Origin of the sequence: Microbacterium ulmi, assembly GCF_011759705.1 — a bacterium.
GTDB classification, from domain to species: Bacteria; Actinomycetota; Actinomycetes; order Actinomycetales; family Microbacteriaceae; genus Microbacterium; species Microbacterium ulmi.
Genome location: NZ_JAAOZF010000001.1, coordinates 455,842 through 499,997 on the forward strand (window position 1 = coordinate 455,842; position 44,156 = coordinate 499,997).

Sequence of the window (44,156 nt, forward strand, 5' to 3'; positions counted from 1 at the left end):
AGGTCGATGTGATGGATCGCGTGGTTGAGCGTGCAGCCGCCGCCCTCCGATGCCCAGGTGCCGCGCCAGGACAGGTCGTAGTACGGCAGCCCGCGCCACCACGACGAGTTGACCTGCACGTGCGAGATGGGCCCGACGAGCCCCGAGTCGAGCACGTCCTTGAGGGCTGCCATGTCGTCGCGGAACCTGTTCTGCGCGACCACCGAGAGCACCTTGCCCGACTCCCGCTCGGCTGCGAGCATCGCGTCGCACTCCTCGAGCGACGGTGCCATCGGCTTCTCGACGATGACGTTCACCCCGCCGCGGAGCAGCTGGATCGCCAGTTGCGCATGCGTCGACGGCGGCGTCGCGATGCTGACGAGGTCGAGATCCTCGTCTGCGAGCATCTCGGCGGGGTCGGCGTAGACGCGTGCGCCCGCGAGACCGTGCTCGTCGCGCTTGGCCGCCGCCTTGGCGGGGACGAGGTCGCAGAAGGCGACGATCTCGCACTCCCCCGGGAACTCGAGGTACCCGGCGATGTGCGAGTTGACGATGTTGCCGGTACCGATGATCCCGACCTTGAGCATGACGGCCCTTCCCTGAAAAGCGTGTGTGGGTGACGTTGTGGAGATGTCGTGGTGGCGGGTGCCCGGGCGGCCCGCCGCGGGCACCCGCCGTGCGGGGTCAGCCTATGACGGCCTCCACCTCGGAGCGGAACTGCTTCGCGGCATCCGCCGGCGTGAGCTGGCCGAACAGAACCTGCTCGTTGATGCGCTGGATGATCGTCGCGACCTCACCGGCGCCGTTCGGCAGCGCGGGCGGCGCGCTGACGATGTGATCGGCCAGTCCTGCGACGAAGTCCGCGGACTTCTGGTCGACGGGGGTGAGCTTGGGCAGGATCGCCTCACGCACCGGCGCGTTGCCGGGAAGACCCAGCTCCGTCAGGAAGATCCCGCCGACGCGCGGGTCGTTCGCGAAGAAGTCGATGAACTTCGCGACCGCGGACGGGTGCTTCGTCTTGGCGGACGCCGAGAGGTACATGCCCGGCTTGTAGAACATGCCCGGCTTCGTGAACTCCGACTCGCCCGGCATCTTGAGGATCGTGAGATCCTGACCCACGGCCGTCGAGAGGGCTCCGAGCTGCGCCGACCACGTGATGTTCATGGCCGCGTACCCCTTCGCGATGGGCGAGTCGAGCAGGTCGAGGCTCGCCGCCGAGTCGGCCGGCGGCTGCCCGCCCGACGCCTGCAGGTCCAGCGAGCGCTGGAACCACTCCTCGAGCAGATCGTCGTCGTAGCCGAGCTCGCCGTCCTCGTCGAACAGCGACTGCCCGTGCTGGCGCGCGTACACGCTGAAGCCGACCTCGTTGTAGGTGGCATCCGACGTGCCGTAGACCTGCCCTCCCGGGGTGCCGTCGTGGATCCGCGTGGCGATGTCGACGTAGTCGTCCCACGTCCACGTGTCGTCGTCGGGCAGCTCGACGCCCGCCGCCTCGAAGAGCGCGGGGTTGGCGATGACGGAGTAGACGTTCGAGCCGGTCGGGATGCCGAATTGCGTGCCGTCGATGGCGCCGGCCGTCAGGAGCGACTCGTCGATGTCTCCCGTCTCGACTCCGATCGCGCCGAGGTCGGCGAGGATGCCGCGGCGGGCGTAGTCGGCGATGTACCGGTCCTCCTGCATGAAGACGTCGGGGGTGTCGCCCCCCACGACCGAGGTCGCGAGCTTGTCCCAGTAGCCGCCCCACTCCGCGAACTCGCCCGTCACGGTGATGTTCGGGTTGTCCTCCTCGAAGAGGTCGATCGCCTGCTGCATCCGCTCGTTGCGGGCGTCCGATCCCCACCAGTAGAACCGGATCGACGCCGGCTCGTCGGGGTCGTCGGCGACGGGAGTCGCGCTTCCCCCGGGGACGGCGCACGCGCTGAGGCCCACGGCGAGCGCCGCCATGCCCGCGACGGCAGACCGGCGGAGGATCCGCCTGGAGGATGAGCGTGCTGTGTTCATGATGCTCCTTTGCACTGTGTGCGGCGCAGGGTGCTCGATTGCGCCGCGAGGGTTCGACGGGACCGGCGCTCCCGCGCCGGGATCGGAGATCACTTGATCCCCGTCGTCGCGATCCCGCGGACCAGGTACTTCTGGCCGAACAGGAACACGACGAAGATCGGTATGAGGGTGACGGTCGACATCGCGAACAGCTCGCCCCACGAGCTCTCGCCCGTGTTGTCGACGAAGGATCGGAGGGCCACCGTCACGGTGTGGTTGTCGGGGTTGGTCAGGAAGATCAGCTGCGAGAAGAAGTCGTTCCACGTCCAGATGAACGTGAAGATCGCGGTCGTCGCGAGCGCCGGCACCGCGAGCGGCAGCATGATCTGCCAGTAGATGCGGATGTGTCCGGCTCCGTCGATGCGCGCCGCCTCGTCGAGCTCCTTCGGGATGCCGCGGAAGAACTGCACCATGAGGAAGATGAAGAACGCGTCGGTCGCGAGGAACTTCGGCACGATGAGCGGTAGGAAGGTGTTGATCCATCCGAGCTGCGCGAACAGCACGTATTGCGGAACGATGATGACGTGGATCGGCAGCATGATCGTGACGAGCATGATCGCGAACCACAGGTTCTTCGTGCGGAACTCGAGCCGCGCGAACGCGTAGGCGGCGAGCGAGCAGGCGATGAGGTTGCCGATCACCGACCCGAGCACGACCATGAGCGAGTTGACGATGAAGTGCCCGAACGGCCGGCTCAGGGCGTTCCAGCCGTCGATGTAGTTCCCGAAGTCGAGCTTGCTCGGGATGAGCGACGGATCGCGGAAGATGATCTCGTCCGGCTTGAAGGAGCTCGCGACCATCCACAGGAGCGGATAGATCATCGCGATCCCGAACACGATGAGCAGCACGTGCTTGCCCACGACCCGCCACGATGCGGGCCGGCGGAAGGTCGTGCGGGCCCGTCTCGTTCCCGGCGCGACGAGAGCGCGCGTCGTGGTCGTAGGCGTCTCGATCGTCCGGGTCTCAGTCGCGCGCGTTTCAGTCGTCATAGTGCACCCAGTACTTGGAGAAGAGGAAGTTGAGCGCGGTGAAGGCGCCGATGATGAGGAGGAGGATCCAGGCCATCGCGGACGCGTAGCCCATCCGCAGTCCGCCGAAGCCCTCCTGATAGAGGTAGAGCGTGTAGAACAGCGTCGAGTCCGCGGGTCCTCCCGTGCCGTTGCTGACGATGAACGCACCCGTGAAGCTCTGGAAGGCGCCGATCATCTGCAGCACGAGGTTGAAGAAGATGATGGGTGTCAGGAGCGGGAACGTGATGCTCCAGAACTGACGCCACTTGCCGGCCCCGTCGAGCGCCCCCGCCTCGTAGTACATGTCCGGGATCTGCCGCAGGCCCGCGAGGAAGATGACCATCGGCGAGCCGAACATCCACACGCCCAGGATGATGAGCGTTCCCAGCGCCGTGTCGGGATGGGCCACCCAGCCGGGCCCCTCGATCCCGAACACCGCGAGGAACTGGTTGATGAGCCCGTCCCGGCCGAACAGCTGACGCCACAGGATCGCGACCGCGACGCTTCCGCCGAGCAGCGAGGGCAGGTAATACACCGAGCGGTAGAACGAGAGCCCGCGAAGGCCCTTGTCGAGCACGAGCGCGAGGAAGAGCGCGAACGCGAGCTGCAGCGGGATCGCGATGGCGACGTACGTGAACGTCACCTGCAGCGACTTCCACCACCGGGCGTCGGCGAACATCTGGACGTAGTTCTGGATGCCGATCCACTGCGGGTTCGTCAGCAGGTCGAAGTCCGTGAACGACAGGTAGAGCGACGACACGAGCGGCCCTGCCGTGATGGCGAAGAGCCCGATGAACCACGGCCCCAGGAAGAAGAGCGCTATCGGGCCGTCGCGGCGCAGCCGCCGGCGACCCGCCTGGCGGACCTCGCGTCCGCCCGTGCGCCGGAGCGACGAGAGCTCCGAGAGGACGGACATCTCACGCGCTCCCGTCCGCCGCGCCACGGGCGCGATGCGCTCCCGCGGCTGCCCTCGCCCTTGTCTTCGTCATCGAATTGCCTCCCGATCTTCATTGATCGCCGCTGACGCGGCCGCCCTCAGACTCCACGAATATATTCGCAAACTGTCTGAGGATGTGGCTACGATAACGATTACATTCGGGGAACGTCAAGGACTATCTGCACGAGTCTGGTTCGCCCTTGCGATGGCACAGGCCGCAGGATGCGGGGAAACTCCGCTCTTGTGAGATCGCGGCATCCTGCCCTAAGCTCGCCGCAAAGCTTGCCGAAAGGTTTCGTGATGAAGAACGCAGACGCGTCAGAAGGCCGCGGGGACCGTCCTCGACGCGCGACGCTGTTCGACGTCGCCGAGCTCGCGGGCGTCTCGCAGCCGACCGTGTCCAAGGTCATCAACGGACACCCCGACATCTCCTTCGAGACCCGGGAGCGCGTGCAGCGCGCGCTCGACGAGGTCGGCTACACGAAGCGTCACGTCCGGCCGCCCACGACCACGCGCAGCGTCGAGGTCATGGTCGACCAGCTCGGCACGGCGTACGCCATGGAGGTCCTCCGCGGCGTGGCGCTGGCCGCCGAGACCGCGGACGTCGACGTCGTCGTGAGCCGCTTCCACCGTGCGGCGCCCGACTCCGGGTGGCTCGCCCCCGGCGACTGGGCCAAGCGCCTGGCCAGGGCAGGCCGCACGGGCGCGATCATCCTCACGGCGCAGCTGGGTCCCGGCCACATCGCGGGCCTGACGCAGGAACATCTCCCCGTCGTCGTCATCGACCCGCTCGACCTGACGAATCGCAACGTCCCGAGCGTCGGCTCGACGAACTGGGCCGGCGGCTACTCGGCGACCGAGCACCTGATCGCTCTCGGTCACACGCGCATCGGCGCGATGGGCGGCAGGCGCGAGTCGATCGCCGCCGTCGCACGCCTGCACGGGTTTCGCGCCGCCTGCGCATCGGCAGGGATCGCGGTCGACGAGGATCTCGTCCGCTTCGCGACGTTCGACTACGAAGCCGGGATCGAGGTCGGCGAGGAGTGGCTCGCGCGCGACGACCGCCCCACCGCGATCTTCGCGGCGAGCGACACGAGCGCGATGGGCATCCTCGAGGCGGCTCGCCGCCAGGGACTGAGCGTCCCCCGCGACCTCAGCGTCGTCGGCTACGACGACACGTACCTCGCGTCGTGGTCGACGCCCCCGCTCACGACCGTTCGCCAGCCGCTGTTCGACATGGGCGGCGTCGCGCTGCGCACGGTGCTCGACGCCGCCGAGGGCCGCGAGCCCGCGTCGCGCCACATCGAGCTCGCCACGACCCTCGTCGTCCGCGGCACCACGGCGGCACCCGGGAAGGAAGCCTGACACCGAGATGTCGACATCCCACACGTGGGCGCGGGAGCCCACGCCTGGCGGCATGCCGCCGTGGCGGAACACGGAGCTGTCCGTCGAGGAGCGCGCAGACGCCCTCCTGGCGGCCCTCACCCTCGACGAGAAGGTCGCGCAGCTCGGCAGCTTCTGGGACGACAAGCGCGGCGCGGGAGAGGTCATCGCTCCCATGCAGGACGTCTTCTCCGACGGCCGGCCGCCCTTCGAGCACGTCGTGCGCGACGGCATCGGGCACCTCACGCGCGTGTTCGGCACGACGCCCGTCACGGCGGCCGACGGGGTGCGCAAGCTCCAGGCCGCACAGCGGCACGTCGCCGGGGCGAGCAGGCTCGGCATCCCCGCCATCGCGCATGAGGAGTGCCTCACGGGCTTCACGACGCTCGGCGCGACCGTCTATCCCGCGCCGCTGTCGTGGGGCGCGACGTTCCACCCCGAGCTCGTCGAGCAGCTGGGCCGCGCGATCGGCGACGACCTGCGCGCCGTCGGCGTGCATCAGGGCCTCGCTCCCGTGCTGGACGTCACCCGGGACTACCGGTGGGGCCGCACGGAGGAGACGATCGCCGAGGACCCGTACCTCGTCGCGACCATCGGCTCCGCGTTCGTGCGAGGGGTCGAGTCGGCCGGGGTGGTCGCAACGCTCAAGCACTTCACCGGGTACTCGGCGTCGCAGGGGGGCCGCAACCACGCTCCCGTGTCAGCCGGACCGCGGGAGGTCGCCGACGTGCTCCTGCCGCCCTTCGAGCACGCGCTGCGCGAAGGCGGAGCACGGTCGGTCATGAACTCGTACGCAGAGGTCGACGGCGTCCCCGCCGCCGCCGACGAGCGGCTCCTGACGGGGCTCCTCCGCGAGGAGTGGGGCTTCGAGGGCACCGTCGTGTCGGACTACTGGGCCATCCCGTTCCTCAAGGCCAAGCACGGCGTCGCCGAGACGGTCGACGACGCCGCGGCGCTCGCCCTCGTCGCCGGGATGGACGTCGAGCTCCCCGACATGGGCGCGTTCGGCGGGCTTCCCGGACTCGTCCGCGCGGGCCGGGTCTCCGAGGACCTCGTCGATCGCGCGGCCCGCCGCATCCTCAGGCAGAAGATCGAGCTCGGGCTTCTCGACCCCGACTGGGAGCCGGGCGGCGACCCCGACGCCGACCTCGACTCGCCGCGCAACCGCGCGCTCGCGCGCGTTCTCGCGGAGGAGTCCGTCGTGCTCCTGGAGAACCGGACGCACGTCCTGCCGATCACGGCGGCGCCCCCGCGCGTCGCGGTGATCGGTCCGACCGCGGCGGACGTGCGCGCGCTGCTCGGCTGCTACTCGTATCCGAACCACGTGCTGCCGCGGCATCCCGAGCTCGCGCCTGGTCTTCCGGTCGTGAGCCTCGCGCACGCCCTCGCGGCGGAGTTCCCCGCATCCGCGCTGACCGTCGCGGACGGCGTGCCCCTCAAGGACCGCGACCGGTCGGGCATCCCGGCGGCCGTCGACGCGGCGCGTGCGGCCGACCTCGTCGTCGCCGTCGTCGGCGACAGGGCGGGCATGTTCGGCAAGGGGACCTCGGGCGAGGGCTGCGACGCCGCCGACCTCGAGCTGCCCGGCGTTCAGGGCGAGCTCCTGGAGGCCCTCCTCGAGACGGGAACGCCCGTCGTCGTCGTCGTCCTCTCCGGTCGTCCGTACGCGATCGAGCGATTCCGCGCCCGCGCGGCCGCTCTCGTGCAGGCCTTCATGCCGGGCGTCGAGGGCGCGCAGGCCATCGCCGGCGTCCTGTCGGGACGCGTCGCGCCGAGCGGGCGCCTTCCCGTCGAGATCCCGCGGTCCAGCGCGGGAATGCCGCACACCTACCTCGGTCCCGCGCTGCGCCACGACGGCGAGCGGATCAGCAACATCGAGGTCGCTCCCTCCTTCCCGTTCGGCCATGGGCTGACCTATACGACGTTCGAGATGGGCGGGCTCGAGCTCTCGAGCGATCTCGTGCCGACCGACGGCGACGTGGCCGCTCGCGTGCGCGTGCGCAACACGGGCGATCGCGCCGGAGCCGCCGTCGTGCAGCTGTACGCGAGCGACCCCGTCGCGACCGTGACGCGACCCGTCGTCGAGCTCATCGGCTATCGCCGCGTCGAGCTCGCTCCCGGCGCAGAGGCGGTCGTGGAGTTCCGCGCCCACGCCGACCGGTTCTCGTTCACGGGCATCGCCGGCCACCGCGTCGTCGAACCGGGACTCATCCACCTCGAGGCGGGGCTCTCCAGCGGGGACCGACCCGCGCGCGCGAGCTTCCGCTTCACCGGACCCACCCGCCGCGTCCCCGCGCGGCGCATCCTCACGACGGAGGCCGACGTTGTCCCCTGATCGCTTCACCGCCCGGACGTGGCCCATCGCGGCCGCGACGCTCTACTTCGCGGGACCGGGCGCGCTCGACGTGCACGCGGCGCCCGCCGAGGAGTGGGATGCCGTGTTCGCCGACATCGCGCGCGCCGGCTTCGACCACGTCGACCTCACCGACGGGTGGCTGCGCCCTGCCGACCTCGACGCCGAGCGCCACGAGGAGCTCCTTGCGGCGGCGCACGGCCGGGGCCTCGGTCTCGCGTCGGTCTCGGCGATCCGCCGGAGCGTCATAGACCGCGCGCACGGCGACGACAACCTCGCGTACAGCCACCGGACCCTCGATGCGGCGACCGCGCTCGGCATCCGCACCGTGTCGTTCGGCCTGCACCAGGCGCTGACGCCGCAGCAGAAGGAGCGGCTCTGGTTCTGGACCGCTCAGGGCCACGTCGACGACCCCGCCGACTGGGAGCTCGCCGTCGTCCGGCTGCGCGAGCTCGGCCGGCACGCCGAGGAGCTCGGCATCCTGATGTCGCTCGAGATGTACGAGGACACGTTCCTCGGCACGGCCGACTCGGCGGTGCGGCTCGTCGAGGACATCGGTCTGGACAGCGTCGGACTCAACCCCGACATCGGGAACCTCGTGCGGCTGCACCGGCCGATCGAGGACTGGCGCGAGCTCGTCGAGAAGACCGCTCCGTACACGAACTTCTGGCACGTCAAGAACTACGCCCGCGACGAGAACCCCGACCGCGACCACTACGCCGCGTTCCCCACGACGATGGAGGCGGGGCTCATCGACTATCGGTGGGCGGTGCGCCACGCGATCTCGCAGGGGTTCCAGGGCGTCATCTGCACGGAGAACTACGGGGGCGACGGCCTCGGCGTGTGCGCGGCGAACCGCGACTACCTGCGGCGACAGGTCCTGCCCCTCGACGCCGGCTACGCGAGCGCGCCCAGTCGCGTGCGTCAACTGAGCGACGCCCGCACGCGGGAGGGCACGCGATGACCCGTCTGCTCAATGCGGCGTCCGACTTCGTCGCCGAGGCGCTCGACGGCTTCGTCGCGCTGCATTCCGACCGCGTCGCCCGCGTCGACGGCGGCGTCGTGCGGGCGGACGGCGTGTCCGACGGCCAGGTCGCAGTCGTCGTCGGCGGAGGATCCGGGCACTACCCCGCCTTCGCGGGCGTCGTCGGCCCGGGCCTTGCGGCAGGCGCCGTATGCGGCCAGATCTTCACGTCGCCCTCCGCAGGTCAGGCGTACCGCGTCGCCCGCGCCGCCCAGTCCGGTGCCGGCGTCCTGTTCAGCTACGGCAACTACGCCGGCGACGTGCTGCACTTCGGTCAGGCGCAGGAGCGGCTGCGCGCCGAAGGGGTGGATGCCCGCACCGTCCTCGTGACGGACGACATCGCGAGCGCGCCCGCCGACGCGATCGAGAAGCGGCGCGGGATCGCGGGCGACTTCGTCGTCTTCAAGATCGCCGGCGCAGCGGCGGAGCGGGGCTGGACGCTCGACGAGGTCGAGCGGGTGGCGCGCGTCGCGAACGGGCGGACGAGATCGCTCGGCGTCGCGTTCGGCGGATGCACGTTCCCCGGCGCCGCCGAGCCCCTGTTCACCGTGCCGGACGGGATGATGTCGATAGGGCTCGGCATCCACGGCGAGCCCGGCATCCGCGACGTGCCGTCGTGCACGGCTGACGAGCTCGCGACCCATCTGCTGGACCCGCTCCTGGCCGACGTGCCTCCGGAGCGGGGCGACCGCGCCGTCGTCCTCGTCAACGGACTGGGCACCGTCAAGTACGAGGAGCTGTTCATCCTCTACCGGGCCGTCGCCCAGCGCCTCACGGCGGAAGGCGTCACGATCGTGGAGCCCGAGGCCGGCGAGCTCGTCACGAGTCTCGACATGGCCGGCGCCTCCGTGACGCTCCTGTGGCTCACACCCGAGCTGGAGTCCCTGTGGACGGATGCCGCGGACTCCCCCGCGTACCGCAAGGGCGCCGTCGCGCCCCGGCGGGGGCCCGGCCGCCGCGTCGAGCTCGCCGCGCGGACCCACGCCGCGCCCGACGCGAGCGAGGAGTCCCGCGCCGCCGCCGGCGTCGCGCTGGAGCTCCTCCGCGCCGCGCAATCGACGCTGCACGCGCATGCCGACGAGCTCGGACGCATCGACGCGTACGCGGGCGACGGCGACCACGGCGTCGGCATGACCCGCGGGATCGACGCGGCCGTCGCCGCGGCCGTCGCGACCCGACACGCAGGGCTCGCGGCGACGCTGGCGGCGGCGGGAGACGCGTGGAGCGAGGAGGCCGGCGGCACGTCGGGCGCCCTCTGGGGAGCCGCGCTGCACGCCATCGGCGGGGCGCTCGACGCGGCACCGCACACGACGACCGGCGCGGCCGTCGCAGCGCGCGCGGCGCTCGACCGGATCGTGGCCCTGGGCGGCGCACGACCCGGAGACAAGACGATGGTGGACGCCCTCGTGCCGTATGTCGAGCGGCTCGAGGATGCCGCGGCGCACGATGCGCCGCCCGCACAGGCTCTCGCGGACGCCGCGGATGCCGCGACCGCCGCCGCAGCGGCGACCTCCGAGCTCGCGCCCCGGCTCGGGCGCGCGCGCCCGCTCGCCGCGAAGAGCATCGGGCACCCCGACGCGGGCGCGACCTCCCTCGCCCTCATCACGACAGCGATCTCCACCACGGTCGCGGAAGGAGCACTCGCATGACCTCACCCGCCCCCGGCGGCTGGCGCATCGTCGTCGGATCCGACGACGCCGGCTTCGAGTACAAGTCGGCCCTCAAGGCGCAGCTGCTCGCGGACGCCCGCGTCGCGGAGGTCGTCGACGTCGGCGTCGGCAGCGACGAGCACACCGACTATCCCCTCGTCGCGGTCGAGGCCGCGACCCGGGTCGCCCGGGGCGAGGCCGACCGCGCCCTCCTCGTGTGCGGGACGGGGCTGGGCGTCGCGATCAGCGCGAACAAGGTCTCGGGCATCCGGGCGGTGACGGCGCACGACAGCTACTCGGTCGAGCGCAGCGTCCTGAGCAACAACGCGCAGGTGCTCACGATGGGCCAGCGCGTGATCGGCCTCGAGCTCGCCAAGAGGCTCGTGTCCGAGTGGCTCGACTACCGCTTCGACCCCCGATCCAGCTCCGCGGCGAAGGTCGCGGCCATTCCCGACTCTCCGGTCCAGATCTGAAAGGCACACCGTGAGCATCATCGCCATCGTCGGCTCGGGCTACATGGGCGGAGGCATCGCGCAGCTGTTCGCGCGCGCCGGCCACGAGGTCCGCCTCGCCGACGTCTCGCACGACATCGCCGCATCCAACCTCGCCCGCATCGTCCAGGAGGCGCGCGACTTCCAGGCCGAAGGGCTCTTCGCGCCGGGCTCCGCCGATGCCGTGGCCGCTCATGTCACGGCCGCACAGTCGATCGAGGATGCCGTGGCCGGCGCCGACTTCATCGAAGAGGCCGTGCCCGAGATCATCGACGTCAAGCACGCGACGCTGCGCCGCATCAGCGCCGCAGCCCCCACGGCGACGATCGGGAGCAACACGTCCACGATCCGCATCGAGCTCCTCGCCGGTGCCGTCGAGAACCCCGGACGGTTCTTTGGCGTGCACTTCTCGAACCCCGCGCCGTTCATCCCCGGCGTCGAGGTCATCCCGCACCCTGGCACCGACCCCGACCGCATCCCGCCCGTCGAGGAGCTCCTGCGCGGAATCGGCAAGACGCCCGCGCGCGTGACCGATGCGACGGGGTTCGTGCTCAATCGCCTGCAGTACGCGCTGTTCCACGAGGCGACGCAGCTCGTCGACGAGGGCGTCGCCTCGACGGAGGACATCGACGCGATCGTCCGCACGACCTTCGGGTTCCGCCTGCCGTTCTTCGGCCCGTTCGCGATCGCCGACATGGCGGGGCTCGACGTCTACGCGTTCTGCTACAGCTCCCTCCAGACCGAGTTCGCCGAGCGCTTCGCGACGCCCCCGTCGCTGTCGGCGCTCGTCGAGGCGGGCAGGCTCGGCACGAAGACGGGAGGCGGCTTCCGGGACGTCGCCGCCGACCGCATCCCCGAGCTCGTCGCGTACCGCAACCGCGCGTACGCGAAGATGCAGGCTCTCGTCGACGAGCTCGGTCCCTCGCCGTTCGACGAGCGATGACGGCACGCTTCGCCCTCGTCGGCACGGGCTTCCGCGCCCACGCCTTCGCGCGCGTCGCGGCGGCGCTGCCCGATCGGCTGCGCCTGGAGGGGGTCTTCGCACCCAGGACCGCGAGTGCGGGCGCGGCGTTCGCGGCCGAGTGGGGGGTGACGGCGTGGTCCTCGCTCGACGGGCTCGCGGCATCCCGCCCCGACTTCGCCGTCGTGTCCGTCCATGCCTCGGCGACCCCCGCACTGCTCGCCGCGCTCGCGGAGCGCGGGATCCCCGTGCTGACGGAGACGCCTCTCGCACCCCACGACGAGGCGATCGACGCGGCGCGAGCGCTCGAGCGCGCAGGAGCGCGCATCCAGGTCGCCGAGCAGTACCACCTCGAGCCCCTCATCGCAGCGCAGCTCGCGATCGTGCGCGGCGAGTACCTCGGCGACGTCTCCCAGGTCTGCGTGGCGGTCGCCCACGACTACCACGGCATCAGCGTCGGGCGGCTCCTGCTCGGCACCGGGCTCGAGCAGCCCCGCTCGATCACGGCGTTCCACATCCCGTCGCCGATCGTGGAGGGTCCGAGCCGCTCGGGAGATCCGCGGGAGGAGCGGGTCGTCACGACGACGCGCACGATCGCCGTGCTCGAGTTCGACGGCGCCGTGCTGCAGTACGACTTCGACGACCAGCAGTACCGGTCGTGGATCCGCTCGCCGAGCGTCCTCGTGCGGGGCAGCCGCGGCGAGCTGCGCGACACGCGCGTGCGCTATCTCGCGTCGTTCGACCGTCCCGTCGTCAGCGACCTCGTGCGCCTCGAGACCGGCGGCGCCGGCAACCACGAGGGCATGTTCCTTCGCGGGTACAGCTTCGAGGGGATGTCGCTCTCGGCGAACGAGTTCGCGCCCGCCCGTCTCGCCGACGACGAGATCTCCCTGGCCCGCATCCTCGTCGCGATGCACCGCTACGTCGAGGGCGGCGAAGCGCCGTACTCCATCGATCAGGCCGCGTACGATCAGCAGCTCGCGACCGCGATCCACCGCGCCGCCCGACGAGACGGCGCCTGACGCCGAGCCGGAGAACGGTCCGCGTCAGGCCAGTCCCGCGACCGCCACGCCGAGCCACTCCCCCAGCGCATCGATCTCCGCGCGCACCATCTCGGTCTCCTCCGGCTCGAACGCAACGAGCTCGTGCACGGCGTTGACCCGCAGCACGTCGTGCGCGCGGTCGAGCTCGGCATCCAGCATCCCGACGAAGCGATCGCCCATGAGGATCGGATGCGCGAAGAAGCCGTAGACCCGCTGGGACTTGGGCTTGAACTGCTCCAGCACATAGGTGAAGTCGAAGAGCTCGGTCAGGCGGGCCCGATCGAACAGCAGGCTGTCGTACGGATTGAGGAACGCCACTCTGCCTCCGTCGTCCTCCCGCTCGAGCGCGGCGATCGCCTCCGGATCGACGCGGAACCGCCACTCGCTGCCCTCGACCACGGCAGGCTCCCCCGTCGTCTTCGCGACGCCGCTCCAGTACCTGTGCGGGCGCGTGATGCCTGCAGCCTGCAGGCGGCGCTCCGCCAGCAGAGCGGACGCCTCCTCCGCGCCGTACTCGGGCATGTCGTGCGGGTAGGCGCGCTCTGCGAGGTCCCACCGGCGATGCCGGCCCTCGCGGCCGACGATGGCGGTGACGCCCAGCCGCGAGAGGAGATCGAGCATGATCGGGACCTGATTCGACCCCGACCACCCGTCCGGCGCGCGGCTGACCTGCGCGGTGTCGGGGATGTCGCTCGCCAGGAGCGGGCCCTCGGCCCTCAGCCGGGCCAGGACGTCCCCGCGGAAGCGGTCGTTCGCCTGCAGCCACTCCTTGGTGCTCTCGCGCAGGGGCCGCGAGCGCATGCCCGGGAGCATGAGGGGCAGCATGCTCACAGGGCGGAACGCGCCGTCGAGCTCGAACAGCAGCCGGTCGGTCTCGACGGCCTTCTGCAGCTGACCCGGCTCGTACGACCACCCGATGCGCGACCACAGGACGGTCTGCTCGCACGGTGCGATCGTCGCGGTGGGATCGATCTTGATGTAGCCGAGCTGTTCCGCGACCTCGACGACGTCGCCGGGCCGTTCGGCGTCCAGCAGCTGCGCGCGCACGACGATCCGCCGTGCCTGGTCTCGCGTGAGCCGATGCGTCACGGAGTCGAGCGTAGCGGCGAGCACCGACGGCCGCCCGGCGCGTGGCAGACTCGCCTCGATGTGGATCGGGTGGATCGAGTTCGACGTGCTCCTGGGCGATGTGCACTCGCTGAAGCAGAAGCGCAGCATCCTTCGCCCGCTCATGTCCGATCTCGGCAGGCGCGCGGAGGCGGCCGTCGCGGAGGTCGGCGCCAACGATCTGCACCGGCGCGCCGCGATCGGGGTGTCCGTCGTCGCGCGCGAGGCGTCGCACGTGCGAGACGTGCTCGATCGCGCCGACCGCCTGCTGTCGGAGGAGCACCCCGAGATCACGGTGCTGTCGACGCGGCGCGGGCTTCACTCGAGCGACGACTGATATGGCGCGCGGAGCGGGATGCCCCGACCCGCGCAGATCGGCAGGCTCAGGCGTCGAGGAAGGTCGTGGGGTCGAACTCCTCGATGGGGATCACGCGGATGCGCGGCAGCGGTGCGTCGAAGACGCGCGCGTCGTACTCGAGGTCGAACTTCTGCAGCCCAGTGAGGGCGGCGAACCCGGTGTTGCGGAACTCCGTGAAGGCGAGCAGGCCCACGCGCCGACGGCCGTCGATGAGCGCCGCGACGCTGTCGAGGAAGTCGCCGTCGTGGCTGACGAGCATGACGTCGGCGCTCCGGCCGACGAGCGCCTGGAGCGTGCGCTCGATCGCGATGTCGACGACCTTGTCTTCGGCGCTGCCCGACAGCAGCACGACTTCGTAGTCCATCGCCTTGAGCGCCTGGACGAAGGTCGTCGGGATGCCGGACGACGCGTTGATGAGGAAGACGCCGCGCGCCGTCTGGTTCCATGTGCGCGCGACGAACGTCAGCAGGCGATCCCAGCGCGGTCGCTCGTCGGGCTGAGGCCGCCGCCCGAGGATGGACGAGCCGAGCGTGACGTCGATGTTCTCGCCGTCGATCAGCACCCACGTGACGCGATCCCTGCTCACGCATCCCCCGATCCTGCGTCGTCGCCGCTTGCCCCGATCCTAGGGGGCGAGGCGTGCCGGCGCAGGCGGTCTCGCGCGTCCGCCCGCTCGGACATCCCGCCGCGGCGCGTCATCGCATCCTCGGGGCGTCGCGTCCTCGGGCCGTCGCGTCCTCGGGGCGTCGCGTCCTCGGGGCGTCGCGTGCGCGGGCGCCCCGATCCGGGGCGCGGCGATCGCGGGCGCCGACCCGGCCACTGCTCAGACACCCGAGTCCGTGTGGGGATCGCGCCTCGGCGGCGGATCGGCCGCCTGCGTCCGCGCGAGCTGGGAGTCGTCCCACAGGTGGATCGCCTTGATCGGCACGGGGCCGGCGATGTCGACGCGCCACGAGAGATCGACCGTCGCGCTGCCGTGGTCGGCGAACGGGACGATCTGCACGGGGGTGTCCTCCGCGTAGCGGAGGGTGCTCGCGAGCCGGGTCGGCAGGACGAGATGACTCTGCACGCGCTCGTGGTGTCGTTCGCGCAGCTCGACATCCGTCAGCACCGTCGCGCTCAGGGGAGTGATGGGATCACGGCGCCCCGCGAGCGAGCCGAGCAGGAACTCGTCCCACGGCACGTCCTGCCAGTCGGAGAGCCTGTCCGCGCCCCGCGTGATCGCGTGCAGCGGGTTGTCCATGACGGGCCGTACGCGGGGGCGTGCGCCGTGCGTGTCGTCCCGCTGGGCGGCCTTGACGAGCGCTTCGAGCCGCGGCCCCGCGACCCGCGTGAGGATCCCCTCGTCGTCGAGCGCCGCGAGGAGCATGCGACGCGTGTGGTTCGAGGCGTGGGGAAGGTCCTCGTCGAGCGTATGGAGGCCGAATGCGCTGGAGAGCGCGCCCCGCTCGATCGCGACCTCGGTCACGAGGGCTTCGAACGCCGCGTGGCGCCACCCCTTCACGACGAGATGCTCCGTCATGACGCCTCGAAGGCGCGCGGCCGCCGCGTGATCGTCATCCTGGATCGTCGCGATCTGCAGCGCGAACGGCATCGCACCGCGGGCGACGGTGTACTCGTCGCGCGCGCGCCACTGATCCGGGACGTTCCACGGGCGATGGATCGCACGCGAGAGCAGCACGAGCCAGTCGACCGTCTGACGGTGGAGCGATCCGAGGCGGACCGCTTCCTGACGCGCCTGCCGCGCGTTCCGACCCAGCTGAGAGAGCCTCACTCGCTGTACGTCGATGCGGCGCTGGAAGCGCGACCAGCCGACGTGATACGACACGAGAGCGCCGATCGTCACGACGACGACGATCGCCACGACGATCGCCGCCATCCACGACAGGAACCGATACGCGCCGTCGGGCGCGAAGTCGGGATCGCGCTGCGCGGCGCCCCCGACCGCGACGAAGCCGAGGACGATGAGCGCACCGGCGATCAGCCCGATCAGCCAGGTCACGAGGATCGTGCGGTGGAAGCGACGCCGAAGCGTGATGAGCTCGCCCGGCCGGGGCACGACCATGTGCTCGATCTGGTCCGACAGCTGCGCCGAGTGCTGCTCTGCCTCGCGGCGCTCGTGGGCGAGTCGCGTGAGAAGCCGCCAGACGAACGAGCGGTCCTGCGTCACTGCCCACGCATCGAAGGCGCGCACGCCGTCTGCGAGACGGTTCGCGTCGTCTGCCGCGGCCTCCAGCTCTTCGCGGGCGGCGTCGACCCTCATGCGAGCGGATGCCGTCACCGCTCTGTGCAGCGCCGACTCGGCCCGCGCGGCCGCGGGCGCCGTCTGCGCCGGGTGGGGCCCGTCGCCCATCGCCGCCCGGTCGCCGGCGGGGACTGGCGCGGTCGCGGGGCCCGGCGCCGCGGCTGGCGCGGTCGCGGGGCCCGGCGCCGCGGCGGACGACGTGGCGGCGCTGGGCGCGGACGCCACGTCGCGGTTCGCGGCCGCCGACTCGGATGAGGTGGCAGGGCGCGCGACCGACGCGGCGTCGGGCAGCGGGTCTGCCGAACCTGCCGACGGCGCGGGATCCGGGGCGTGGGCTGACGTCGGATCCGTCACGTCGGCCGACGGCGCGAGATCCCGACGCTGCGCCGTGCCCGGGTCTGCCGAACCAGCCGACGGCGCGGGATCCGGGCGCGCGGCCGGGCCGGCGCCCGCGTTCGGCGCCGCAGGGAACGGCGGCTCGGGAACGGAGCGCTCCGCGTGCGCGAGCTCGGCGGTGGCGTCGGACAGCGAGCGCTCAGCGTCGAGTCGCCGGTCGAGTCCGTGCTCCGCGGCGGCGACGAGGCGCTCTCGCGGGTCTTCCAGCGCCAGGACGTACCAGTCGACCCGCTCGGGGAAGTCTGCGGGGACGAGCTCCCTGGGGGCGACCCACGGGTCGTCCGGGAGCGCGAGGACATCGCTCACCCTCCCGAAGATCGGCACGACGTCCTCCACGGGCGCGAACCCCAGGCCGCTCAGGTCGGCGCTGCCGTCGAGCGACCCGAAGACGAGCTCGCGAAGCCGCGCCCACAGCGCGGGGGTCGTACGCACGTGCGCGTGACCCGCGGGAGCGCTCGCCTCGGCGCGCGCCCTCCGCTCGTCGTCGGCGATGCGCTCGGCATCGGCGATCAGCGCCTGCTCGCGGACGTCGAACGCCTCCTGGTAGGCGTTGCCGACCAGGTCCGCGCCCTCGTCGGAGTGCAGCAGCCGCGTGGTCTGCCGATAGGTGCGCGACGTGATCGCGCGCCACGTCCACATCGGCATCCGTGCGATCTTGTCGACGCTGAACGAGAGGAATCTGCCGAGCTGACGCCAGAACCCGACGCGGCGCTTGAGCGGCTCCTCGTCCTGCACCGGCTTCCGGAACGTCAGTGCGCCGTCGTCGAGCGACAGGGCGCCCCGAACCATCTCGTCGATGTATCCGCTGACATCGGCGTCGTCGATGAAGGCGGTGCCGGGGGGAGGCGCGCTGAGGCTCGGATCGACGAGCAGCGAGTCCGGGCGCGCGGCCTCCGCGAGCACATACGCGGCGGTCCGCCGGCCGAGGGACTCGGTCAGGACGGCGTTGACGAAGACGCGAGAGAGCCAGACGCTGCGATGACCCGACTCCTCGCGGCGCACGAGCTCGAAGCTGCCGGTCGGCACCCCGCTCCACAGCCCCGCGACGCTCGCGAGGTGCAGCAGCGTGAAGCCGACGAACCGCTCGTCGTCACGCACGAAGGCATCGCCCGACCACGGGCTCGATCGGTCCTCGGGAGAGGCGATCACCACGACTCCGTACTCGGATCCCGCCCAGTCGACGCGCTGCTTGAGCTGGAACTCCGTCGGGGCGCAGATGAGCGTCGCGTACTTGAGCTCTGCGGCCTGGTCGACGATCGGGGCGCCGGGGTTCGGCATCGGCATCGACTTGCGGACGTACTCGCGCACGCGCTCGGCGATGAGGTCCTGCTGCTCGTCGAGCTCGCGCGAGGGCGCGGCCGAGCGCAGCTTCACGAGCCGCACGACGGTGAGCGCCTCGCGCGCGAGCGCCTCGAACAGATCGACCTCGATGCGCGCGATCTCGAGGTCGGCGCCCAGGCCCAGCACGACGGCGACGATGCGGGGCGGACCGGACGAGGTCTGGGCCACGCGTTCGGGCTGCACCCAGAGCGCGGGTCCGAGCAGCCCCATCTTGGTCCACTGCGCGGCGAGGGCGAGGATGCTCTCGCCCTGCTCGCCGCTCGGGATAAGGACGATGCTGGCTTTGGCGTCCGGCCAGAAGCGGTCGGACACGTCACACCCCCACGTCGTCGGACCTCGTGGCCATGACGGTCGACAGAAGACCCTCGAGCGCCTCGACGATCTGCTCTCTCAGCTCCCACGTGACCGGGTAGTCGTACACCGACACGTGGTCGTCCTGCTCGACGACGTCCGTGCGGAACCTCTCCAGCTCGCTCGCGAGGTACGTGCGCACGGCCTGCTGGCGGTCGGCGAGCGCACCGCCGGCTCTTCCCGCCCGCTCGGCCTTCGGCTCGGGCGCGCCCTTGTCGATGCGCCCGTGCTGCAGCCACTCCGTCAGCGCCGGCGCGGGCGCGCCCTGTTCGCCGCCGAGGCTCGTGAGGGTCTTGTAGGCGTCGAGCGGGGCGAGCGTGCCGTCCACCTGACACAGCGCGAGCGCGATCGTCAGCGACTGCATGACGGCGCCCGGGTAGTCCTGCGGCTGCGCATTGCGCGCGCTCAGCAGCGGATGCGGGAAGTCGGCGACGCGGCGGGATGCGGCATCCCACACCGACAGCTTCGGTCCGCGCTCGCCGTGCTGCGTGTCGACGCCGAGCCGGTTCAGCGTCTTGGCGACGTACCATCCGCGGATCATCGACGCGATGACCCGCTGGTCTGCGGGGATCGCCTCGCCGAGCAGACGCGCGCGCTTGAACTGCCAGAACGCCTGCCGGCTGTCCTGCGTGCCCGACTGCGCGAGCCACCCCCGCGCGATGGGCTCCATGACCGAGTCCATGACGATGGGCTGGTAGGGGAAGCCGGACATCGCGAAGACCTCGATGCCGTCGACCTTCGCGTCGCGGAACCATCCGTCGGAGGTCGCGTCGTCCCAGAAGCCGAGCTGGCCCAGCACGCTCTTGGTGACGGAGTGCATCTCGGTGCCTTCGCGGAAGGGGATCGAGCTGATCACGAGGCTCGTCTCCTCGTTGACGGCCTTGTCGTGCACGGCCCGCAGGAGCGCGGGGTTGAGCTTGACGAGCGGCTCGCTCGCGCCCAGCGCCGCCTGGAGCTGCTCGCGATAGCGATCGCGACGCTCCGCGAAGACGTCGGGCGTGATCGCCGTCTCGTCGAAGAAGTTGAGCAGGTCCTCGCTGATGTACGCCTGGAACGGCATGCCCTCGCGGCGCATCCAGAGGCGCGCGCGCTCGAGGTAGGTCTCGGGATCGGCCTCCATGCGGAAGTGCGGAGCCTGAGGCGCATACGACGTCTCGGGGTCGGCCGTGACGCTCGCCTTCCACGTGCGCGTGTTCGCGATGAGGCTCCACGACGAGCCGTCGCCGTCGCGCACCGTCGCGGGCGGCTGCCCCACGAGCAGATCCGTCATGACGGCGAGGATCGCGTCCTGGTACTTGACCCCCGCTCCCTCGACGCTCGCGCTGACGAGCCTCTCGAACTCCGCGGGGTACTTCCGGAAGTCGACGAGCAGCCGCTCGTTCGGCGCCGGCTCGTACTTGCGGGGAACCGTCGAGTCGCTGCGGGTGGGCCAGAACTGGAACTCGTTCTCGCGCTCGTCGCTCGTCTGCCTGTCGCCGACCCGCTGCCGCAGGGCCTGGGCCGCTCCGTCGAGGTGCGCGCGCAGCGGCGCGAAGAACTCGGTGCGCAGCTCGCCGACGAGCTTGCCCGCACTCTCACGCAGCCGTGCCTCGCTCGCCCACTCGAGGGCCTGCGTCAGCCGCTCGATGCCGTAGGTGACGACGTCCTGATCCGGCCGGATCGAGTTCTGGTTCGGCGCCTTCGCGAGCTCGTCCGCCACGAGCGACCGCAGCGACCTCACCCACTCCTCGCGCTGATGCGCCTCCGCCTCGAGCCCTTCCGCCGCGGCGCGCAGCGTGCGGTCCAGGCGCGAGAGCATCGCGACGGTGACGGGGAGACCGACGTCTGAGACGTATCGCGCGACCGTGTGCAGGATCTCGGACGGCATCCGCTTCGTCCAGTCGTCGAGCCGCGCCTGCCTCGCGCGCTGATCCCGCTCGAGCAGCTCGGGAGCGCGGACCGCGTACGCGTTGACCATCCGATCGGTCCACACCGACAGATCGAGTCCGCCCGACTTGTCGAATCCCCCGTCGGCGGTCAGTCGCTGGCCGACGCCGTAGTCGAGCTCCGCCTTGATCTGGGCGACCGTGTCGTCGGCGCGCAGCGCGTCGATCACCTGGTTGTGCGACTCGGTCTCCTCGTTGAGCTGTAGGTCGGTCAGGAACCGCTGGTACGACTTGTCGGCGCCGGACTCGATCCACTCGCGCTCCGTCTTCTGCGCGAACAGCGGGTCGCTCTCCGAGTGCGCGCGGAGCATGCGCTCGATCACCGACCGGGCGAGCCGCTCGGCCGAGTACTCGAGGAAGCGGTCGCGGCCGAGGGTCACTCGGCCGAACCCCATCGACGAGAACGGCGGCGAGTGGTGCACGGGGCTTGCGAGGCCCGAGGCGTCCATCAGCACGTTCGCGCCGACGCGCGCCTGCCAGTTGCCCGACGAGTACGCGATCATGTCGTCCTGCACGCGCTCGTCCGTGATCCAGGCGGTGAGGCTCGTGGCGACCGCGTTGTAGACGGCGCTCTGGTCTTCGAACGTGACCTTGCTGTTGCTGCGGCCGACGACGAAGGGGTAGGCCGCGCCCACGCGGTCCATCGCGTCGCCGTACGACGGCGCGACTCCCTGGTTCTTGAGGAGCTCGAGCGTCGACTCCGACGGCGTGTTCGTCCAGAAGCCGTTCATCGTCTCGGCGATCGCGCCGAGGGCGTTGCCGGGCATGCCCGCGCTCACGTTGAGCTGGTCGAAGACGTCGGGGGCGTACAGGATGCTGAAGAACTGGTTCGACCACGGATGCTGCTTCGCGGTCGACTTGACGACCTCGATGATGTCGAGGAACTGACCGGCGCCCGATCCCCCCGCGACCGAGGAGATCGCGATGACGGTCGGGCTCCCGTCGCCGCCCTCGCCGCGGGCCTTGAGCAGCTGCCCCAGCGTGCGCAGCTCGGCGAGCGCCGAGGCGTCGCCGAGGCGGCCGATCGCCGCGCGTGCGGCCGTCGCGATCTCTTTCGTCGACGAGAGCGCGACGGCGCGTCCGACGGCGCGGAACTGCCCCGCGCCCTTCGTGACGTCGACCTTGACGAACTGGGGGTTGGGGAGCTGCCGCTGGATGTCGAGGTGCACCCGCTGGTTCGACGAGTGCGCCCCCTCGATCGACTTGTACACCGTGTTGTACGTCGCGCCCGTCGAGACGAGTCCCCTGTACTGCTGCGGGGGAAGGAACGGGATCGCGAAGTCGGCGCCGTCCTGCGCCGTCGGCGTGTCGAAGTGCAGGAACTGCCATGCCGCCGGGATGCCGGACTTCCAGCCGATCTGCTGGAGCTTCAGCTGGAGCTGGTAGGTGATCCCCCTGAGGGTCTTCCCGCCGGATCCGCCGACTCCGATGATGAGGAATGGCCTGAGCATGTCGACTCGCTTTCGTCGGGGTGAGGTCGGGGGATCAGCGGCCGCCCGGCCGCGGAGGCGGTCCGCCTGCGGCGCCCGGCGGTGCACCGCCGGGGCGCGGCGGGGCCGCGCTCGGCCGCGGCGGCGGCCCGGCAGGACTCCCGCCCGGCGCGGGACGCGAGCCGGGAAGCGGCGGAGGCGTCGATCCGGAGCGGGGCTGCGACGCCGACGCGAGCGGGGGCGCCGACGACGCAGGACTCCCCGCCGGCGGTTCGCCCGCCGGGGGGCGACCGGCATCCGTCCCCGGCTTCGCCTGCGCGGCGTCGCGTTCCGCGAGCACGACGCGCACCCGCTCGACCGTGTCGGCGACCGCCGCGTCCCGGGAGATGTCGGCGAGCCTGTCGCGATACTGCGCGGGATCGCTCGACTCGCGGTGGTAGACGACCGCGGTGGCGGCGACCTCGTCGCCGCGCTTCGTGCGGCGCAGCTCGGCGCGGCTGACGACGACGGCCCAGAACGCGTCGAAGGGCAGCTGCGCGAACAGCATCGAGCCGTCGGGGCGACGCTCGCCCGCGGAGGCCACGCGCGCACCCGTGCGGGCCGCCACGACGACCCGGTCGCCGGTCGGGGCGATGCCGTACTTCGGAGCGCGCAGCGGGAACCACGGCACGATCGTCCGGATGCGGCCCAGGTCGGGGTCGTCGAGCGTCCGGACGTTGCGGGCTTCGCCGCGGTACCGGAAACGCTCGGACAGGGCCGTGTCGCTCGTCGGGGCATCCGTGAAGACGACCCCGCCCGGCGTGATCCGCGCGGCGAAGCTCGCACGCTGGATCGACCTGTCGATGTCGAGGCGCGTCGTGAGCCAGTTGATGAGCCACAGCACGAGCAGCGGCAGCAGGACGCTCAGCACGAGCAGGACCAGCGCGATGAGGCCGATCGCCGCGACGTTGACGGGATGGGTCGAGGTGAACGCGATCGGCACGTCCTGCGTCAGCTCGGGCCCCGTCGCCGAGCGGAGCCCCACCGGGATGCTCGCTCGCACGGCGCTGTCAGCGGCCTCTTCGTTGGCCGCCGAGATCGGGATCTCGACCTCCCCGCCGACCGGCACGGCGATGCAGCCGTCCGTGTCGAGCTCGCCGCCGACGGTCCACCTCCACGTCGCGTCGCGGCTGGCGCTGTCGCTCGTGACGTCAGGATCGCCGCGGAGACACACCTGGCCGGCGTCGCCCGTCGCGGGCCCGCTCACCGTGATGGTGCCCGTCGCGACGCCGTCGCGCCCCTCGAGCGTGCCGAGGCGCACGGGGATCGTCGCGATGCGGGGGTAGTCCGTCGGCAGCACGGTCTTGACGCTCTGCTGAGTCGTGACGGGCGCGAGCTCGAGCCCGTGGCGGGATGTCGTGAGCGGATCGATGGATGCCTCGACCACGACCTCCGCCGCCGTGACGTCGGAGGGCACGGGGATCGAGATGGCGCCCGTCGCGGCATCCACTCGCGCACCGGGAAGGGGTGTCCGCGTGCCGTCGGCGCCCACGAGCCGCGCCGAGAACGTCCCCGGGGCGAAGTCCGCGAGATCGGCATCCTCGCCGTCGGCTCCGCGCACCTGCGCGAGCAGGGTGGCCGCCGTCGCGCCGTCGGCCCCCAGCTCGATCCGGTTGGTCGGCTCGAAGACGATGCTCAGGTCGCTGAACAGGTACAGCGAGCGGGTGTCGCCCGCCTCGAGACGCCATCGGCCCTGGGCCGCCGCATCCGTCGTCGACACCTCGATCACGCCGGCGTCCGTTCCCGGCGTGACCCACGGCTGAGCGGCGCCGGGCGACGCCGCGCCGAGGCCGGACTCTGCGGGGGGATGCAGCGTCCAGTCGCCGCCGACGATGATGCGGAAGCGCGCGACGCCGGGATCGATCCAGAAGGACCCGTCCGCGTCGAAGGGATGCGGATACCCGCCGCCGACCTGAGCGGCGAGCTGGAGGAAGACGTGCGCGAGGGCGTCGGGGCTCGTCGCCTCGACGAACGCTCCGTGGACGTGACCCTCCGGCATGGGCTGCTGACCGCACGCGACGCCCGTGTCGGGATCGGCCCCCTCGATGAGCGGTCTCATGACCTGACCCGCCCGGGACGCGGCATCCGTCGTCGCGAGAAGCGCCCCGACGACCACGACGCCGGACTGCCGGAAGGAGTTGAAGATGCCGTACCCCGTGGGCGCCGCTCCCGCGGGATCGAGCGTCGCACCGCACATCTCGTTGAGCGCGTCGCGGTCTTCGGGCCCGGGACCGTTGGGCGCCCTGATGTCGAGCTGACCGTCCGTCAGCCATACGAGCAGCTGGCAGCCGGGCTGCTCGGACTGCTGCTGGGCCAGCTCGCCCTGCGCGCCGCGCAGCGCCGCCGGCCAGTTCGTGTAGCCGCTCGGAGTGCGCGACCTGATCGCCGCGTCGAGCTCGGCGGACCCGCCCTCCTGCCACGTGCGCCACGGGATCGCCGACGAGAACTCGGTGCTGAAGAAGCCCGCCGCCCAGTTGACGGTGTCGTCGTCGCCGAGGCGTCCGAGCTGCTCGAGGCTGTTGGCCAGGATCGATGCGCGCAGGACGTCGGGATCGGAGCCGGATCCTGCGCCCTGCCCGTCTGCGACCGCCAGCGAGAGCGAGGAGTCGATCACGTAGTACACGTTGAGGACGTCGCGCGACTCGAGGCACGTGCGCAGGTCGGCGATCGCCTGCCGGCCGGAGTCGGAGAGGCCCTCGGAGATCGCCAGGGGTGCGACGCGGGCCCCCGCAGCCGCTCCGGGGAGGAGCGTCGCCGCCGCGACGACGACGGCTGCGAGGAGACCCCGCACGCGCCTCATGCGAAGCCCATCCACTCCGAGAGCGGGACGCTGAGGTTCAGGATGTGCCAGAGGCCGACGAGGATGCCCGCGCCGGCGAGCCACAGGAGCCGCCGCGTCCAGGCGGGGCGGACGACGAAGTTGCGATTGGCGCGCAGCCCGTCGCGCTGGGCGAGGACGTCCCAGCCGTAGCACGCGACGACGACGAAGGGCGTCAGGAGATAGCCGACGAGACTCAGCCAGAACGCGTCGGACCTGACGAGGGGCACCGGGATGCCGAGCACGGCGACGGGACCGCTCGCCGCGATCGCGACCACGACGGCGATGGCGACGCTGACGGCGAGCGCGGCCGAGCCCACGATGAGGGGAAGCGACGACGCCCCCGCTCGAGCGGGCGCTGCGGCAGCCGTGAGGCTGGACGACGCAGGTCGCTGCGGCGTCGACGGCGTCGACATCGGGATCGTCCCCTCGTGCTCCGGCCCGACGAGAGAGTCGGCGGCTCGTGGAGAGCCACCCAGAGTCTAAGAAGGCCGTCCGACAAAACTCCTGTGAAAAACAGAGTAGGGCGCTGTGACTGGTGTGAAAAGAGTGACGGATGTGCACTCCTGCGGAAGGGACGGCCCGGAGCGGGCCCTCTCGTGCCCTGCGGCGACCGCCGTCACAGTCCGTAACCGCCACGACGTCGAGCCGTCACGGACTCCTACGCTCACAGGATGCCCGAAACACGCCTCCCTCGACGCGCCTCCGCGGCGCCCCGCCGGATCGCCCTCGCCTCTCTGACGGCCGTCGCCGTCGCCGCGGCATCCGCCCTCGTCGCCGTCCCGGCTGCCACTGCAGCCGTCGGCGACTCCTACAAGTACTACGGCAGCTATGTCTCGGCGAGCGTACGGCTCGCGGCCCCCGATGCCGGCACGTTCTCGGCGCGCTCGTACGCACTTCAAGGTCAGAGCGGAGCGGCGAGCACCTCGGGCGACTACTCCGTCGACTTCCACGGCACGCCGCCCGCGAACAACAACGACTACGTTCAGGCCGAGTGGGCAGAGCCGCTCCTTCCCGCGGTGGCCGTGGAGGCGCGCGGCGAGGTCGAGTGGATCCTCAAGAACTCGTACCCCGTCGTCGACACGAGCAGGCTGCGCGACGCGATCCGTGCGAGCGACCCCAGCTTCCCGCAGGGGTACTTCTCCGAGTCCGAGGCGGTCGCCGGCACGCAGGCCGCGATCTGGCACCTGACGGACGGCGTCGACCTCGATCTCGCCAACACGAGCCCCAACACCGACCGCGTCAAGAAGCTGTACGCGTGGCTCCTCGCGAACGCGGACGGCGCCCCGGCGACGACCGGGGCCGCCCCTCGGCTCGACGTCATCAGCGACGGCGGCCGGACGGCGTTCTCCCTCGAGCCGGGCGGGGCCGCGGGACCCTTCACGGTCGCGAGCTCGACGCCCGTCACGCTCACGGTCAAGGGCGACGCCGCCCGCATCGTCGATGCCTCGGGCTCCGCGCTCACCGGCACGCTCCCTGCCGACACGGTCTTCTACGTGCAGCCGACGTCGTCGCCTGCACTTCCCGGCTCGGCGACCGTCACCGCGACGGGCCAGTCCGTCACGACGACGGTCCTGCGCGCCGCGAAGGGCTCGCACAACGTCGCGCCCTACGCACCGCGCGAGACGCTCGCACAGCTGTCGTCGACGACGCAGAAGGCGACGGACACGCAGGCCGTCAGCTGGACGATCGACCAGACCTCGGCGGGCTCGTTCGACCCGGACGGCGCAGCGACCGAGCGCACCTACAACTACTACCGTCCGGGCGTCCTGAGCGCGACGCTCGAGCGCATCTCGTTCACCGACGGCACGACGACCGAGACCGATCTGCTCGGCATCCAGGGCTCGGGCTCCACCGCGAGCGCCGACGTGTACTCGGCCGACTTCGCGACGACGACGGCCGCCGAGGCCCAGACCGGCTGGCGCGGTCCCGCCCTGCGCGACAACTCGCGCCTCGCCGAGGTGCCGTGGACAGCGGATGCCGCGGGCGAGCTCACGTGGATCCTGCAGCACTCCTACCCGACCCTGTCGACGTCGAAGCTCACGGCCGCACTCGCCGACCGCCGTGACGCCAACACGGGCGACATCAAGAACTGGGAGGCGATCGCCGCGACGCAGGCCGCGATCTGGCACTACACCGACGGCAAGGACCTCGACACGACCCGCTACCTCGACCCGGTCTCCGAGACGACGGCGACGACGGATGCCGGTGCCCCCGCGATCGACTTCGCCTTCGCCGTCCCGGTCGAGCTGCGCGACTACGCCGTCACGAGCCTCGGCAGCGCCGACGCGCCGACGTCGTGGAAGCTCCAGCGCTCCTCGGACGGCGGACAGACGTGGACGGATGTCTCGTCCTCCGCGACGACGCACACGTTCGCGGGCCCCGGCACGAAGCGCACCGTCCTCGGCGCCTCCGCGACCTACGGCGGATACAGGGACTACCGGCTCGTCGTGACCGACGGCCGGAGTGCCGAGCAGCCCGTCGACATCGCGGACGTGCACTTCGACGGCTTCGGCGTCTTCGGGTCGCAGCCGAACGACGTCTACCGCGAATACGCCAACAACGAGGACGTCGTCGCGGCGTACGAGTACCTGCTCGAGGGCGCGAACGCCGAGGGTCCCGCAGCGCTGCCGGCTGCGCCGAGCGTGTCTCTCGCGGGCGCTCAGACGTCGTTCGAGACGACCAAGACCCCCGCCGCGGTCGGTCCGTTCACGCTCGAGGGCTCCACCTCGGCGCGGGTCGCCGTGGCAGGCGCAGACGGCGTCGCCGTGCGCACGGCGGCAGACGCGACGGATGCCGAGCAGCTCGTCCTCGACGCAGGCGAGTCGTTCTGGGTCTTCCCGGGCGCCAACCGCTCCGCGGAGCTCACCGTGACGGCGGACGGCTCAGCGGTCAACGCCGTGAGCGTGCGCGGCATCTGCGTCGACGGCGAGGAGCGCCCAGCGCTCCTGCAGCTCGGCGTCGCGTCGAGCCACGCGAACGCCTCGCTCGCGATCTCGCTGACGCCCGCGGCCGAGCCCGTGCCGCAGGCGCCCGCATGGGATTCCCGCACCGTCTACACGGGCGGCGAGAACGTCTCCTACGACGGACGCCTCTTCAGGGCGCAGTGGTGGACGCAGGGCGACGTGCCCGGCAGCACGCCGTGGGGCTCGTGGACCGAGATCGCCTCGCCCGTCGACACCTCGGAGGGAGCCGCGCCCGCATGGGCCTCCTCGACCGTGTACACGGGCGGCGAGACCGTCGCGTTCCAGGGGTCGCTGTGGATAGCCCAGTGGTGGACGCGCAACCAGGAGCCCGGCGCATCCGAGTGGGGCCCGTGGACGCGCGTGTCGTGACGGAGTGAAGGACGGATGCCGGCTCCCCCGCTCGACGCGGCGGGAGCCGGCATCCGTCGTCCGGCGCCGTCCGTGCGGCTATGACGTCGCGCGGCCCGCTTCGGTCGCCGCGGGGATCTCGACGAGCCTGCCCGTGCGGACGTCGTAGACGTACCCGTGGACGGGGATGCGCGCCGGCACGAGCGGGTGGCGCCGGATGCGCGCGACGTCGTCGACGACGGCCTGCGCCCGGTCCGAGATCGTGAGCCAGTCGATGTACGCGCCCTCGGCCGAGCCGGGGCCCTCGCCGACGTCGTAGAAGCCCTCGGCGCCGAGTGCCGCCGTCTCGAGGCTGTTGGCCAGCAGGCCCCGGATGACGTCGTCCGTGAAGAACTCCATGCCGCAGTCGGTGTGGTGGATGACGAACCACTCCCTCGTGCCGAGCAGCTTGTACGAGATGACGAGCGAGCGGATCGCGTCGTCCGACGCGCGACCGCCCGCGTTGCGGATGACGTGCGCGTCGCCCTCGCTCAGCCCCGCGTACTTCGCCGGATCCAGTCGTGCGTCCATGCACGTGAGGATCGCGAATCCACGGACCGGGGGCAGCGCGAGCTCGCTCTTCGCGCCGAAGTGGGCGACGTAGGCATCGTTGGCGGCGAGCACTTCTTCGAGCACGGACATGGGGCTCCTTCGACCTGATCGGGCAGTTGGGGCCACGGTAGGTCCGGTGCGAGGCCCGCGGTGAAGTGTTCCCGATTATGACGACGGGTCGGGATGCCGCAGCCGTCGGCCGGGGCTGCGGATGCCGGTGAGGCGCTCGCCGAGCTCCCGGACGCGGGGGCCCTCAGCGGGGTCGGTGATGCGGGGATGCGGCATCCGCGGCCCGACGCTCCGCGACGCCGTCGCCTCGACGGGCCCGCGAGCGCCGCCTCAGACCGCGGCGGCGAGCGCTGCGAGCTCGTCGCCGACGAGCCGCTGCGTCGTCCACTCGCTCATCGGCACCGCGCCGATCGAGCGGTAGAACCCGATCGCGGGAGCGTTCCAGTCGAGCACCGACCACTCGAGCCGCGAGTACCCCCGCTCGACACAGACGGCGGCGAGCGATGCGATGAGCGCCTTCCCGTACCCGAGGCAGCGCTGTCCCTCGTCGACGAAGAGGTCTTCGAGCCAGACGCCGTGCCGGCCCGTCCATGTCGAGTAGGTCAGGAACCAGATCGCGATGCCGACGACCTGGCCGTCTCGTTCGACGACGTGTGCGAACGCCTGCGGCGCGGGCCCGAAGAGGGTCGCCTCGAGGGCCTCGATCGTGTTCTGGACGGCATCAGGCTCGCGCTCGTAGACGGCGAGCGCCTGGATGCACGCGAGGATGCCGGGCTCGTCGCCCGGGCGCGCGTCGCGAAGGATCGCGCCGCCGGCGAGGGTTCCGGACGTCATGCATCGAGCGTATCGACCGCATCCGCCGTCGCTGTGCGGCGATGGACTCCGCGTGGGCGCGGCGTGCGCGGGCGGATGCGGGGGTCGCCGCCTGCCGTCGCGCGACCGCGGGTCAGTCGCCGTCGCCGCGCGTCCTCACGTCCCGGCGGCCGAGCGCGGCGCGCGCCGCCTCCACGGCGTCGGCGGACGCCGAGTAGGTGTGCTCGCGAGCCGGGAAGGCGCCGCTGCGCACGTCGTCCACGTAAGCGGCGACGCCGGCCGTCATCGCGTCGCCGATCGCGGCGTACCGCTTGACGAACTTCGCAGCGCGACCGTCCGTGATGCCGAGCAGGTCGTGCAGCACGAGCACCTGCCCGTCTGCGGGGCCCGCGCCGATGCCGATGACGGGGATGCGCAGCGCCGGCAGCACGACGCCGACCACGTCGGCGGGGACCGCCTCGACGACGAGCGCGAAGGCCCCGGCATCCTGGACCGCGAGAGCCTCGTCGACGATGCGCGCCGCCGTCTGGGCCGTTCGGCCCTGCGCACGGAGGCCTCCGAGGGCGGTCGCCGTCTGCGGAGTGAGCCCGATGTGGGCGACGACGGGGATGCCGGCCGCCACGACGGCCCTGATTCGGCTCAGCCGCGCGGGTCCGCCGCCTTCGAGCTTCACGGCATCCGCGCCCCCCTCCTTCACGAAGCGCACGGCCGTCGCGACCGCCTGCTCGTCCGAGACCTCGGTCGATCCGAACGGGAGGTCGCACACGACGAACGCCGTGCGGGCTCCGCGGCGCACGGCTCCCGCGAGCACGAGCATCTCGTCCGTCGTGACCGACACCGTCGAGTCGTGTCCGAGCACGACCTGCGCCCCCGAGTCGCCGACGAGCACCATGTCGACTCCGGCTGTGTCCGCGATGCGCGCGGAGGGGTGGTCGTACGCCGTCACCATGACGATCCGCTCGCCGTTCGCCTTCATCTCGGCCAGGCGGGGGATGCTCATCGGCGCGCGGGTCATCGGCCGGTCTCCGGGTCGATCTCGACGTTGTCGATGAGCCGGGTCGGCCCCGCTCTCGCCGCGACGGCGACGAGCGCGCGACGATCGACGACCTGCATGGGTTCGAGCGTATCGGGGTCGACGACGGCGAGGTACTCGGGGTCGATGCCGGCACCGGCGAGGACGTCGAGTCCCCGCGCCCGAAGCGCCGCGGCATCGGTTTCGCCGGCGGCCGCGGCATCCCGGATCGCTCCGAGGGCACGCGGGATCGCGGCGGCGCGTCGACGCTCGTCGGGGCTCAGGCGGGCGTTGCGGCTCGAGCGCGCGAGGCCGTCGTCGTCGCGCGAGGTCGGGCGCACGGCGATCTTCGCGGCGATGCCGAGGTCGGCCACGGCGCGGCGCACGACGACGACCTGCTGGGCGTCCTTCGCCCCGAAGTACGCCGTGTCGGGCAGCACCGCGAGCAGGAGCTTGACGACGACGGTCGCGACGCCGTCGAAGTGGGCCCGGCCGCGGTGCGCGCCCTCGAGGGTCTCGGCGATACGCCCCGAGACGCTCACGGTCGTGGCGAATCCCGCGGGATACATCTCGGATGCATCGGGCGCGAAGACGACATCGACGCCGGCGGATGCCGCGAGCTCGACGTCTCGATCCTCGGTCCGCGGATACGCCGTGAGGTCGGCGGCCTCGTCGAACTGGGTGGGGTTCACGAAGATCGACAGCACGATGGTCTCGTTCTCGGCGCGGGCCGCGCGCAGGAGCGAGAGGTGTCCCTCGTGCAGCGCACCCATCGTCGGGACGAACCCGATGCGGCCCGCGCGGGCGCCGGCGAGCGCCGCGCGCAGGTCGGCGACGGTGCGGACGATCCTCATGCGGTGCCCTTCGCGTGCAGTGCAGGTGTGACGGATGCCGCTGCCGCGGCCGGCGCGGGAGCGGGAGCTGACGCAGAGGGTGCCGCGGAGGGCGGCGCGGGAGCGGGAGCCGACGCAGAGGATGCCGCGGCGGGCGGCGCGGGAGCGGGAGCCGAGGAAGCGAGTGCGGCGGTGGGCGGCGCAGCTCGCACAGCGTGCGGCGCGGGAGCGGGAGCTGAAGCAGAGGGTGCCGCGGAGGGCGACACCGGAGCGGGAGCCGACGCAGAGGGTGCCGCGGAGGGCGACACCGGAGCGGGAGCCGACGCAGCAGGCGACGCCGGCGCGGACCTCGAGGCGCGGGGCTCCGCCGCCGGGCCCGAGGTCTCGGTCGTCGCGAGCTCTCGCGTCGCCTCGGCGAGTGCGTCGAAGAGCGCGAGCCGCTCGGGCAGGCGCTCGGCGACGGCGGCGCGCTGGCGTGCGACGGTCTCGTCATCGCGGCGGGCGATGGGCCCCGTGAGCGCCGCGGCGGCGCCTTCGGCCGCCCAGTTCTCGACCGCGGCCCGCACGAGCGGGACGAGCGCCGCCCGATCGAGCCCGGCCGTCGCGGCGACCTGCTCGGCGAAGCCCTCGACCGCCATGAGGAAGTTCGATGCGATCGAGGCGGCCGCGTGGTAGGCGGCGCGGTCGTCGTCCTCGACGTCGACGCCCTGCAGGCCGAGGGCAGCGGCGAGCGCCACCGCCGCCGCGCGTGCGCGAGCGGTCGACGCCGCGATCGCCGCCGGGACCCCGCCGAACGCGACGCGCGGCCCCGTCACCGTCATGAGGGGATGGATGCTGAACGCCTCGTGCGGTGCGAGCGGCTCGAGCGTCGTGGCGCCCGAGAGGTGGCCCACGAGCCGGCCCGTCGCGACGCCGACCGCTGCCGTCGCGATCTCCGCGTCGGGAACGGCGAGCAGCACGATGTCGGCGTGCTCCCCCGTCGCCCCGCGCCCCGCCGGGCCTTCGACCTCCACGCCCGCTTCGCGGAGCGCCGCCGCGAGCGCCGTGCCCATGCGCCCGGCGCCGACGACGAGCACGGCGCCGAGGGGAGGCACCGGGGAGGGGGAAGCGGGAGCGTCGGGCATGGTGAAGCGGAAGAGGATGCTGCGGCCGCTGTCGGTCGCGCTCTGCAACCGTACCGCGGTGCGCGACGGGAGCGCGCGGCGGCGACGTCCGACCCCGGCCGTCAGGCGCGAGTGAGCACGACCCCGGCCGTCAGGCGCGAGTGAGCACGACCCCGGCCGTCAGGCGCGAGTGAGCACGAGCGCGGCAGGCATGCGGCCGACGACGGAGCGGAACGGACGCTTCGCGAGCGCCGCCGCCTCGCCCGGGTCGACGATCCGCGGTGCGATCACGCGCTGATCGCGACCCCGCTGCGTGAGCACCGCGCCGTCCGCGGAGACGACGTTCCGCGCCCAGTTCGTGGTCGGCCCCCATGGCAGCCCGATGAGGACGACGTTCGCGTCGGCGGTCGGCACGACCGCGATCGGGGTGGCGTATCCGGTGCCGCTGCGGCGCCCGACATGGTGGATGACCGCCCACAGCGGGAACCACCGACGGCCCGCGAGCGCGCGGGCGACGGGCGCGATCGCACGCTGGGCCGCCCGGGGAGGGCCGGACGGTCGGTTCGCGTCGTTCATTCCTTCAGCATGCCCCCGCTCGGCACGGATGAACAGACGCGCGTCGCACGGCGGCATCCATCCGTCGACCGCGGTCCGTGCGCGAGATCCGCCTCGGCGGGGGGATGCGCGTCGCACGGCGGCATCCATCCGTCGACCGCGGTCCGTGCGCGAGATCCGCCTCGGCGGGGATCGCGCTCTCGAGCGTCTCCGCAGGCGGGGTGGCCTGCGACACGGCCGCGAACGAGTGAACGGGAGCCCGAATCGGCATCCGCGACGTACCATCGAGCATGGGGAGCATGGCGAACGGCACGGTCGTCGCGATCGTCGGAGAGCAGACCGACGATGCCCTCGCGACGCTCGACGGGCTCGCGGGGGTCGAGATCCTCGCCCTCCAGGGCACTGATCCCGCACTCGCGACGAGGCGCATCGCGGCCGCAGGGACGCCGTGGATCGTCCACGATGCAGACCCTCTTCAGCACGTCGCGGCGGCCTGGGTCGAGCTGTTCGAGGAGCGATCCACGCTCGGCGCACTCGAGGTCGAGGTCGAGACGGCGCTCGCCCAGTTCGAGGACGGCTCGGCCCTCATGCCCGACTACTACATCGTCCTCGACCCGCAGGATGCGCCGGGGACGTGGCGCCATTGGTGGTGCGGGGCGCTCGGACACCGTGCGCCCCAGCGGGTGCTCGCCTCCCCCGCGCCCGTGACGCAGCGGGATGCCGCCATCCGGCGCCTCCTGACGACGCTGCCGTCGTCGCGACCCTGGCCCGATCCGGCGTCGTGGCTGCCTCACCTTGCGTTCGAGATCCCCGATCGCGTGGGACTGCGCGACTGAGCCCGCCCACGGCAGCGCCTCGCGCGGCCACGGAGACGAACGCGTCGGCCCCGGCATCCCGTCCCCCCGCGAGCCGGCCGGCCGCACCATGACGCTGCCGCGTCCGCCGCGGCATCCCCTCACCCCGCGAGCCGGCCGGGCCGACCGCGCACCATGACGCCGCATCTGCCCCGTACTCTCGATCCATGGCAGCTGCACCCGAGGCGGGGTGGTACGACGACGGCACCGGCACGCAGCGGTGGTGGGACGGCTCGCGCTGGACGGAGCACTACGCCGACCTGCGCGAGCGCGACATCGAGCTGCGCAGCGACGCCGTGGCCACGGCACCGACGGCGCCCGGCTGGTATGACGACGGGCGGGGCCGGCAGCGGTGGTGGGACGGGGCGCGGTGGACCGAGGCATCGCGGTTCAGCGGCGAGGAGCAGACACTCGGCGGGCTCGTCGTCGACGGTCGGTGGATCCACTTCGGCACCCTGAGCCGGCCGATAGCGGGCGCCAGGGCCTCGCACGCGAGCGGTGCCGAGCTGCTGGCTCGCGGACGCCTCAGCGGACCCGCCGTCTCCCGCACGCTGTTCGGCGCGTCCGGTCCGATCCCTCCGCGGCTGCTGAAGCGGATCGTCGTCCCGCACGCGGGCTTCGTCGTCGTGGACGTGGCCGGTCTGGTCTGGCTCGCGATGGTCCCTCCGGGACAGGACGCCCAGGCCCGCTCGTTCGTGACCTGGATCAACAACGTCTCGGACCACTACCGGTACCGCTGACGCCCGCAGGACCGCATCACGGCGACGACGAGGAGTGACATGTCCGAGCAGACCGAACCCGGGTCGAGATCCGCGAGTCGACCGGCTTCGCGCCCTGGCGCGGAACGGGGGCGGCGATGGCTCGCGCTCGGCGGGCTGCCTGTCGCCGCGGCCGCCCTCGTGGCGCTCAACGCGCTCTACGTGCTGCTGGTCGCGTTCGGGAACATCACGGACTTCGGCACGAACCAGGCGTTCGTGCAGCACGTGATGTCGATGGACACGACGAACTTCGGCGCCCCGGCCGGCACCGATCTCGATTCGAGCGTCATGTGGAGGGCGATCACGGCGACCGCCGTCCAGAACGTCGCCTACGTCGCCCTCATCGCCTGGGAGACGATCACGGGCGTGATCCTCGCCGTCGCGCTCGTGTTCTGGGTGCGCGAGCGCGGTCGCGGCTACCGCGTCGCGCGAGCGCTGTCGTCGATCGGCCTGCTCATGATCGTCATGCTCTTCATGGGAGGATTCATCGCGATCGGCGGCGAGTGGTTTCAGATGTGGCGTTCGACGGCATGGAACGGCGAGGATGCCGCGCTGCGCAACGCCGTCCTCGCGCTCGTGTCGCTCGTTGTCCTGCATCTGCCGTCGACGCGCTGGGCGCCTCGCGCGGCCGGGGGCGCGATCTGACGGCTCCCCGGCCGGCGACCACCTCGCGCGGGCATCGACACGACCGCCCGTCGCGCCGCCCGCCGTCGGCACGGCATCCGTCGAACGCACTCCTGGCGCGCCGTGAGCAGCGGCCGTAGGGTGGCACCGAGCGCCTGACGCAGCACGGACGCGAACATTCCCGAGTCGCCTCCCGAGGCGGCGTCAGCGATCGGAAGTCGAATGTCAGACAGCAAGCCGACCATCGTGCTCGTCCACGGCGCATGGGCAGATGCATCCAGCTGGAGCTCCGTCATCGGCCCTCTCCAGGCCGATGGGTACCAGGTGCTCGCACCGCCGAACGAGCTGCGAGGGCTGACTCAGGATGCCGCGTACATCGCGTCGTTCCTCGCGCAGCGCACATCGGGTCCCGTCGTCCTCGTGGGCCACTCCTACGGAGGCGCCGTCATCACGAACGCGGGCGCGCACGGCGGCGACGTCAAGGCGCTCGTCTACGTCGACGCGTTCATTCCGGACGAGGGCGAGACCGTCGTCGGGATCCTGGACGGCTCGGGCTCGGCCCTCGCTGTCGCCGACCCGACGACCGTGCTCGATGTCGCAGGCTATCCCGGCGCGCCCGAGGGGGCGGCGGAGGCGTTCCTCAAGCCGGAGACCGTGCACACGGCCTTCGCGCAGGACCTGCCCGAGGCCGACCGCCTGCTGATCGCGGCGACGCAGCGTCCGGCATCCTTCGTCGCGAACGTCACGCCCTCGGCCGCTCCCGCGTGGAAGACGATCCCGAGCTGGGCCGTGCTCGGCACGCAGGACCGGGTCATCCCGATCGCCACCCAGCGGCGGATGGCCGAGCGTGCCGGTGCGACGATCACCGAGGTCGACGCCTCGCACGTGTCGATGGTCTCGCACCCGGACGCGGCTCTCGCGGCGATCCACGCGGCGGTCGACGCGATCGGGTGAGGCCCCGCCGTCGACGCGATCGGGTGAGGCCCCGCGCCGTGCCGAGCCGCGCCGTGCCCAGCCGGGTCACGCCCAGCCGCGCCGCGTCGGGCCCCGTCGCGCGCCGAGATCGACGGTGCCGGAACTCACGGCCCGCTCCCAGCTTCGCGGGACCAAAACCGGCGAGGCATCCGTTCTCCTCAGTGACGCCGCAGCCAGCGGCGCCCCACAGGAGGGAACCACGCAGTGAACCCCAGCGACTATCGCAAGACCCCCGAGGCGCTCGCCGGCCTCACCGACGCGCAGTACCGCGTCACGCAGGACGACGGCACAGAGCCGGCGTTCCGCAACGAGTACTGGAACAACCACGAGCCCGGAATCTACGTCGACGTCGTGTCGGGTCAGCCGCTCTTCTCGTCGACCGACAAGTACGACAGCGGCACGGGCTGGCCGAGCTTCACGAGGCCCATCGACGCCGACGCCGTCACGACCAAGACCGACCGCAAGCTCTGGATGAGCCGCACGGAGGTGCGCTCGTCCGGCGCGGACAGCCATCTGGGGCACGTCTTCGACGACGGCCCGCGGGATGCGGGAGGCCTACGCTATTGCATGAACTCGGCTGCTCTCCGGTTCGTCCCGGCCGCCGAGCTCGACGAGCAGGGCTACGGCGCCTACCGCACGATGTTCGACCTCGACACTCAGGAGCACGCATCATGACCAGTGGACCTTTCGACACGGGCGAGATCACCCGCACTCCCGGCACCGAGACCGCCGTCCTCGCGGGCGGCTGCTTCTGGGGCGTCGAGGACCTCATCCGCCGCCAGCCGGGCGTCCTCGCAACCCGTGTCGGCTACACGGGCGGCACGAACGCCCACGCCACCTATCGCAATCACCCCGGTCACGCCGAGGCCGTCGAGATCGTCTTCGATCCGGCCAAGACGTCGTACCGCGACATCCTGGCGTTCTTCTTCCAGATCCACGACCCGTCGACGCTGAACCGTCAGGGCAACGACATCGGCACGAGCTATCGCTCGGCGATCTTCCCGCTCACCCCCGAGCAGGAGCAGGTCGCCCGCGACACGATCGCCGACGTCGACGCGTCGGGCCTGTGGCCCGCCAAGGCCGTCACGACGATCGAGTCCGAGGGCCCGTTCTGGGAGGCCGAGCCCGAGCACCAGGACTACCTGATCCGCTACCCCCACGGCTACACGTGCCACTTCCCGCGCGCAGGCTGGGTCCTGCCCAAGCGCCAGGACGCCGCCGCCACGGCGTAGCCATGCGAATGTCGAGTGCCCGCAGCGCATCACGCTGCGGGCACTCGACATTCCACTTCTTCGAGCAGGGCTGGACTGCGACCCGCGTAGCGCGCCCGTTGCAAACGGTGCGTTGATCGAACGTTAGGATCCAAGCGGACGAACATTCATAGGAGAACGATGGACTTCGCAGATCGCTTGGCAGCGCTCGCAACCAAAGTCACCAACCAAGCCGGCGCGATCGGAACCGAGGAAGCGACGAAGAACGCGTTCGTGATGCCGTTCATCTCGACCATTCTCGGATACGACGTGTTCGACCCGCTTGAAGTGGTTCCGGAGTTCACCGCCGACGTCGGCATCAAGAAAGGCGAGAAGGTCGACTACGCAATCGTCCGAGAGGGCGAGGTGCAGATCCTCATCGAGTGCAAGGCTTCGAGCGGCGTCCCGAAGATCGAGCATGCTTCGCAGCTCTTCAGGTACTTCTCGACCACGAATGCTCGCATCGCCGCGCTTACGAACGGTGTCGTCTGGCAGTTCTTCACTGACCTCGATGCTCCGAACCGAATGGACCCCAAGCCGTTCCTCGTCCTCGATCTCCTTGACATCGACGAAACCCTCATCCCCGAGGTGCAGAAGCTCAGCAAAGAGAGCTTTGACCTCGAGTCCATCATTAGTGCAGCTGAAGAACTCAAGTACGTGGGCGCGCTCAAGCGGGAGATCGCAGCACAGTTTCGGCAGCCGGGTGATGACTGGATCAAGTTCTTTACGACCAAGGTGTACGACGGCTCATTCACGCAGAAAGTCCGCGAACAGTTCACAGTGCTCGTCACCAAGGCGTCGCGTCAGTTCTTGACCGAGAGTGTGAACGATCGTCTGAAGACTGCGCTGGGCGCGGGAGTGGGCATCCGCCCGGTCGACGACAGCCCCGCGCCGACTTCGGAAGCCGTCGCTGAAGCGGATATCACGGGTGACACGGAGATCGAGACCACGCTCGAAGAGCTCGAGGGTTACACCATCGTCAAAGCGATCGCGTGCGGTGAGGTGAAGCCACAACGCATTACGCATCGCGATGCGAAGACCTACTTTGCAGTCCTACTCGATGACAACAATCGCAAACCGATTGCTCGGCTCCACTTCAACGGACGACAGAAGTATCTGGGTGTGCTCGACGCTGAGAAGATCGAGACACGGCACCCGATTACTTCTCTCGACGAGATCTATGACCACGCCAGTGCAATTCGAGAAGCCGTAGTCCGATACCGCTAGGCACGACTGTCGGGCTTCTCAGCCCGGCCCGCGTCGACCGAGCACGCCGGCGAGCACGGCGTGGAGGAGCGGGAGCGCGGAGAGCGCCATCAGCACCGTCCCGAGGACCGGATCGTCGGCGCGGAGCAGGACGCCGCCGACCAGGAGCCCCGCGAACAGCACGGCGGAGACGATCCGGCGCGTCGTGCGTTCCAGTCGCCGCAGGCGCCGGTCGAGCTTGGGCACGTCGACCGCGATGCGGCCGTCCTCGAGCCGGGTCGCGAGCTCGTCGAGCCGCTGCGGCAGCTTCGCCGCGACGCCCACGAGCGACATCGCCTGCTTCGCGAAGGCCTGCACGGTGTTGCCGCTCTCCTCGCGGATGAGCCTGGCGGCGTACGGCTCGACGGCGTCCCAGATGTTGAAGTCCGGATCGAGGGCGCTGCACATGCCCGAGGTCAGCGACATCGCGCGGATGATGAGCAGGAAGTTCTCGGGCAGCTGGAACGGCAGTGACCGCACGACATCCCCGAACTCCGCGGCGAACGCCCGGAACTCGCGCGGATCGACCTCCTGCAGCTCCGCGAAGCCCATCCCCCCGAAGCGTGCGAACAGCTGCGTCATCGCTCGCTCGAGCTCGGCCGTGTCGGCGGAGGGCAGCAGGACGCCGATCTCCCGGATGCCGTCGACGAGGCCCCGGCCGTCTCTCGCGGCGGCCGCGATGATGACCTCGCGCAGGCCGCGGCGGAGGGTGTCGGGGACCTCGCCCATCATCCCGAAGTCGATGAAGGTGAGGATCCACGCCCTGCCCGAGGCGTCGGAAGCCGCGGCGTCGCCCGAGATCGGCGTCACGAAGATGTTGCCGGGGTGCGGATCGGCGTGGAAGAACCCGCGGCCGAAGAGCTGGTCGAACATGACCGCCGCGAACTCGGCGGCGACCTCGGACGGGTCGATGCCCGCGGCCCGCAGCCCGTCGACGTCGTTGATCTTGATCGCCGTGACGTCCTCCAGCGTCAGCACCCGCCGTGTCGTGCGCTCCCACACCACCTCGGGAACGCCCACTCGCGCGTCCGACTCGAAGGCGGCGGCGAACCTCTCCGCGTTTGCCGCCTCGTGGAGGTAGTCGAGCTCTTCGAAGCTCGTCTGCGCGAACTCCTCGACGAGCGACGGGAGATCCACGTGGTCCGAGACGACCTTGACACGGCTGAGCCACCCTGCGACCCGCCGGAGCGCGGCGAGGTCGACGTCGACGACCTCGTCGATGCCGGGTCGCTGGATCTTCACGACGACGTCGGCCCACCCCATGTCGGCGGCATCCGTCGACGAGAGCGTCGCACGGTGCGCCTGACCGAGGGATGCCGCGGCCAGCGGCGCGGGATCGACGGACGCGAACGCGCGCTCGAGCGGCACGCCCAGCTCGGACTCGGCGAGCGCGGCGAGGGCGGGGAACGCGACGGGGGGAACCTCGTCCTGCAGCCCCTCGAGCTCCTTCGTGATCTCGGGCGGAAGCACGTCGAGCCGCGACGAGAGGAACTGGCCGACCTTGATCATGAGGCCGCCGAGCTCGACGGCGAGGTCGTGGAACCGCCGTGCGATGTTCCTGAGGCGCGCCGCCCGTCCGCGTGCGGAGATCCTCTCCAGCCCGAGTCGCGGCAGCGTCAGCTCGAACCACCACGCCTGCACCATGTGCCGGATCGCGAACCGCAGGATCCGTCGGTAGCGGGCACGCATGTTGCCGACGTCGGCCATCAGTTCTCCTTGACGCCGACGTGCGGATGCACTCGGTCAGTCCTGGGCGAGGATGGAGTAGAGCTTACGACGAGCCTCGTCGAGCACGGAGACCGCCTGCTGCGCCTGCTCGGGCGAGCCGGATCGTGCGACCTGCGCGACCGCCTGCGCGAGGGCGACGCCCGCCTTCGGCAGTGCGCCCGCCTGCCATCCCTCTCGGGCGCCCGACGCCTCCCACGGCGCGGACCGCTCCGCGCCGGAGCCCGCCTCCTGCCGCCCCTCGTCGGTCAGCGAGTAGGTCTTCCTGCCGTTCGACTCCTCGACGCTGATGAGGCCTTCGTCGGCCAGCAGCTGAAGCGTCGGATACACCGAGCCGGGACTCGGCTTCCACGCGCCGCCGCTGCGCTCGCCGATCTCGTTGATGATCTGGTACCCGTGCATCGGCTTCTCCGCGAGAAGGGACAGGATCGCGGCGCGCACGTCTCCGCGCCCCATCCGCGGACCGACCCGCTGGTCGAAGACCCCGCGCAGCTGTTCCATGGCCTCCCACAGGCCCGTCACGGGCCAGCCCTGGCCCGGTCCTCGACCGGGCCCGCCGAACCCCTCTGTCCCGAACGAACCGCCCATGACGACCTCCTCTGCGCCGGGCACCGAAGGCTCAGCGATATATAACGATATATCGTTCAGCTCCGCCGGGCCAGAGGATCTCATACCCCGTCCGCGCTGCGGCACGGCGTGTCGGCACGCGAGGTGGCTCCGGGATCGCCCACGCCCCCTCGCCGCCGTCGGACCCCGCGAGCAGACTGGACGCATGAGCGACAGCGCGACGCCGTGGGTGCTGCACGTCGACCTCGACCAGTTCATCGCCGCTGTCGAGGTGCTCCGGCGACCCGAGCTCGCCGGCAGGCCCGTGATCGTCGGCGGGCGCGGCGACCCGACCGAGCGCGCCGTCGTGTCGACGGCCTCGTACGAGGCGCGCGCGTTCGGCGTCGGATCCGGGATGCCGCTGCGCATCGCCGCCCGCAAGGCGCCGGATGCCGTCATCCTCCCCGTCGACGCGCCGACGTACACCGCCGCGTCGGAGGAGGTCATGGCGACCCTGCGCGCGCAGCCCGGCGCCGTCGTGCAGGTGCTCGGGTGGGACGAGGCGTTCCTCGGCGTGCGCACGCACGACCCGGAGGCGTATGCGCGGGGCGTGCAGCGGGCCGTGCTCGAGCGCACGCGGCTGCACTGCAGCGTCGGCATCGGCGACACGCTCGTGCGCGCCAAGAACGCGACCGACTTCGGGAAGCCGCGCGGGCTGTTCCGGCTGACGGCCGACAACTGGCTCGAGGTGATGGGCGACCGCCCGACCATCGCCCTGTGGGGCGTGGGCTCGAAGATCTCGAAGCGGCTGGCGGGGCTCGGCATCCTGATCGTCTCTCAGCTCGCAGAGGCTGACGAGGCCGTCCTGGCCGCGGAGTTCGGTCCGAGGATGGGCCCGTGGTACCGCCAGCTCGGTCGCGGCGACGGCTCGGCAGTCGTCGACGACACGCCCTGGGTCGCGCGCGGGCACGGCCGCGAGACGACGTTCCAGCAGGACCTCGCCGACCGCGGAGAGATCGAGCGGGCGGTGCGCGATCTTCTCGCGCAGGTGCTGGAGGACGTGACGGCCGAGGGCCGTCCGGTCGTCGGGGTGGGGCTCAAGGTGCGCTATGCGCCGTTCCTCACGAAGACGTTCGTGCACAAGGTCGCGCCGACGTTCGATCGCGAGACGGTCGTGGCCGAGACGATGACGCTGGTCGACAGGATCGAGCCCGATCGCCCCGTCCGGCTTCTCGGCGTCAGGGCCGAGATGCAGATGCCGGACGACGCGCGCGAAGGGCACACGCCCACGCGCGGCGGAAGGTAGCCGCGACGACAGGGAATATCTGTTCTCCTTCTGGTGCGCATGCGTGACGCGGATGTTCGGTGCAATGTCCGAGCCCCTCGGCACAATGGACTCATGAGCCGGAACACCATCGCCGCCGCAGAACGGGCGGATGCCCGCATGGAGGAGCTGCTCCCGAAGCTCATCGGCACGCGGCGCGAGATGGCTCGGCTCCAGGCCGAAGAGGCACGGCTCCTCGCGGAGGCGCGCCGCATCGCCGACGACTGGGCGGACGACGAAGAGCCCGCGTCGACCACGAGCACGGCGGAGTTTCCGCATCGGTCGATCGCGGCGGAGATCGCGACGGCCTGGCGGGTGAGCGACCGCACGATCCAGCGGCAGATCGACGACGCCGCAGCTCTCGTGCACGACTATCCCGGCACGCTGGGCGCCCTGACGGCGGGAGACATCTCTGCTGCGCACGCCCGGATCATCGTGGCGGCCGGGGCCGTCGTCGAGCGAGCCGAGCTTCGCGCCGAGTACGAGGCATCCGTCCTCGAGTACGCCCTGTGCGAGTCGGCGACACGACTCGCACCGATCGCCAAGCGCCGTGCGGAGTGGTTCGCCGAGAGTGCGTTCGAACAGCGGCACCGCCGCGCCCGTGCCGAGCGCCGCGTGTGGGTCGTCGATGTCGACGACGGCATGGCCGAGATCCACGCGCTCGTCCCCGCTGTCATCGCGCACGGCATCCACGACCGGTTGACGACGATCGGGCGGACGATCGCGGCCGGGCGCACAGCCGGTCCCGGGTCGAGCGAGCGGCCGACCGCGGATCGATTCGTCTCCGCGGGCGACGACGGCGCGCCGGATGCCGCGGCCATCGACACCCGCACGCTCGACGAGCTGCGTGCCGACATCCTCTCCGACCTGCTGCTGGCGACCGACCCCGTCGCGCACGGCAACGGGCCGACGGGGCTCGGGGCGATCCACGCCACCGTCCAGGTGACGGTGCCCGTCCTCACGCTCATCGACGATCGCGTCACCGATCCGTTCGAGATCGCGATGCTCGACGGACACTCCCCCGTCGACCCGGAGACGGCACGCATGCTCACGGCGGGCGCCCCCGGCTGGGACCGGGTCCTGACGCACCCCATCTCGGGTGCCGTCCTCGCGGTCGACAGATATCGGCCCAGCGACGAGCTTCGCCGACATCTTCGCGTGAGGGATGAGCACTGCAGGTTCCCGGGATGTCGGCTGGCTGCTCGCCGATGCGACGCCGATCACACCGTCGACCACGCGCTCGGCGGGGCGACGAGAGCCGAGAACCTCGCGCACCTGTGCCGCCGTCATCACACGCTGAAGCATCAGACGGCTTGGACCGTCGAGCAGCGCAGCGGCGGCATCCTCGAGTGGACCAGCCCGACCGGGCGCATGTACACCGACATCCCCGTGAGCTCCGTCGCGTTCGCGCCCGATCCCGAGTGCGAACTCGCCGCGGCGCCGTTCTGACACCGCGTCTGACACCGCGTCTGACACCGCGCGGAACTGCTCGACGAGCGGTTCCGGCTCCGCGGAGTCGCGGCCCGGGTCTGACACGGCTCGGTTCCGCATGGCTCAGGTCGGGTGCGGCTCGATTGCGACGCAGCTCCGATCCGGGACTGTTCGATTCCGGCACAGCTCCGATCCGGGACTGTTCGATTCCGGCACAACTCCGATCCGGGACTGTTCGATTCCGGCACAACTCCGATCCGGGACTGTTCGATTCCGGCACAACTCCGATCCGGGACTGTTCGATTCCGGCACAA

Annotated in this window: 36 protein-coding genes (1 of these 36 running past the window's edge); 18 read left to right on the plus strand and 18 right to left on the minus strand. The window is 71.4% G+C overall.

Features of this window, described 5'->3' with window-relative positions:
• The 4 genes from FHS08_RS02170 to FHS08_RS02185 all read right to left on the minus strand — a co-directional run.
• A protein-coding gene (locus tag FHS08_RS02170; RefSeq protein WP_167035055.1) for a Gfo/Idh/MocA family protein crosses the window boundary here: on the minus strand, positions 1-566 show its 5' end (the start). 589 nt of this gene lie to the left of the window's left edge; only the first 566 of its 1,155 coding nucleotides appear in the window; its start codon is at positions 564-566; its stop codon lies off the left edge, out of view.
• 97 nt (positions 567-663) lie between these two features.
• The gene (locus tag FHS08_RS02175; RefSeq protein ID WP_167035057.1) at positions 664-1,980 is read right to left on the minus strand and encodes an ABC transporter substrate-binding protein; all 1,317 of its coding nucleotides are present in this window, start codon (positions 1,978-1,980) and stop codon (positions 664-666) included.
• Between the two features lie 89 nt (positions 1,981-2,069).
• A complete protein-coding gene (locus FHS08_RS02180) occupies positions 2,070-3,008 on the minus strand; it encodes a carbohydrate ABC transporter permease (protein ID WP_167035059.1) in 939 nt (312 codons plus the stop codon).
• Positions 2,998-3,945: a carbohydrate ABC transporter permease gene (locus tag FHS08_RS02185; RefSeq protein ID WP_167035061.1), complete on the minus strand. Its 948-nt coding sequence runs from the start codon at positions 3,943-3,945 to the stop codon at positions 2,998-3,000. The genes FHS08_RS02180 and FHS08_RS02185 overlap by 11 nt, the downstream gene beginning before the upstream one ends.
• 321 nt (positions 3,946-4,266) lie before the next feature.
• Here FHS08_RS02185 and FHS08_RS02190 point away from each other — a divergent pair, with 321 nt between their 5' ends.
• From FHS08_RS02190 to FHS08_RS02220, 7 genes are read left to right on the plus strand one after another with little or no spacing between them, the layout of a single operon-like run.
• Positions 4,267-5,331, plus strand: a complete 1,065-nt coding sequence (locus FHS08_RS02190; protein ID WP_167035063.1) for a LacI family DNA-binding transcriptional regulator — start codon at positions 4,267-4,269, stop codon at positions 5,329-5,331.
• A gap of 7 nt (positions 5,332-5,338) precedes the next feature.
• Complete coding sequence (locus FHS08_RS02195; RefSeq protein ID WP_243847194.1) at positions 5,339-7,684, plus strand: glycoside hydrolase family 3 N-terminal domain-containing protein; 2,346 nt, start codon at positions 5,339-5,341, stop codon at positions 7,682-7,684.
• Complete coding sequence (locus tag FHS08_RS02200; RefSeq protein WP_167035065.1) at positions 7,674-8,666, plus strand: sugar phosphate isomerase/epimerase family protein; 993 nt, start codon at positions 7,674-7,676, stop codon at positions 8,664-8,666. The genes FHS08_RS02195 and FHS08_RS02200 overlap by 11 nt, the downstream gene beginning before the upstream one ends.
• The gene (locus tag FHS08_RS02205; RefSeq protein WP_167035067.1) at positions 8,663-10,375 is read left to right on the plus strand and encodes a dihydroxyacetone kinase family protein; all 1,713 of its coding nucleotides are present in this window, start codon (positions 8,663-8,665) and stop codon (positions 10,373-10,375) included. Before FHS08_RS02200 ends, FHS08_RS02205 begins: the two co-directional genes overlap by 4 nt.
• Positions 10,372-10,848, plus strand: a complete 477-nt coding sequence (locus FHS08_RS02210; protein WP_167035070.1) for a ribose-5-phosphate isomerase — start codon at positions 10,372-10,374, stop codon at positions 10,846-10,848. Before FHS08_RS02205 ends, FHS08_RS02210 begins: the two co-directional genes overlap by 4 nt.
• A gap of 10 nt (positions 10,849-10,858) precedes the next feature.
• A complete protein-coding gene (locus tag FHS08_RS02215) occupies positions 10,859-11,809 on the plus strand; it encodes a 3-hydroxyacyl-CoA dehydrogenase NAD-binding domain-containing protein (protein ID WP_170283277.1) in 951 nt (316 codons plus the stop codon).
• Positions 11,806-12,849: a Gfo/Idh/MocA family oxidoreductase gene (locus FHS08_RS02220; RefSeq protein WP_167035072.1), complete on the plus strand. Its 1,044-nt coding sequence runs from the start codon at positions 11,806-11,808 to the stop codon at positions 12,847-12,849. The genes FHS08_RS02215 and FHS08_RS02220 overlap by 4 nt, the downstream gene beginning before the upstream one ends.
• A 24-nt stretch (positions 12,850-12,873) precedes the next feature.
• Here the strand turns inward: FHS08_RS02220 and FHS08_RS02225 are convergent, their stop codons facing one another.
• Complete coding sequence (locus FHS08_RS02225) at positions 12,874-13,959, minus strand: DNA glycosylase AlkZ-like family protein (protein WP_341800289.1); 1,086 nt, start codon at positions 13,957-13,959, stop codon at positions 12,874-12,876.
• Between the two features lie 58 nt (positions 13,960-14,017).
• On the opposite strand from FHS08_RS02225, the gene FHS08_RS02230 reads away from it, so the two are divergent.
• Positions 14,018-14,314, plus strand: a complete 297-nt coding sequence (locus FHS08_RS02230) for a DUF503 domain-containing protein (protein ID WP_167035075.1) — start codon at positions 14,018-14,020, stop codon at positions 14,312-14,314.
• A 46-nt stretch (positions 14,315-14,360) separates the two neighbouring features.
• Here the strand turns inward: FHS08_RS02230 and FHS08_RS02235 are convergent, their stop codons facing one another.
• The 5 genes from FHS08_RS02235 to FHS08_RS02255 form a co-directional block, all read right to left on the minus strand.
• On the minus strand, positions 14,361-14,921 hold the full coding sequence (locus FHS08_RS02235; RefSeq protein ID WP_167035077.1) for an NYN domain-containing protein: 561 nt from the start codon (positions 14,919-14,921) through the stop codon (positions 14,361-14,363).
• A 237-nt stretch (positions 14,922-15,158) separates the two neighbouring features.
• Entirely contained in the window at positions 15,159-18,629 is a 3,471-nt protein-coding gene (locus FHS08_RS02240; protein WP_167035079.1) for a hypothetical protein, read from the minus strand.
• A 1-nt stretch (position 18,630) separates the two neighbouring features.
• A complete protein-coding gene (locus FHS08_RS02245) occupies positions 18,631-22,044 on the minus strand; it encodes a tubulin-like doman-containing protein (protein WP_167035081.1) in 3,414 nt (1,137 codons plus the stop codon).
• A gap of 34 nt (positions 22,045-22,078) precedes the next feature.
• On the minus strand, positions 22,079-24,862 hold the full coding sequence (locus FHS08_RS02250) for a VWA domain-containing protein (protein ID WP_167035083.1): 2,784 nt from the start codon (positions 24,860-24,862) through the stop codon (positions 22,079-22,081).
• Positions 24,859-25,296 (minus strand): hypothetical protein, encoded by a 438-nt coding sequence (locus FHS08_RS02255; RefSeq protein WP_167035085.1) that lies wholly within the window; start codon positions 25,294-25,296, stop codon positions 24,859-24,861. The genes FHS08_RS02250 and FHS08_RS02255 overlap by 4 nt, the downstream gene beginning before the upstream one ends.
• 258 nt (positions 25,297-25,554) lie before the next feature.
• Between FHS08_RS02255 and FHS08_RS02260 the strand changes: the two genes are divergently transcribed.
• Entirely contained in the window at positions 25,555-28,215 is a 2,661-nt protein-coding gene (locus tag FHS08_RS02260) for a Cys-Gln thioester bond-forming surface protein (protein WP_167035087.1), read from the plus strand.
• Between the two features lie 78 nt (positions 28,216-28,293).
• Here FHS08_RS02260 and FHS08_RS02265 read toward each other — a convergent pair whose 3' ends face one another.
• The 6 genes from FHS08_RS02265 to FHS08_RS02290 form a co-directional block, all read right to left on the minus strand.
• Positions 28,294-28,875, minus strand: coding sequence for a carbonic anhydrase (locus FHS08_RS02265; RefSeq protein ID WP_167035089.1), 582 nt, complete (start codon positions 28,873-28,875; stop codon positions 28,294-28,296).
• A 249-nt stretch (positions 28,876-29,124) separates the two neighbouring features.
• Entirely contained in the window at positions 29,125-29,628 is a 504-nt protein-coding gene (locus FHS08_RS02270; RefSeq protein ID WP_170283305.1) for a GNAT family N-acetyltransferase, read from the minus strand.
• A 112-nt stretch (positions 29,629-29,740) separates the two neighbouring features.
• Positions 29,741-30,607: a 3-methyl-2-oxobutanoate hydroxymethyltransferase gene (gene panB / locus FHS08_RS02275; RefSeq protein ID WP_243847196.1), complete on the minus strand. Its 867-nt coding sequence runs from the start codon at positions 30,605-30,607 to the stop codon at positions 29,741-29,743.
• 11 nt (positions 30,608-30,618) lie between these two features.
• Entirely contained in the window at positions 30,619-31,473 is an 855-nt protein-coding gene (gene panC, locus FHS08_RS02280) for a pantoate--beta-alanine ligase (RefSeq protein WP_167035093.1), read from the minus strand.
• On the minus strand, positions 31,470-32,576 hold the full coding sequence (locus tag FHS08_RS02285) for a Rossmann-like and DUF2520 domain-containing protein (RefSeq protein WP_208382187.1): 1,107 nt from the start codon (positions 32,574-32,576) through the stop codon (positions 31,470-31,472). The genes panC and FHS08_RS02285 overlap by 4 nt, the downstream gene beginning before the upstream one ends.
• 159 nt (positions 32,577-32,735) lie before the next feature.
• Positions 32,736-33,131 carry a nitroreductase family deazaflavin-dependent oxidoreductase gene (locus tag FHS08_RS02290; protein ID WP_167035096.1) on the minus strand — a complete coding sequence of 132 codons (396 nt, stop codon included), beginning with the start codon at positions 33,129-33,131 and terminating at the stop codon, positions 32,736-32,738.
• Between the two features lie 278 nt (positions 33,132-33,409).
• Here FHS08_RS02290 and FHS08_RS02295 point away from each other — a divergent pair, with 278 nt between their 5' ends.
• From FHS08_RS02295 to FHS08_RS02325, 7 genes are all read left to right on the plus strand, one after another.
• Positions 33,410-33,946, plus strand: a complete 537-nt coding sequence (locus FHS08_RS02295) for a hypothetical protein (protein ID WP_243847197.1) — start codon at positions 33,410-33,412, stop codon at positions 33,944-33,946.
• Positions 33,947-34,131: 185 nt separating this feature from the next.
• Positions 34,132-34,704 carry a DUF2510 domain-containing protein gene (locus FHS08_RS02300; RefSeq protein WP_167035101.1) on the plus strand — a complete coding sequence of 191 codons (573 nt, stop codon included), beginning with the start codon at positions 34,132-34,134 and terminating at the stop codon, positions 34,702-34,704.
• A gap of 39 nt (positions 34,705-34,743) precedes the next feature.
• Complete coding sequence (locus FHS08_RS02305) at positions 34,744-35,367, plus strand: DUF2165 domain-containing protein (protein WP_167035103.1); 624 nt, start codon at positions 34,744-34,746, stop codon at positions 35,365-35,367.
• A gap of 201 nt (positions 35,368-35,568) precedes the next feature.
• A complete protein-coding gene (locus FHS08_RS02310) occupies positions 35,569-36,300 on the plus strand; it encodes an alpha/beta fold hydrolase (protein ID WP_167035105.1) in 732 nt (243 codons plus the stop codon).
• A 225-nt stretch (positions 36,301-36,525) separates the two neighbouring features.
• Positions 36,526-36,996: a peptide-methionine (R)-S-oxide reductase MsrB gene (msrB, locus tag FHS08_RS02315; protein ID WP_167035107.1), complete on the plus strand. Its 471-nt coding sequence runs from the start codon at positions 36,526-36,528 to the stop codon at positions 36,994-36,996.
• Entirely contained in the window at positions 36,993-37,553 is a 561-nt protein-coding gene (gene msrA / locus FHS08_RS02320; protein ID WP_167035109.1) for a peptide-methionine (S)-S-oxide reductase MsrA, read from the plus strand. The genes msrB and msrA overlap by 4 nt, the downstream gene beginning before the upstream one ends.
• 159 nt (positions 37,554-37,712) lie before the next feature.
• The gene (locus FHS08_RS02325; protein WP_167035111.1) at positions 37,713-38,798 is read left to right on the plus strand and encodes a type I restriction endonuclease; all 1,086 of its coding nucleotides are present in this window, start codon (positions 37,713-37,715) and stop codon (positions 38,796-38,798) included.
• Between the two features lie 18 nt (positions 38,799-38,816).
• Here FHS08_RS02325 and FHS08_RS02330 read toward each other — a convergent pair whose 3' ends face one another.
• Positions 38,817-40,523, minus strand: coding sequence for an ABC1 kinase family protein (locus FHS08_RS02330; protein WP_167035113.1), 1,707 nt, complete (start codon positions 40,521-40,523; stop codon positions 38,817-38,819).
• 36 nt (positions 40,524-40,559) lie between these two features.
• A complete protein-coding gene (locus FHS08_RS02335) occupies positions 40,560-41,129 on the minus strand; it encodes a PadR family transcriptional regulator (protein WP_167035115.1) in 570 nt (189 codons plus the stop codon).
• Positions 41,130-41,313: 184 nt separating this feature from the next.
• Here FHS08_RS02335 and FHS08_RS02340 point away from each other — a divergent pair, with 184 nt between their 5' ends.
• Together FHS08_RS02340 and FHS08_RS02345 are read left to right on the plus strand one after the other, a co-directional pair.
• Positions 41,314-42,393 (plus strand): DNA polymerase IV, encoded by a 1,080-nt coding sequence (locus tag FHS08_RS02340; protein WP_170283264.1) that lies wholly within the window; start codon positions 41,314-41,316, stop codon positions 42,391-42,393.
• Positions 42,394-42,486: 93 nt separating this feature from the next.
• Positions 42,487-43,860: an HNH endonuclease signature motif containing protein gene (locus tag FHS08_RS02345; protein ID WP_167035117.1), complete on the plus strand. Its 1,374-nt coding sequence runs from the start codon at positions 42,487-42,489 to the stop codon at positions 43,858-43,860.
• Positions 43,861-44,156 lie beyond the last annotated feature (296 nt).

Coding starts and splice junctions, on each gene's coding strand:
- FHS08_RS02175 (WP_167035057.1), bottom strand. CDS start 1,980: ATGAACACAGCACGCTCATCCTCCAGGCGGATCCTCCGCCGGTCTGCC.
- FHS08_RS02180 (WP_167035059.1), bottom strand. CDS start 3,008: ATGACGACTGAAACGCGCGCGACTGAGACCCGGACGATCGAGACGCCT.
- FHS08_RS02185 (WP_167035061.1), bottom strand. CDS start 3,945: ATGTCCGTCCTCTCGGAGCTCTCGTCGCTCCGGCGCACGGGCGGACGC.
- FHS08_RS02190 (WP_167035063.1), top strand. CDS start 4,267: ATGAAGAACGCAGACGCGTCAGAAGGCCGCGGGGACCGTCCTCGACGC.
- FHS08_RS02195 (WP_243847194.1), top strand. CDS start 5,339: ATGTCGACATCCCACACGTGGGCGCGGGAGCCCACGCCTGGCGGCATG.
- FHS08_RS02205 (WP_167035067.1), top strand. CDS start 8,663: ATGACCCGTCTGCTCAATGCGGCGTCCGACTTCGTCGCCGAGGCGCTC.
- FHS08_RS02210 (WP_167035070.1), top strand. CDS start 10,372: ATGACCTCACCCGCCCCCGGCGGCTGGCGCATCGTCGTCGGATCCGAC.
- FHS08_RS02220 (WP_167035072.1), top strand. CDS start 11,806: ATGACGGCACGCTTCGCCCTCGTCGGCACGGGCTTCCGCGCCCACGCC.
- FHS08_RS02230 (WP_167035075.1), top strand. CDS start 14,018: ATGTGGATCGGGTGGATCGAGTTCGACGTGCTCCTGGGCGATGTGCAC.
- FHS08_RS02245 (WP_167035081.1), bottom strand. CDS start 22,044: ATGCTCAGGCCATTCCTCATCATCGGAGTCGGCGGATCCGGCGGGAAG.
- FHS08_RS02250 (WP_167035083.1), bottom strand. CDS start 24,862: ATGAGGCGCGTGCGGGGTCTCCTCGCAGCCGTCGTCGTCGCGGCGGCG.
- FHS08_RS02255 (WP_167035085.1), bottom strand. CDS start 25,296: ATGTCGACGCCGTCGACGCCGCAGCGACCTGCGTCGTCCAGCCTCACG.
- FHS08_RS02260 (WP_167035087.1), top strand. CDS start 25,555: ATGCCCGAAACACGCCTCCCTCGACGCGCCTCCGCGGCGCCCCGCCGG.
- FHS08_RS02265 (WP_167035089.1), bottom strand. CDS start 28,875: ATGTCCGTGCTCGAAGAAGTGCTCGCCGCCAACGATGCCTACGTCGCC.
- FHS08_RS02270 (WP_170283305.1), bottom strand. CDS start 29,628: ATGACGTCCGGAACCCTCGCCGGCGGCGCGATCCTTCGCGACGCGCGC.
- panB (WP_243847196.1), bottom strand. CDS start 30,607: ATGAGCATCCCCCGCCTGGCCGAGATGAAGGCGAACGGCGAGCGGATC.
- panC (WP_167035093.1), bottom strand. CDS start 31,473: ATGAGGATCGTCCGCACCGTCGCCGACCTGCGCGCGGCGCTCGCCGGC.
- FHS08_RS02285 (WP_208382187.1), bottom strand. CDS start 32,576: ATGCCCGACGCTCCCGCTTCCCCCTCCCCGGTGCCTCCCCTCGGCGCC.
- FHS08_RS02290 (WP_167035096.1), bottom strand. CDS start 33,131: ATGAACGACGCGAACCGACCGTCCGGCCCTCCCCGGGCGGCCCAGCGT.
- FHS08_RS02295 (WP_243847197.1), top strand. CDS start 33,410: ATGGCGAACGGCACGGTCGTCGCGATCGTCGGAGAGCAGACCGACGAT.
- FHS08_RS02300 (WP_167035101.1), top strand. CDS start 34,132: ATGGCAGCTGCACCCGAGGCGGGGTGGTACGACGACGGCACCGGCACG.
- FHS08_RS02305 (WP_167035103.1), top strand. CDS start 34,744: ATGTCCGAGCAGACCGAACCCGGGTCGAGATCCGCGAGTCGACCGGCT.
- FHS08_RS02310 (WP_167035105.1), top strand. CDS start 35,569: ATGTCAGACAGCAAGCCGACCATCGTGCTCGTCCACGGCGCATGGGCA.
- msrA (WP_167035109.1), top strand. CDS start 36,993: ATGACCAGTGGACCTTTCGACACGGGCGAGATCACCCGCACTCCCGGC.
- FHS08_RS02325 (WP_167035111.1), top strand. CDS start 37,713: ATGGACTTCGCAGATCGCTTGGCAGCGCTCGCAACCAAAGTCACCAAC.
- FHS08_RS02330 (WP_167035113.1), bottom strand. CDS start 40,523: ATGGCCGACGTCGGCAACATGCGTGCCCGCTACCGACGGATCCTGCGG.
- FHS08_RS02335 (WP_167035115.1), bottom strand. CDS start 41,129: ATGGGCGGTTCGTTCGGGACAGAGGGGTTCGGCGGGCCCGGTCGAGGA.
- FHS08_RS02340 (WP_170283264.1), top strand. CDS start 41,314: ATGAGCGACAGCGCGACGCCGTGGGTGCTGCACGTCGACCTCGACCAG.
- FHS08_RS02345 (WP_167035117.1), top strand. CDS start 42,487: ATGAGCCGGAACACCATCGCCGCCGCAGAACGGGCGGATGCCCGCATG.